Annotated in this window: 34 protein-coding genes and 1 pseudogene (1 of these 35 cut by a window edge); 20 read left to right on the top strand and 15 right to left on the bottom strand. The window is 59.4% G+C overall.

Annotated features, from left to right (window positions below):
• Nucleotides 1-69: 69 nt before the first annotated feature.
• The 4 genes from LIX91_RS10590 to mksB all read right to left on the bottom strand — a co-directional run bounded on the left by LIX91_RS10590 (nucleotide 70) and on the right by mksB (nucleotide 6,279).
• Complete coding sequence (locus tag LIX91_RS10590) at nucleotides 70-1,317, bottom strand: right-handed parallel beta-helix repeat-containing protein (RefSeq protein ID WP_226488459.1); 1,248 nt, start codon at nucleotides 1,315-1,317, stop codon at nucleotides 70-72.
• Between the two features lie 171 nt (nucleotides 1,318-1,488).
• Complete coding sequence (gene mksF / locus LIX91_RS10585) at nucleotides 1,489-4,308, bottom strand: Mks condensin complex protein MksF (RefSeq protein WP_003391215.1); 2,820 nt, start codon at nucleotides 4,306-4,308, stop codon at nucleotides 1,489-1,491.
• Nucleotides 4,305-5,012 (bottom strand): Mks condensin complex protein MksE, encoded by a 708-nt coding sequence (mksE, locus tag LIX91_RS10580; protein WP_003319438.1) that lies wholly within the window; start codon nucleotides 5,010-5,012, stop codon nucleotides 4,305-4,307. The genes mksF and mksE overlap by 4 nt, the downstream gene beginning before the upstream one ends.
• A complete protein-coding gene (mksB, locus tag LIX91_RS10575; protein WP_003404706.1) occupies nucleotides 5,002-6,279 on the bottom strand; it encodes an Mks condensin complex protein MksB in 1,278 nt (425 codons plus the stop codon). Before mksB ends, mksE begins: the two co-directional genes overlap by 11 nt.
• Nucleotides 6,280-6,423: 144 nt before the next feature.
• Between mksB and LIX91_RS10570 the strand changes: the two genes are divergently transcribed.
• On the top strand, nucleotides 6,424-7,230 hold the full coding sequence (locus LIX91_RS10570) for an energy transducer TonB (RefSeq protein ID WP_103695932.1): 807 nt from the start codon (nucleotides 6,424-6,426) through the stop codon (nucleotides 7,228-7,230).
• On the top strand, nucleotides 7,223-7,678 hold the full coding sequence (gene rimI / locus LIX91_RS10565) for a ribosomal protein S18-alanine N-acetyltransferase (RefSeq protein WP_003345934.1): 456 nt from the start codon (nucleotides 7,223-7,225) through the stop codon (nucleotides 7,676-7,678). The genes LIX91_RS10570 and rimI overlap by 8 nt, the downstream gene beginning before the upstream one ends.
• Nucleotides 7,679-7,687: 9 nt before the next feature.
• Here the strand turns inward: rimI and LIX91_RS10560 are convergent, their stop codons facing one another.
• A complete protein-coding gene (locus LIX91_RS10560) occupies nucleotides 7,688-8,092 on the bottom strand; it encodes a hypothetical protein (protein ID WP_003414893.1) in 405 nt (134 codons plus the stop codon).
• 170 nt (nucleotides 8,093-8,262) lie between these two features.
• Between LIX91_RS10560 and can the strand changes: the two genes are divergently transcribed.
• Entirely contained in the window at nucleotides 8,263-8,901 is a 639-nt protein-coding gene (gene can, locus LIX91_RS10555; protein ID WP_003345939.1) for a carbonate dehydratase, read from the top strand.
• A 57-nt stretch (nucleotides 8,902-8,958) separates the two neighbouring features.
• Here can and LIX91_RS10550 read toward each other — a convergent pair whose 3' ends face one another.
• From LIX91_RS10550 to LIX91_RS10540, 3 genes are all read right to left on the bottom strand, one after another.
• Nucleotides 8,959-10,623: a methyl-accepting chemotaxis protein gene (locus LIX91_RS10550; RefSeq protein WP_181017072.1), complete on the bottom strand. Its 1,665-nt coding sequence runs from the start codon at nucleotides 10,621-10,623 to the stop codon at nucleotides 8,959-8,961.
• Between the two features lie 119 nt (nucleotides 10,624-10,742).
• Complete coding sequence (locus LIX91_RS10545) at nucleotides 10,743-11,402, bottom strand: HD domain-containing protein (RefSeq protein WP_226488458.1); 660 nt, start codon at nucleotides 11,400-11,402, stop codon at nucleotides 10,743-10,745.
• Nucleotides 11,403-11,467: 65 nt separating this feature from the next.
• Nucleotides 11,468-13,474: an acyltransferase family protein gene (locus LIX91_RS10540; protein ID WP_226488457.1), complete on the bottom strand. Its 2,007-nt coding sequence runs from the start codon at nucleotides 13,472-13,474 to the stop codon at nucleotides 11,468-11,470.
• Nucleotides 13,475-13,731: 257 nt separating this feature from the next.
• On the opposite strand from LIX91_RS10540, the gene LIX91_RS10535 reads away from it, so the two are divergent.
• The 3 genes from LIX91_RS10535 to LIX91_RS10525 all read left to right on the top strand — a co-directional run bounded on the left by LIX91_RS10535 (nucleotide 13,732) and on the right by LIX91_RS10525 (nucleotide 16,093).
• Nucleotides 13,732-14,076 (top strand): zinc ribbon domain-containing protein YjdM, encoded by a 345-nt coding sequence (locus LIX91_RS10535; protein WP_032656664.1) that lies wholly within the window; start codon nucleotides 13,732-13,734, stop codon nucleotides 14,074-14,076.
• A gap of 108 nt (nucleotides 14,077-14,184) precedes the next feature.
• Entirely contained in the window at nucleotides 14,185-14,616 is a 432-nt protein-coding gene (locus LIX91_RS10530; RefSeq protein WP_003414902.1) for a thiol-disulfide oxidoreductase DCC family protein, read from the top strand.
• Nucleotides 14,617-14,884: 268 nt separating this feature from the next.
• Nucleotides 14,885-16,093 (top strand): sugar transporter, encoded by a 1,209-nt coding sequence (locus LIX91_RS10525; protein ID WP_003408474.1) that lies wholly within the window; start codon nucleotides 14,885-14,887, stop codon nucleotides 16,091-16,093.
• A 66-nt stretch (nucleotides 16,094-16,159) separates the two neighbouring features.
• Here the strand turns inward: LIX91_RS10525 and pcsA are convergent, their stop codons facing one another.
• Both pcsA and LIX91_RS10515 read right to left on the bottom strand, forming a co-directional pair.
• Nucleotides 16,160-16,879 carry a phosphatidylcholine synthase gene (pcsA, locus tag LIX91_RS10520; protein WP_003404730.1) on the bottom strand — a complete coding sequence of 240 codons (720 nt, stop codon included), beginning with the start codon at nucleotides 16,877-16,879 and terminating at the stop codon, nucleotides 16,160-16,162.
• 147 nt (nucleotides 16,880-17,026) lie between these two features.
• On the bottom strand, nucleotides 17,027-18,979 hold the full coding sequence (locus tag LIX91_RS10515) for an alkaline phosphatase D family protein (protein ID WP_100072377.1): 1,953 nt from the start codon (nucleotides 18,977-18,979) through the stop codon (nucleotides 17,027-17,029).
• A 227-nt stretch (nucleotides 18,980-19,206) separates the two neighbouring features.
• Between LIX91_RS10515 and LIX91_RS25805 the strand changes: the two are divergent.
• Nucleotides 19,207-20,019, top strand: a pseudogene (locus LIX91_RS25805) (MCP four helix bundle domain-containing protein); the annotation flags it as partial.
• Nucleotides 19,993-20,877, top strand: coding sequence for a methyl-accepting chemotaxis protein (locus tag LIX91_RS25800; protein WP_410524752.1), 885 nt, complete (start codon nucleotides 19,993-19,995; stop codon nucleotides 20,875-20,877). The pseudogene LIX91_RS25805 and the gene LIX91_RS25800, both read left to right, overlap by 27 nt.
• Before the next feature lie 8 nt (nucleotides 20,878-20,885).
• On the opposite strand, the gene LIX91_RS10505 is transcribed toward LIX91_RS25800, so the two are convergent.
• Complete coding sequence (locus LIX91_RS10505) at nucleotides 20,886-21,323, bottom strand: GNAT family N-acetyltransferase (protein WP_003404734.1); 438 nt, start codon at nucleotides 21,321-21,323, stop codon at nucleotides 20,886-20,888.
• 81 nt (nucleotides 21,324-21,404) lie between these two features.
• A complete protein-coding gene (locus LIX91_RS10500; protein ID WP_100072375.1) occupies nucleotides 21,405-22,598 on the bottom strand; it encodes a diguanylate cyclase in 1,194 nt (397 codons plus the stop codon).
• A gap of 389 nt (nucleotides 22,599-22,987) precedes the next feature.
• Here LIX91_RS10500 and gmd point away from each other — a divergent pair, with 389 nt between their 5' ends.
• A complete protein-coding gene (gene gmd / locus LIX91_RS10495; protein ID WP_024959429.1) occupies nucleotides 22,988-24,034 on the top strand; it encodes a GDP-mannose 4,6-dehydratase in 1,047 nt (348 codons plus the stop codon).
• Nucleotides 24,035-24,109: 75 nt separating this feature from the next.
• Here gmd and LIX91_RS10490 read toward each other — a convergent pair whose 3' ends face one another.
• Complete coding sequence (locus LIX91_RS10490) at nucleotides 24,110-25,069, bottom strand: GDP-mannose 4,6-dehydratase (RefSeq protein WP_103695938.1); 960 nt, start codon at nucleotides 25,067-25,069, stop codon at nucleotides 24,110-24,112.
• Between the two features lie 262 nt (nucleotides 25,070-25,331).
• On the opposite strand from LIX91_RS10490, the gene LIX91_RS10485 reads away from it, so the two are divergent.
• Nucleotides 25,332-26,645 carry a methyl-accepting chemotaxis protein gene (locus LIX91_RS10485; RefSeq protein WP_032702623.1) on the top strand — a complete coding sequence of 438 codons (1,314 nt, stop codon included), beginning with the start codon at nucleotides 25,332-25,334 and terminating at the stop codon, nucleotides 26,643-26,645.
• An 88-nt stretch (nucleotides 26,646-26,733) separates the two neighbouring features.
• On the opposite strand, the gene LIX91_RS10480 is transcribed toward LIX91_RS10485, so the two are convergent.
• Together LIX91_RS10480 and LIX91_RS10475 are read right to left on the bottom strand one after the other, a co-directional pair.
• On the bottom strand, nucleotides 26,734-28,305 hold the full coding sequence (locus tag LIX91_RS10480; RefSeq protein ID WP_226488455.1) for an alkaline phosphatase D family protein: 1,572 nt from the start codon (nucleotides 28,303-28,305) through the stop codon (nucleotides 26,734-26,736).
• Nucleotides 28,302-28,865 carry a GNAT family N-acetyltransferase gene (locus LIX91_RS10475; RefSeq protein WP_226488454.1) on the bottom strand — a complete coding sequence of 188 codons (564 nt, stop codon included), beginning with the start codon at nucleotides 28,863-28,865 and terminating at the stop codon, nucleotides 28,302-28,304. The genes LIX91_RS10480 and LIX91_RS10475 overlap by 4 nt, the downstream gene beginning before the upstream one ends.
• A gap of 201 nt (nucleotides 28,866-29,066) precedes the next feature.
• On the opposite strand from LIX91_RS10475, the gene LIX91_RS10470 reads away from it, so the two are divergent.
• The 10 genes from LIX91_RS10470 to bcsB all read left to right on the top strand — a co-directional run.
• On the top strand, nucleotides 29,067-29,474 hold the full coding sequence (locus LIX91_RS10470; protein WP_003345964.1) for an ExbD/TolR family protein: 408 nt from the start codon (nucleotides 29,067-29,069) through the stop codon (nucleotides 29,472-29,474).
• 2 nt (nucleotides 29,475-29,476) lie between these two features.
• On the top strand, nucleotides 29,477-30,247 hold the full coding sequence (locus LIX91_RS10465) for an energy transducer TonB (RefSeq protein WP_226488453.1): 771 nt from the start codon (nucleotides 29,477-29,479) through the stop codon (nucleotides 30,245-30,247).
• 20 nt (nucleotides 30,248-30,267) lie between these two features.
• Nucleotides 30,268-32,550 carry a TonB-dependent receptor gene (locus LIX91_RS10460; protein WP_226488452.1) on the top strand — a complete coding sequence of 761 codons (2,283 nt, stop codon included), beginning with the start codon at nucleotides 30,268-30,270 and terminating at the stop codon, nucleotides 32,548-32,550.
• A gap of 25 nt (nucleotides 32,551-32,575) precedes the next feature.
• Nucleotides 32,576-33,226, top strand: a complete 651-nt coding sequence (locus LIX91_RS10455) for a MotA/TolQ/ExbB proton channel family protein (protein WP_003404753.1) — start codon at nucleotides 32,576-32,578, stop codon at nucleotides 33,224-33,226.
• Nucleotides 33,227-33,289: 63 nt separating this feature from the next.
• On the top strand, nucleotides 33,290-34,531 hold the full coding sequence (locus LIX91_RS10450) for a phospholipase D-like domain-containing protein (protein ID WP_226488451.1): 1,242 nt from the start codon (nucleotides 33,290-33,292) through the stop codon (nucleotides 34,529-34,531).
• A gap of 49 nt (nucleotides 34,532-34,580) precedes the next feature.
• Nucleotides 34,581-35,066: a GNAT family N-acetyltransferase gene (locus LIX91_RS10445; RefSeq protein ID WP_011266686.1), complete on the top strand. Its 486-nt coding sequence runs from the start codon at nucleotides 34,581-34,583 to the stop codon at nucleotides 35,064-35,066.
• A 318-nt stretch (nucleotides 35,067-35,384) separates the two neighbouring features.
• Nucleotides 35,385-36,596, top strand: coding sequence for a murein transglycosylase A (locus LIX91_RS10440; protein ID WP_226488450.1), 1,212 nt, complete (start codon nucleotides 35,385-35,387; stop codon nucleotides 36,594-36,596).
• A gap of 269 nt (nucleotides 36,597-36,865) precedes the next feature.
• A complete protein-coding gene (bcsQ, locus tag LIX91_RS10435) occupies nucleotides 36,866-38,005 on the top strand; it encodes a cellulose biosynthesis protein BcsQ (protein ID WP_100072367.1) in 1,140 nt (379 codons plus the stop codon).
• Complete coding sequence (bcsA, locus tag LIX91_RS10430) at nucleotides 38,002-40,221, top strand: UDP-forming cellulose synthase catalytic subunit (protein WP_226488449.1); 2,220 nt, start codon at nucleotides 38,002-38,004, stop codon at nucleotides 40,219-40,221. The genes bcsQ and bcsA overlap by 4 nt, the downstream gene beginning before the upstream one ends.
• A gap of 14 nt (nucleotides 40,222-40,235) precedes the next feature.
• A protein-coding gene (bcsB, locus tag LIX91_RS10425) for a cellulose biosynthesis cyclic di-GMP-binding regulatory protein BcsB (RefSeq protein ID WP_226488448.1) crosses the window boundary here: on the top strand, nucleotides 40,236-41,666 show its 5' portion. 825 nt of this gene lie beyond the right edge of the window; 1,431 of the gene's 2,256 nt are visible here — the first part of the coding sequence; it begins with the start codon at nucleotides 40,236-40,238; its stop codon lies off the right edge, out of view.

Here is a 41,666-nt window from a genome sequence, read left to right as displayed (position 1 = left end):
GGGGTTTATCACTCTGCCGGGCTCACCTCATTACAAGGTAGCGGAATTAGCGCCAGAGACCCCCAGGGTTTAGTGAAACGCCCCCATCCCTGCCAGTCTGCTGCCAGCTCGGAGGTGGAAGCTGCGCAGCACTGGCAGGCTTCCGTCCGGCTGACGTGGCGCATCCCACCCGGTATCCGAGACATCCTCAAAGTCTGCGTCGGTTACCGGCGTTGGCAATGTCCAGGAGTTGTGTGCCATATCCAGTCCTTCGGTGTTAACGGTCAACCGTCCCTTGTAGGCGATGTTGTTGAACAGGTTACCGAGAGGGATCAGCGAACCATCCGGGGCGATACCTGCCATGTTGTAGTTCACGCCATTTGCAAAAGCCGTGTTGTTGATGAAGTCCAGTGCCAGGGTATGGTGATTGGCATAGAAACCAGCGGACTTATTGTCGAAGGCAACGGAATTACGGACGATATGCTTCACGCCGTCAGGCACATACTTTCCACCGTATCCGCCGGCTTTGATGCCATTACCATTGCCGGCTTCAAGTTTTGTGCGCGTGCCAGGCAGGTAACCCTGCTGCCATGCCCATGAGCTCTCGATGGTCACTGGCGAGAAGGCATTGATCAGGTCAAAGCCGTCGTCGGAATTGGCCCATGCTCTGCAACCGCGGAATACATTACCTGGATGGCCTGCCTTGATATGTGCACCGAAGCCGTCTGCACTCTGACCTGCGCCGTTTGAGGTGTAAGGATCGTAGTTGTGGTGGGAATCTGTATTCAGCACTAGGTTATAACCGCCGTTCTGAATGAACAGGCCGGGTCCCATATTGTGATGCAGATTGAGTTGCTCAAAGGTATTGTGGCTGCCGCTGTTCCAGATGCCCCATGACTCGTGGTTGAGATGGTTTTCCGGCTGTTGCGGTACGCCGGTCACCTCCAGCCCCTTCAGGTGTAGCCAGCTCCCGGTAACGTTGAAGCCTTTGACGCGACAATCGTCTTTCATGGCCGAGAAATCGAAAACCGGTGTTTCGCCCGGATAGGCCCAGTAGCGTATGGTTTTGTTTTCGCTGCCGCTGTTGTTCAGGGTTATGGCATTGACCGTGTCCGTACGGCTAGCGCAGCGGTTGATGCCGGCTGTGTAGGCATAGAGGCCGCCGCGAAAGTACACCGTGTCGCCGGCTTTTGCGGCTTGCTGCGCACGCATGATGGTGCGCAACGGTGAGGCTTTGGTACCCGCAGCGTGATCATCGCCATTGGGGGCCACGTAGTAGTCAGTTGCATGCGCTGTTGCAGCGACGACCAGCAAGACCGTCAGCAGTATCGTTCTCATGGGTCACTCCAAGCCTGCCTGGTGTAATCGTATGCGTGTTTGCTGCCCCTCATTATGAATTCGATGAATAAAGAGTCTGTCCGCCGGAGGCCTGCAACAGGGCCTCACTCAATTCAAAGACAATAAAAAGGCCGCATTCTCATGCGGCCTCCTGACGACAACTTACAGCGCTTACGATGCCAGTTCAGGAACTTCTGGTTTCACATCGTCACGACGCTGAATGTATTTCCAGTCCGCTTCATCAATGTAAATACCATTGGGTCCGCTGCCGCCTTCCAGGTCGATGGCGACGTGGGCCGAGACCTGTGGCTTCACACTGGCCAGAATTGGAACGAAGCCCAGTTGCAGGCTGGTTTCCAGCAGGGCTGCCTGGTTCTTCTCGTCAATGTCTGCGGCTTCGTCGAGGTAGTAAGGCAAACGCACCCGACCGGCCTGGTCGCGATCCATCAAGTGCAACAGCAGGTACATGTTGGTCAATGCCTTGATGGTCATCGTGGTGCCATTGGAGGCCGCGCCATCGATATCGGTGTGGATAACCGGCTGACCATTGACCTTGGTGATTTCGAATGCCAGCTCGAACAGGTCCTTCAAGCCCAATTGGTTGTGGTTGGCAGCCACAAGCCGGGCCAGATATTCCTTGGCTTCTTCGTTCTTGTTGTCCTGCTCTGCGCTCTGGCTCAGGTCGAAGACCGACAGCGTCTCGCCTTCTTCGTACTGCCCGGCGCTGTGGATGATCTGGTCGATGTGCTTGAGCGCTTCCTTGTTAGGGGCGAGCACGATACGGAAGCTTGCCAGGTTCGAGACCTGACGCTTGTTGATCTCGCGGTTGAACAGCGCCAGTTGATGCTCAAGGCTGTCATAGTCGCTACGGATGTTGCGCAGGGTACGCGCGATATCCGTGACCGCAGCACGACGAGCCTTGCCCAGCGTAAGCGCTTCGTCGGTACGGTGTGCGTAGGCATTGATCAATAGCTGCAGGCGACGCTCCATGTCGTCCTCGCTGTCGAACTTGGCCACACCCTTGAGGCGAACCTGTGCGTACAGCGCTTCGATCTGCCCATCGCTGCGCAACAGACCCTGCCAACTGTCCTGGTAGTCGTTGAGCAGCGGCAACAGGTTATCCATGGAATCGTCGATCGGGTCCATGAACGGTGTGCCAAATGGCAGATCCGCAGGCAGCAACTGACGGCGACGTAGCGCGTCGTCCAGTGTGCGTTGCTTGGATTCCATATCGCCGATCTGACGTGCGATCAATTGCAGCTTGGCGGACAGTTGCTGCACGCGCTCGGTGAACGCGTCGCTGGAGCGTTTCAGTTCATCCTGAGCGGCTTCCATCTGCGCCAGTTCTTCCAGCTTGGTGGATTCCTCCGCGCTCAAGGTCTGGCAGCGGCGGAAGTCTTCAAGCGCTTTTTGCGCATCCAGCACTTGTTGATACAACGCTTCGGTCTGGGTCTTGCTCGCCGAGCGGTCGGCAGCGACAGCCTGCTGGGTTTTCAGTTGTTTGAGTTCTTTCTCCAGTCGCTCTTTCTGATCGCGCAACGCGGCGCGATCGGCCAGCGCCTGCAGGGCAGGAGGCTCGATGCTCGACAGGTTGATGGTCAGCCCTGGTACCGCGAACTGATCGCCCTTGAAGCCATCCAGAATGGTCTCCAGCGACTTGACCCACGCATCGCCATCATCCAGCGCAATGCCTTGCTCACCCAACGGCAAGCTGAACAGCGCGCTGTTGAACAGACGCATCAGACGTTCGACGTCCGGCTGGGAAAACTCTTCACGCAGACGGGCATAGCTGTTGTTGTCCGCATGATCGAGCTGTTGCTTGACCGACTTGAGGCGTTTTTCCAGGTCGCGCAGGCGTTCGTCCAGGTCTTCGGCGCTGAACTGCCGGGACTGGGCCAGCGCACCGGCCAGCTCATCGTGAGCGTCCTTGGCGGCGAGCAGCTGTTGCTCCAGCACCTTGACGTCATCGACCAGCGCAAAACGGTTTTTCAGTACCGACAGCTCGCCGACCCAGCGCTGGATGCTGCTGATCTCGCGCTCCAGGCGCATCAGTTCCTGAGTGCTGCTGCGCTGATCGTTCTGCATTTCATCCTGCTGAGCACGGTAATGCTCAGCCTGGATGACCAGCTCTTCCTTGCGCGCACCGGAGTAATCCGACCAGGTGCCGAGCAGCGAATCAAGGATCGGTGACAGACGATGCAGCTTGCCGCGCAAAACATCGCGCTGTTTTACGCCAGCGGCCAGCGCCTCGACCAGAGGGCCGGCCAGCACCAGCGAGTTGTAGTCCTGTTCCATACGCCGCACATCGCGGAAGGCTTCTTCACAGGCGGCAATATAGTCGACGCTGCCCGAACGCAGGCTGTGCTCGAAAGCATCCAGAAACAGCTGCTTGAGTTTGGCGGCGGTGATTTCACGCATGTGCAGCAGGTTGATGAACAGTGCGCGGAAGGTCTTGAGGCTCTGCTCGCTGGTGGAGCGCAAAGGGATCAAGGTCAGGTCCAGCGGAATCGACGTGTGGCCGCCGACCAGCAGACGGCGCAGTTCGTCAGGTTTCAGCTCGTAGGCTTTCAGGCCCTGGCTTTCCAGGTTGCTGAACAGCTCTTTCTGACGCAGGCAGGTGTCGTTCTTCTGGTAATGACCCAGATCCAGCTCGCCGGCATAGGCGAAGAACTGATGGCCGAAGCCGCCGCCCGGACCGCGACCCACGACGCCGATGACATGCGGGCCGTGAGGCAGGGAGACTTCCACCAGAATGTAGCTGGTGTCGGAGGCGAAGTAGAAGCGCCGCGATTGCTCCAGGCTATATTTGCCGAAGCTCATGTCCGACATGCGCGCCAGAATCGGGAACTGCAGGGCGTTGATCGAGGCGCTTTTGCCGAGGTTGTTCGCGCCATATACCGACAGCGGATTTTCCAGCGGGAACAGGCCGAGGCTGTAACCGGCAGTGTTCAACAGGGCAAAGCGGCGGATGCCATAACGTTCCTGGCTCATGTGTCCATCTCCTGTCGTTGCTCATCGGCGATTGCCCGGGCCAGCGCCTCTTCCTCGGTCTCTTCGCCGAATTCAGCCAGGTCCAGCGGGTCATCGGTTTCCAGCAGCTTTTCGTCGCTGTCGTCATCGATGAGCACAGGCGTCGGCAGGGGCAGGGCGCTATGCAGGCTGGCTGCCAGATCGCGGTCCTGTTGCACCGACAGGCACACATCGAGAAAACGGTGCATCGGGGGCAGGAAACGGTAGATGCCCACTTCCTCACTGGCAAAGCCCAACTGCGTCATGCGCCGCATGATCTTTTCTTCGAGCTCTTCCGGGGTCTGTACTTCAGCTTGGAGAAACAGGTCGCGGTACTTTTCCAGCATCGAAGGCAACTCGTCGCGGCCCAGGCTGCCACCGTCGAGCACCGACATGGGGTCACGGCCCTGATCTGCCAGATGCTCAACGAGGATGAAGGTGAACAGTGCCAGGCGCTGGGCGGTCTTGTTGACCTGCGCGGCAGCCAGTTCAGGCACGAAGTAATAAAAACCACGCGTGTCGCAGACCAGTTCGAAGCCCAGTGCCTTGAACAGCGTGCGGTACTGGTCCTGGCAGTTGGAGAGCTGAGCGTACAGCTCCGGGTCGCGGCGGCTGATGTGATAGCCCTTGAACAGCTCGCGAAAAATCGGCGCGAGCTGGGACATTTCGGATAGATCAAGATGCATGAACGGTGCTCTCGGAATGCTCGGCCTGCTCGTCTTTTGCAGCGAGCAGGGCAAAGGAGCGCAGGCTGACGCGGTGCTCCCGGGTGAAATATTCGCGACGCTCGAGGCGTTCACGGGCGAAGCGCTTGTCTCGCGACAGGCGCGAGAACCAGTAGAGCAGCTCGTCGGTCTCGCCGGTCGGCTCCTGCTCCAGCAACCAGACCATGAGGTCAGGCATCGGCAAGGCGTCTTCACAGCGTTCGAGCATCTCCTTGACCGTACGCGGTGCGCGTGGCGCCTGGCCCTTGCGGGTGCCGCTGGCCTTGGGGAATCTCGCGGGTTTGGGTTCAAAGCGCGCCAGGGCATACACGTAGGCCTCGACCTGGCTGGCACTGCCCAGGAACGTGCTTTGCGGACGGGTGAACATCGGCATGGCAGCCTGAGGCACTGCATCCAGCCCTTTGCGGCGAATCGCAGACAAGGCCAGCGCCGCGCCGCGGGTCACCGCGTTATGGCGACGCGCTTCTTCACGCAGTGGCAGCAGCAGTTCGCGCGCATGGCGCAAGGTCAGCTGGGCGCTGGTCTGCATTTCCAGAATGCGCGCGTGGGTACGCAGCAGCATGTCGTCGTCGACCAGATGACCGAGACGTTGTTGCTCGGTCAGCAGGCGCAGCAGGACGTTCTCGACCTTGCGCACGCCCTGCTCGAACGCACCGTCTGCGTTGACCAGTTGAATCATCGGCTCGACGTATTCGTCCCACGTCGCCAGCACTTCGGCGTAACGCTGGCGCAACGGGATCTGCCGGTCACTGGTCTTGGCCCGGTCGGCCACGGCGACCAGCGCCTGCTCGTCGTTGGCGAGCTTCTTGAGTACGTCGCGCACGCGCATGTCCAGCAGGCGCAGCTGTCTGGCCAGGTCGTTGGCGTCGCGAACCTCGAACGCGTCCTGAATGTAGCCGGCCAGTCGCTCCAGATGGCGCAGGTAGGCTTCGATTTCCAGGCACAGGCCCAGACGGTGCTCGCGGCGCAGGTACGACAGGAAGTCATGGATCTGTGCGTTGAGCTCGAAACGGTTCGGGCTTTTCGCGACGGGCACCAGAATGTCCAGACGGATCCACACGTCCAGCAGATTGGTGATGTCTTGCGGAGTGCTGTCCTGCTGCTGAGCGCCCAGTTGCAGGCGCAGCTCGCTCAGGCTCAACGTACCCTGGTCGAAATGTTCGCATAAGGGCTCAAGGAGCGCCCAGTGCTCGGCAAGGGCGCGCAGAACGCGCTTGGGTTCGATCATCGTTAGGCCGACTGTTGGCAAGTGAAAAGCGGCAATTGTACTGCATCAGCCGACTGATATTTCACCTGCGGGCGATATGCTGCAGCGCAAAAAGGCGAACAACGCTAGAATTGCGCGCTTAACTTATCCACAGGTGGCTGACCCTTGCTCAACGAGTCCCGTCGCCGCGCTTATTTGACCGCCATGCAGGTGGTCAACTGGCTGCCGCGCACAGAACTGCCATTCGCCGCGCCGTCGCGTCCGCAACTGCTTGTGCCGTTGCCGCCGCCGGTCGAGGTGCAACGTGTCGCGCCTGCTGCTTCGCCAGCGGAGCACACTGCGCCTGCCGAAACGTCGAACGTCGAGCCGATTGCCCGGCAGCCCGAGCGCCCGAGGGTCGAGGTGCCGCGCCCCTCACTGGCCAGCACGCGCACAGCCACCCCGGCCGCCGAAGAAGCCGAGCCGGCGCCGCCCAAGGCGCCGGTGATACCGCCACCGCGCTTTTCCCTGCAATTGTTGCGCGCCGGACGCTGCCTGTTACTGGTCGAACTCACCACGGGTCAGCCGTTTCAAAGCCGTGATCCTTCCTACCTGCTGCTCAAGGACATGCTGCGCGCCGCCGGTCTGCCCGACAGCCCGCAGATCATCGGCGAGCCCGTGCGCTGGCCGTTGCTGGTCCGCGGCCAGATGGACCAGGGCCCGGAAGCTGCGCGCGATTTCGTGCAGGGCTTCGTCGGCGCGCGGCTCGAGGACGAGCCTTGTGCCTGCCTGTGGCTGATCGGTCTGCCGTCGATGAAGTACGCCGGTGAAGCCGATGCCGAGTCTTACCACCGTGAACTGCAGATTGAAGGTCTGGGCACGGCCTGGGCGCTGCCAGGTCTTGAATTACTGATGGACGAGCCTGAGCGCAAGGCGGATGTCTGGAAAGCCATGCGTCGGCTGATGACGCGCTGGAAATCGATCGATGAGTGATGCCGTAACCTTCCGCCGCATGACCGAAGCCGACATGGACGCGGTGCTGAAAATCGAATACGCGGCGTTCAGTCATCCCTGGACACGCGGCATCTTTCTCGACGGGCTCAAGTCCTATGAGATCTGGCTGATGTTCGAGGGCGCGCAGCAGGTCGGACACGGCGTCATTCAGGTCATCATCGACGAAGCGCACCTGCTCAACATCACGGTCAAACCTGAGAACCAGGGGCGTGGTCTTGGACTGTTACTGCTCGACCACCTGATGAAACGCGCTTACCAGCTCAATGCACGGGAATGCTTTCTGGAGCTGCGTGACAGCAACCGCCCAGCCTATCGTCTGTATGAAAACTACGGTTTCAACGAGATAGGCCGGCGTCGTGACTACTACCCGGCATCCGACGGCGGCCGTGAAGATGCAGTAGTGATGGCCTGCACGCTGCTGGACTGAGTGTCCGGATCAGCGCTGGTTGCCGTCCAGCGGGTCGATGAGTGCCAATTCTTCCTCATCCAGCCCGTTGCCACCGCCAATGTCATCTTCATCGACTACGGTCAGGTCCAGGTCCGCCGGGTCGCCATCGCCCTGTTCGGACGGTGAACGGGCACCGTCTTCGCGGATCAGGGTTTCCGGAGACAGATCATCGTCAGTCGAATGGTGATCATCAGTGGATGCCCCCGTCAGGCCTGCCTCACGCACGCGCTGATCGGGAATTTCATGTTGCAGCTCGCCTTCAGGGATAAGATCGCCGATACGGCCCGGTTCTTCCTCGTCGAAATCGAGCGTCTCCATGGAGCCCATGCGGTCTTCGTTATCGTCGATGGGTTCCGGCTCGGTAGCACCGAACGGGCGGCGTGAATCATTCATGGGAAATCCTCATTTCAGGTGGTCGTAAAAAGTGGACCGGCCATGACTTTGAAGATTCCTTTTTGTTGACCGACGAGCCTTGGTGAATTTTGCCAGTAGTGGCAAACAGGCGTGACTTGAAGGATTCGACTCCAGTCCAAGGCTGGGCATCATTATCGAGGCGTCAAAGCATGAACGAGCTACAAGACCTGATTGATAACAATGCACGTTGGGCCGATGCGATAAAGCAGGAAGACCCTGAGTTCTTCGCCAAACTGGCCCGCCAGCAAACCCCTGAGTTCCTGTGGATCGGTTGCTCCGATGCACGCGTGCCGGCCAACGAGATCGTCGGCATGCTGCCGGGTGATCTGTTCGTTCACCGCAACGTGGCCAACGTCGTGCTGCACACCGACCTGAACTGCCTGTCAGTGATCCAGTACGCAGTGGATGTGTTGAAGGTCAAACACATTCTGGTCACAGGCCACTACGGTTGCGGTGGCGTGCGGGCGTCCATGCAGGACCGCCAGTTCGGCCTGATCGACGGCTGGTTGCGCACGATTCGTGATCTGTATTACGAAAACCGCGAGTTGCTGGCCAAGCTGCCGACCGAGGAAGAACGCGTCGACCGCCTGTGTGAATTGAACGTGATCCAGCAAGTGGCCAACGTCGGTCACACCAGTATTGTGCAGAACGCCTGGCACCGTGGGCAGAGCCTGTCTGTGCATGGCTGCATCTACGGCATCAAGGATGGCCGCTGGAAAAGCCTCGACGTGACCATCAGCGGTTTCGAGCAACTGCCGCCGCAGTACCGTCTGCGTCCGCAGGACTGACAGCCGTTGATCGCCAGCCAGCCTGTTGTTGCAGGCTGGCTGGCGAGTTTCGGCCCATCACAGCACGAAACGCTGCACCATCAGGTTCAGATCAGTCGCCAGCATCGACAGTGCGTTACTCGCGACGGTGGTCTGCTGCGCGCCTGAAGCGGTCTGGCTGGACAGCTCGCGAATACTGCTCAGGTTGCGGTCCACTTCGGTTGCCACCTGGGCCTGCTGCTCGGCGGCACTGGCAATCAGCAGGTTGCGGTCGTTAATGGTGGCGGTTGAATGAATAATCACTTGCAAGGCTTCGCTGGTCGAGGCGGCCTGTTCCATTGTCAGGCTGGCCTGGGTCGCCGTGTGGCGCAGCGAGCTGGCGGTTTGCTGAGTGCTTTGCTGCACGCCGCTGATCAGCCCTTCGATTTCCGCGGTGGAGGCACTGGTGCGCTGCGCCAGTGAGCGGACTTCATCGGCCACCACGGCAAAGCCGCGCCCGGCTTCGCCTGCACGAGCCGCTTCGATAGCTGCGTTCAGGGCCAGTAAATTGGTCTGATTGGCAATTGCGCGAATCACATCGAGGATGCTGCTGATGCTCTGGGTACGCTCGGCCAGCCCTTGCGCCTGATGCGACGAGTCCAGCACGTTTTCGGTCAGTTCCTTGATCGACAGAATGGTTGCCGACAGCTTGTCCTGCCCTTGTGCTGCCGCCTGGGTCGACGCCTCCGATTCGGTCACGGTATTGCTGGCGTTGCCTGCCACCTCGATGGCCGCCTGACTCATCTGATTGACCGCGACAGCGGCCTGCTCGATTTCAGTGTTCTGCAGCTGCAGATTGAGCGCACTGGCTTCGGCGATGCTGCCCATCTCCTGAACCGATTGCGACAACTGTGCCGCCGCTGCGTAGATCTGGTCAATCGTGCTGTGCAGGTTGGTGCGCATGCGCCCGAGGGTGATCAGCAATTGCGCGGTTTCGTCCTTGCCGTCCGGTATCGGGTGTTCGCTCAGGTCACCATCGGCAATGGTGCTGGCGATGTGTAGAGCCTGCCGCACCGGATGGATGATGCTGACGCTCAGGCGCCAGGCCAGCAACAGGGTCAGCGCCAGAACCAGGCCGATGGCGCTCAGCGCGATGATCCGCGTTTGCTCGTAGCTGGCGCTTGCGGCCTCTACAGCGGTGGCCGCACTCTGTTTGTTCAGTTCCCGCAACAGCTGCACCTGCATGTCCATCAGGTCGCCTTGCAGTGAGAGCATGGTGTTGGCCAGCATCCTGGCCTCGTCCAGCTTGTTCTGCTCGATCAGCGCGATCTGATCCTGCAAGCCGGGCATGAAAGCCTTGTAGGCATCCTGCAACGCAACAATCGAGTCATGCTCAGTGCCCGACTGAACGCGCGCGAGGTATTCCGAGAAGCCTTTCTCGACCTCGTTCCTGAGTTGTTCGACATTGATCTTGCTGTTGATGACGGCACCCGGATCGTCGGCGTTGGCGATCAGGCGGGTGGTTTCGCTGCGCAGTTTGACCAGACCGATGGCGATGGCATCGGCGGTGGCGATACTGGGCAGGGCGCCGCTCTCGACCGCCTCGCCCTGGGTGCGAATAGCCTGCATCTGCAACAGGCAGAACGCGCCCAGCGCGACCATCAGCAGGGAGGTGACGGCGAAGCAGATCACCAGGCGCAGCGTGATTTTGAAGCGGCGCAAGAGTGTTGTCGTTGTGGCTTGCCGGCGTAGGAAACGAGGCATCAATCTTTTCACGGCACACAACCCCTATAAACACGCGGACCTTCTCGGAGAGCCGTTTATAGGGTAATTGTGTGATGTCTTTATGACATCTACTGGATGATGGGTGGGCAGCCGACTATTCATGGCTGAGGGGGAGCAACTTCCTCCATCAGTTCATCCAGAAAGCGCTTGACCCGGTGGTGCCGGACTTTCGCCAGCTGTGCGCCCGTATCGGTCTGAAAACCGTCGGCCAGGTGCAGCAGCTTGGTGTGGAAGTGGTCGACAGCGAAATTTATGTCGTCGTAGGGGCGCTGGCTGGCATACGGATCATTCGGGTCGTAGAGCGCTCTGCCGAGCCGCCCTGATACGTAGAAGGTGCGGGCCACACCGATCATGCCCAACGAGTCGAGACGGTCGGCGTCCTGCAGTATTCTGGCCTCGAGGGTCAAGGGCGTGATCGCCGCCGAGAAGCTGTGCGCTTCGATGGCGTGGGCGACGGAGGCGATGCTCTGCTCGTCCCAACCCACTTCGGTTAACAACTCGCGGGCCCGCGTCGCTGCCAGTCGCGATGCGCTGGCGCGAAACGGCGAGTCTTTCTCGACCGAAACACAGTCATGCAGCAGCGTTGCCGCAATCAGGATTCGGGCATCGCCGCCTTCACAGTCACGAATGGCGCAGACGTTCTTCCAGACACGCAGCAAGTGCGAGACATCGTGCGAGTCGTCGATTTTCTCTGCGTGGGTGTGGGGTATCAGCAGGTTGGCCAGATCCTCGAAGGGGGTGAAGCTGGCGGCGGTCATGCGGTGGTCCTCGGGCGTCTGGTCAGGCATCAGCATTACAGACAATGCCGCCTGATAAAACCCTGTCACTGATCAAGAATATGGCTGATCTGGCCGGCAAGCAGCCCCGCACCCCGTGCGTTGAGGTGGTTGAAGTCCTTGTAGTACGAATGCAGGTCGCCGATCAGGCATTGCCTGTCCTTGCAGAAGGCGTCATCCAGCGTGATCAGGCTGATGTGTTTTGACTGGCTGGCACGCAGGAACAGCTGGCGGGTGAAACGCTGCAACAGGTCGTGTTTTTCCACCGGCACCGACAGTTCGCTGACCCGCTGTAATGCCTGCGCATCGTCTTCCGAAGCGTCCCGTGCCAGGCGGTAATAGAGACTTTCAGGGTTGATCATTTGCTGCGGCACCTGCGCAACGATGAACACCTCGGCGCCGATACTGCGGTAGGCCTCGATCGTGTCTTCGAGGGCCTGGCTGAATACTCTGCGCGAGGTTTCGCGGCTTTTCTGCGGATCGGCGCGTGAGGTCAGGAAATATTTGCTCATCGTCCTTTCGCTGTAATCGTCACCGGTATAGAGCGTCCAGCGCGCCACCAGCACGACCTTTTTGATCCGCTGCCGCTTCACGTAGTCGAATTCCCGAGCGGCCAGCGCTTCGCAGACCCCGTCAGCGTAGTTGCCGTTGGCCACGTCCACGCCGAGCAAGGGCAGGCAGCCGCCCAGGCCGATATGCGCGAGGGTTCTGCCCTGATCCCGGGCGGCGGCGTCGAACGTCGATAACAGCGCTTCGGAATGGCTGTCGCCGAACAGCGCCATGTCCGGTACTGCCTCCTTGTCAGCAAGGCCGAACAGGCAAAAATCGACGTTGCCGCTCTTGCCGTCCAGAGGCTGGTCGCATTTGTCGCGTATCAACGGGTCGGCGAATGCCTGATGCAGGTCCGGGTCGACAGCGAAACGCTGGGGAAAGCCGTTATTCACATAGCCGACCAGCCCCAGCGCGACAAACAGCGTTGAGGCAGCACCTGCTGTGGTGAAAATCTGACGACGATTGAAGGTGCCGGCCTTGCGAAACGGCTGCTCGACGAAACGCCAGCTCAGCCAGGCCAGCGCCAAAGACACAAGGGTAAGCGCCAGCATGAGTGGCAGGCCTGGCTCATTCAGGTTGTATTGGCGGGCAAAGGCGAAGACGGGCTGATGCCACAGGTAGGCGCTGTAGCCGAGCATGCCGATCGCGACGGGCGCACGTGAGCTCAGGGCGCTCCCCACCCAGGTCTTGCCATGGGCAAAGACGATGATCAACACCGCACCCAGCACGGGCAACAGCGCGTTGAGGCCGGGGAAGGGCGTGCTGCTGTCGAAACCGACCACGGCATAACCGATCAGCGAAATCCCCAGTAAAGTCGCCGCTTGATCGACAACGCTCGCGCGCCCGATGCTGCGCGGTCGCCAGGCAAAGTAGAAGGCGATGAACGAGCCCGCCAGCAATTCCCAGGCACGTGCCGGCAGCAGATAAAACGCGTTGCTGGTGGCTTGATGGGCGCCCAGTTGCGCCAGCGCGACGACGATCAGCAGCCCAATCAGCCGCTTGCGGCCCAGGCCCCAGGCCAGCATCAAGAGCAGCGGGAAGAACAGGTAGTACTGTTCCTCCACCGCGAGCGTCCAGGTATGCAACAGCGGTTTGAGTTCTGCCGTGGCGTCGAAATAGCCGCTTTCCAGCCAGAACAGCACGTTGGATGAAAAGGTCGGCACCGCCACCAGGCTCTTGGCGAAGTATTTCAGGTCAGACGGATCGAGCGTCAACCACGCGACAGGCAGGCAGATCAGCATCACCACGAACAGCGCAGGCAGGATGCGCCGCGCACGTCGTTCATAAAAGTTGATCAGCGAGAACCGCCCTCTGATCTTCTCCGCGATGATGATCGAAGTGATCAGATAGCCGGAGATCACGAAGAAGATATCGACGCCTACGAACCCGCCGCTGAACAGCGGCAAGCCCGCGTGGAACAGAATGACCGGAATGACCGCGAGCGCGCGCAGACCATCGATCTCGGGCCGATAGCCGAGTGCCGGGTTGTGAGGGATGCCCATGTGATGTGCTCATGCAGTAAGTGGCAAGAGACGGTAAATGCACGCTGCAATAGCTACCGCCAGCGCGAGGCGCAGGGGTCGTGTAAGGAGAGGACGAAGAGGAGTTGCCGGACAGAGCGTGCTGTATTTTTTAGTTCAGGTCTTCGCTTCTGTCCAATGACTGAAGCAGGTTTATGACGACAGATCAGTCTCTTCCCACCTGAAACGGGAAAAGCCCTTTATAATGCATGGTTTTACCCCTCCTCGATGCGAGAACCATTGTGAGCTTACCGTCCTGCCCGAAATGCAATTCCGAATACACCTACGAAGACGGCAGCCTGCTGATCTGCCCGGAATGCGCCCATGAATGGTCTGCCGACGCCGCTGGCGCCGATGCGTCCGATGACGTGAAAGTCATCAAGGACTCAACGGGCAACGTGCTGCAGGACGGCGACACCATCACGGTGATCAAGGACTTGAAAGTCAAAGGCTCTTCGCTGGTGGTCAAGGTCGGCACCAAGGTCAAGAACATCCGCCTGGTCGATGGCGACCATGACATCGATTGCAAGATCGACGGCATCGGCGCGATGAAGCTGAAGTCGGAGTTCGTCCGCAAGGTTTGATTCTGCCGGGCAATGGCTTTAGCCTGAACGCCTCGCCGGTCCTTCGACTGGCGGGGCGTTCATGTTTCCGGGCGCGCCAGGGCTGTTTTTCCTGAACAGGTGAATACCGTGCCGAACACCCCCGCCCCGTATCTGAAACCCGATGAATGTGTCGTGCTGTTCGATGGCGTCTGCAAGCTGTGCAATGGCGTGGTGAAGTTTCTGATTCGCCATGATCCGCATCGGCGTCTGCGCTTGGCCGCAGTGCAGTCCGAGCAAGGTCAGGCATTGCTGAAATGGGCCGGGCTGCCGCTCGACGATTTTCATACCATCGCGGTTATCGTCAACAATCGGGTGTTCGTACGCTCGGACGCCTTTCTGCACATCATGGGGCTGTTGCCCGCGCCGTGGCCGCTGCTCAAAGTGCTGGGGATTTTTCCACGCTTCCTGCGGGACTGGGCCTACAACCGTATCGCGCTCAACCGATATCGCCTGTTCGGGCGCTATGATCACTGCCTGTTGCCGTCGCCCGAGCACCGGCAGCGCTTCCTTGACGGCTGACGACCGGCGGTCATTTGTAAAGTCTGTCAGGTACGCACGGGTTGTGATCCACTCTTGTGGTCCGTAGAATTCGTGTCATCTGGCTTCACTCCCCATATCCACAATAATCCACTTTGCACACTGCGCCCGATTCAGAAGGTCGAGCGGAGCGTTTTTGCGTTGGTTTTTCAGTGGGGCGAGCCGCGGTTTTGCATACAGGTGTCAGGCGTGCGTGTGCACGCGTGGCGATCGGCCTTCGGGTCGGAACATTTTCAGGGCGTTGTGATTCTTGATAACTTCACCTCCAAACGAGCAGGCAGGTAGCTGGCTTGGCGTATTCGCGCTGGCCTTGGCGGCCTTCATTTTCAATACCACCGAGTTTGTGCCGATCGGTCTGCTGAGTAACATCGGCCAGAGCTTCGAAATGACCCCGGCCCAGGTCGGGCTGATGCTCACGATCTATGCCTGGGTTGTGTCGCTGATGTCGTTGCCGATGATGCTGGCGACGCGCAACATCGAGCGCCGCAAGCTGCTGATGTTCGTGTTCGGGCTGTTTGTGGTCAGCCACGTCCTCTCCGCGATCGCCCCCAGCTTTGCGATCCTGCTGGTGAGCCGGGTCGGTATCGCGTTTGCACATGCGGTGTTCTGGTCGGTCACGGCATCGCTGGCCGTGCGTATCGCACCGCCCGGCAAGCAGGTTCAGGCGCTGGGCCTGCTGGCGACCGGTACGTCGCTGGCGATGGTGCTGGGTATTCCGCTGGGCCGCGTGCTGGGTGAAGCCCTGGGCTGGCGGACCACCTTTCTGGGCATCGCCGGCATCGCTGCGCTGGTAGTCTTCCTGCTGGTTCGCGCGCTGCCTTTGCTGCCCAGTCAGAACTCCGGCTCATTGCGCAGCCTGCCGATCCTGTTCAAGCGCCCGCGGCTGATGGCGATCTACCTGCTGACCGCCATCGTGGTCACCGCGCATTTCACCGCCTACAGCTATATCGAGCCGTTCACCCAGACTGTGTCTCGACTCAGCGGCGAAATGACTACGATCCTGCTGCTGGTCTTTGGCGGTGCCGGGATCATGGGTTCGATCATCTTCAGCCTGTTCAGCGACCGCTTCCCCAACGGGCTGTTGATCACCGCCATTGGTACGCTGACCCTGTGCCTGCTGATGCTGTTGCCGCTCTCAGGGGATGCCGTGACGCTCGGCACGCTGACCATTATCTGGGGCATGGCGATCATGTGCTTCGGCCTGACCTTGCAGGCGCGCGTGCTGTCGCTGGCACCTGATGCGACCGATGTGGCGATGGCGCTGTTCTCGGGCATCTTCAATATCGGTATCGGCGGCGGCGCGCTGCTTGGCAGCGTGGTCAGCAGCCATCTCGGGGTTGCCAATGTCGGCATCGTCGGCGGCCTGCTGGCCCTCGGCGGGCTGGGGTTGTGCTGCTATACAACGCATCACTTCGGCAAGGTCCGGCCTGCTGCCGAGATGCAGGCCGAGAGCAAATAGGGCGCGCATAAAAAAGCTCGCTGATCGCGCAATGTGTTCAGCGAGCTTTTTGGTCTGGCTTGCAGGTCAGGCTTTAAGCCGACCCAGCCACTCCAGCGACGTTCTCCAGATACAAATCCCCAGAAAATACGCCGACATCGCCAGCCACAACCCCATGACCACCGGGCCGTTGTGCGGGTGGTTGATGATCAGCAATGCGCTGGACAGCAACCATACGGTGGTCACCGCGATATTGAGCGGCATGAAGCGGCGCACGCGGAAAGGGTGCAGGAACTTCATGCGGGTCATGGTCAGCAGCGCCAGGGCGATGATGGTGATGAACGTCAGCCATGGGGCCGGTGACAGAATGTAGAGGCACAGTGCAACGACGTTCCAGGCGGCGGGGAAGCCCTGAAAGTAGTTGTCCTTGCTTTTCATGTCGACGTTGCAGAAACAGAACAGCGACGAAACCAGAATGACCGAAACACTCAGCAGCAGCGTGTAATCCGGGACCGGTATATAGCGGTAGATGAACAGTGCCGGGATGAACACGTAGGTCAGGTAGTCGATGACCAGATCCAGTACCGAGCCGTCGAAGTGCGGCAGTACCGACGTGGTGTTGACCTTGCGAGCCAGTGAGCCGTCGACTCCATCGACGATCAGGGCCGCGCCCAGCCACAACAGGCAGGCTTTGGGTTCGTTGTTGAACAAGGCAATGGTCGCCAGGAACGCAAGGACTACGCCGGTGGCGGTGAAGCCATGTGCCCCCCATGCGTTGAGTCTGGCTATGCGTTGATTGGTTATCACGGGGGCGCTCTCCAGGAAGTAATGCTTGCCAGGGTGTGCCGCAAACCTGACCGGTAGCAACTATCGACCCGGCAATTGCCGATAAGTTTAGCGGTGACTATCCCTTGTTTCCCGGTTGTTTTCCAGAAAGCCACGCTCTTCGTCTGATCACGGGTCTCTGTATTCTTCCGGTTCGACGAAACAGGTAGGCGCGTCACCGTTGGCATTGAGTTGGTTGATCAGGGTCGGCTGGCCCTGTTCATTGAACAGTACCTGCCCGACACCTGCCGAGTTCCATAAGCGTTCACCGGCCTTGCTGTGCTCGGGCGTGCGCGGAACAACCTTCATCAGGCGGCGCTTGGTGAACCAGTTAAGAGGTGAGCGGGGAGAGTATAACCAGCGATTCAGCCGATCAAAAGTGTCGAGTAGACGACGGGGGAATTCATTCTTGATGCCACTGCTGGTGATCTGCCAGATGTGAGGCCCGCCGCTGCGCTGGCGAATCAGGATTTCGTAGACGAACGAGTAATGCACATCGCCCGACAGGATCACGTAATTGCCCGGGGTTCTGGAGTGGCGAAAGATGTTCAGAATCACGTTGGCAGCACCACGGTGCGCCATCCAGTTCTCCGCATCGACCAGCAACGGATAGCCACACCAGCTGAAGATACGTTGTATTGCCTCGATCAACTTGACACCGAAAACGGGGGCAGGTGAGACGATAATCGCTGATTTATGGTCGATCAGCTCCTGTTGCAGTTCACTGAGCGCTTCCCAGTCCAGCAGGCCGGACGGGTGATTGAAGTTCGACTCGCTGCGCCAGCGCCGGGTTCGGGTATCCAGTACCACCAGTGCCGGGTGGGTCGGCAGCACGTAATGCCATTGCTGAAACTTCAACAACTGATCAATCAACTGGTCCTGGGCCTGGCTGTCCAGCCAGTTGTCGTTCGACACGGCGTCGCTGCTCAGTGCATGAGCCTGTTTGATCAGCCCGTCGAGCGCATCCGGGTTATTGCCCCAGCCCTGGCACAGCAGATAGGCGAGCAGGGCGTTACCGATGATGCGCTTGGAGAAGGGATGGCCGTACGCGGTTTGCTCCCAGTTCGCCGACAGGTTCCAGTCATCGGTGATGTCGTGGTCGTCGAAAATCATCATGCACGGCAGATGCGCCATCGCCCGCGCTACGCCGCCCAGGCCCTCGGCAAACGCCTCGACCAGATGCTGCTCCCTGGCGTAGCGCTCGACTTCCCCGTCTTCCAGTTGCGGCCTGCCGGGTTCGATCAGGGTCCAGGGCGTGGGTGACCAGACCAGCAGGTACATCGCCATGACTTCCGCCAGGGTGACCAGATGGTTATCCGCTGTGCTGCTGGTGAATACCGGTTTGCTGGTGCCGCCGAAGAAGCGCTCGCGCAGTGTGTCGTTGCTTTTCAGGGCCGGCAGCAGGTCGGCACGCTGGTAATAGCTGGCCGGATGCGCATAGAGACGAGGGCTGTCATCGACGATGGCACCGTCGAGTCGCTCGTCGAACAACCCCAGCCGTTCGATCAAGACATGGATGGCGCGCAGCATTGGCCCGGCGACATCGTCGGCGTAAATCTGATCGCCGCTCATCATCAACAGCGCAGGGCGTTGCAGCGGCTCCTGGATATCGGCCAGCAGGCGGTCTACGCAAAGCAGACCTTCGGCCGCGCTGTGGTGCGGCTTGCGGCACGAGCCATGCAGCAGGTGGTCAATGCTGCTGCGCACCACGAAGTTCGGGTAGCGGTGGCCCTCGTACAGCAAGTGCGGCGCCCACTCGGCAATACCGCCTTCGTCCTCCACAAGCAGGTCGTAATCGATCCAGGTGTCGCGCGGCAGTTCGGCTTCCAGTTGCAGGTCGATCAGGTGAATGAACGCATGGCGCCCAATTGCGATGACCTGACACTGCCGGTCGTCGAGTACGTAATCGTTGAAGCTCGCAGTGGGGTCATCAGTAGCGGCATGGCGCAGGCGCACGGTCAGGCGCAATGGACGGGACCCTACCAGCCACAACACCAGGCGGCTGGCTTCCTGGCGGCGCAACAACGGGCCGGCAAGGATAGACGGCAGCGAAGTGAGTTGATCAAAGGAAGAAGCTGACATCCTGACTCATGGCTCTGTGGGATATAGGCGGGGATGGTAACGCAACAGGCCTGGAAAGTTCTTGTTACACCACGCGAACGCGTGTTTCCGGACATTGCAGACCATGCAAAACGGTGCGCTCAGCCTCATTCATATGAAGACTTTGTTAACCGCCTGCAGAGTGCTCTGAAAATGCCGATATACACCTATGCAGAGGGCATCAGAATTCCATAAGGTTTTATGGCGTTATGCCATATTTGCTCATGAGGGTTCCCGCTATGAAATGGTTTTACAACGCAAGGCTGTCCGCCAAGTTGTTTATGTCTTTTGCGCTGTGTGCGCTTTTCACCCTTGGGGTGGGCGTAATAGGCAGTCGCGGCGTCAGTGCCCTGTCCAGCAGCCTTGATAACGTGTTTACCAACAGCCTGCTGTCGGTTACAAAAACCGGCGAGGTCAAGGCCTCGGTCATTGCTCAGAACCGTGATCTCTATCGTTTATTGGCCGCCATGGCAGGCAATGCGCCGCAAAGCGTCAAGGACGATATTCTCGCGAGCATGACCGCCAACAAGACTCAAGCTGAAAAGAGCTACGCCACTTACAGGGCTACGCCGCTTGAAGATGACGAGCGCGCTGCCGGTGATCAGATGGACAGAGACTGGCCTGGCTATCAGGCGCTCATCGAGCAGGCCAAAGGCACTGCCCTGTCCGGGGATATTGCGGGTGCGAGAGCGATCATCGACGGTGATGTTCGCAGCGGTTACCTGAAGGTCATGGATCAGCTGACCACCATCGTCAATTCCAATAATCGTCAGGCAGGGGAGGCCGCTGTAGCTTCCGACCAGACACAGGACGCAGCGCAACGAAATCTGTACATCGGCATAGGTTTGTCATTCTTTGCCGCGTTTGTGATGGGCCTGTTCATAAGTCGTGCCATCAGCACGCCAATCAACACTGCGGTGACCAATGCCCGGCGAATTGCCAGCGGTGACCTGACGCTGCCGATTGCCAGTCAATATCACGATGAAGCGGGCATGATGCTGGTTGCCCTGAGCGATATGCAGGACAACCTGAAAAGCACGATCGGGCAAATATCCAGCGCTGCCGACCAGTTGGCCTCGGCTGCTGAAGAGCTGAATGCCGTGACTGAAGAAAGCAGTCGCGGTCTGATACGTCAGAACGATGAGATTCAGCAGGCCGCTACGGCAGTGAACGAGATGACCGCTGCGGTCGAAGAGGTCGCGCGTAACGCCATGTCGACGTCGGAAGCCTCCCGACAGACCAGCACCGACGCGGCTGCCGGACGTGATCAGGCCCGTGATGCGGTGAATGCGATCAATACCGTCAGTGCCGAGATCAGCAGTTCGACCACCATGGTCGAAGAGCTCGCCGGGCGCGTCCGTGAGATCGGGCAGGTGCTGGACGTGATCCGTGGGATCGCCGAGCAGACCAACCTGCTGGCCCTCAACGCCGCCATCGAGGCCGCACGTGCAGGCGAGCAGGGTCGCGGCTTTGCTGTAGTGGCAGACGAAGTGCGGGCGCTGGCCGCTCGAACCCAGGCGTCCACCGGCGAAATCGAAACCATGATTGGCAGTGTCCAGGCCAGTGCCGATCAGGCCGTGCGGGCCATGGGCAACAGTCGCACCCTGGCCAGCAACACACAAACCCTGGCTCAGGCCACAGGGCAGTCGCTGGAGCGCATTGCGCAGAGCGTCGCCGAGATCAACGACCGCAACATGTTGATTGCGACAGCCTCCGAAGAGCAGTCTCACGTTGCGCGCGAGGTGGATCGCAACCTGGTCAACATTCAGGACCTCTCCGCCCAGACCGCCGCAGGTGCGCACCAGACCAGTGCTTCAAGCCAGGAGCTGTCGCGTCTGGCCATTTCCTTCAACAATCTGGTGGGCAAGTTCAAGGTCTGACGCAAGTCTCAGGCCGTTGTGTTCGGCAGGCGCTTCTGGAAAAAGAAGCGCTTGTTGCCGGGCGGATAGTCGTCAATCTGGCCAAACTCGGTGTAACCGTGGCGGCGATAGAAATCGGGGGCCTGGAAGTCGAAGGTATCCAGCCAGATTCCCGTGCAGCCCTTTTCAACCGCCAGATCCTCGGCCATCTGCATCAGACGCGAGCCCATGCCTTGCCCACGGGCCTGTTCCGGCACGACCAGCAGTTCGATGAACAGCCACTCATAAAGAATGCGAGCATGCAGGCCGCCGAGGACTTCCCGGGTTTGATCATCGCGAATGAACATCGCCACTTTCTCGGACTTGCCGTCGCCCGCCTGCTCGGCGTTGAAACGTTTCAGTGGTTCCAGAATCGCCAGACGATCCTCTTCCGTAGGGTTGGTGCTGACGTCAATGTGAATGCTCATGCGATGGCTCCCAGCCTTGGTGTGCGCCGAGATTAAAGTGGCAGGGGCGCGGCGTAAAGCAGTATCCTGCGGTGTTTCATTTCACGCAAAGCACACGCAATTACGTCCGGCGCGCTTGGCCGCGTATAGGGCATTGTCAGCCGCACCAATCAGGTTCTCGGCACTGGTCAGAGGCGCTGTCGCACAGGCCACGCCGAGGCTGATGGTGACCAGCGCGTTTTCGCCCAGCACCGGGTGCGGCAACTTGAGCTCGGCAACCGCGCTCTGCAGGGCCCCGGCCACTTCTCGGGCCTGCACGGCATCGCCGATCATCAGCACCAGCACCTCTTCGCCGCCGAACCGGAACGCCACAGCACCATGGTCATGCGCGCTTTGCTGGACTTTCTGACAGAGCAATCTGAGGCAGGTATCCCCTTGCGGATGCCCGTAGTTGTCGTTGTAGGATTTGAAGTGGTCGATATCCAGCAGGATGATGGCCACGTTCGCCGGCGTATTGCGAGCGTGCTCCCAGACGGAGGTCATCACTTCGTCCTGGTAGTGTCGATTGAACAGCCGGGTCAGCCCGTCGGTACGCGCGAACTCCATCAATTGCACTTGAAGCAGGCGTCCGCGAAGCGCAAACAGGTAGCTCATACGGCCTGCCCGCTCCAGAAAGTAGGAGGCCATCAGCAGCAGTGCCACTGTCGAGACGAACAAAACGGCGTTGGCCTGCCAGATCACGAAGTCGGCGAAGTCGGCAATGTAAGTAGCCACCAGCTGGATGATCAGCATGCACGACATGGCGACAGCGGCATGGCGCAACGGCAATTGCTGGATCATGGTGCAGTAGACCATGATCAACAGCATGCCGAGTTGATAAAAGATTTGATAAGGGCTGTCGCTGTGAATCATGACCAACAGCGGCATGAGCGAGCACGCTACCGTGGCGAATGCAGCGATCGTTTCCATCGCCCAGCGCGTGGAAACCCGTTGAGCCAGCATCAACAGCACGATAAACATCGGCGTCATCAGGCACAGACGGCCCACGGCTACATAGAAAAATACATCCCGCAGTATCAACCAGTCGCTGATCAGGAACAGGTTGTAGATCAGACTGCCGCCAATCCCTACCGCCGTCAGGAACTCGCGCCGCGGTAGCCGGGTTTCGTCCTGATAGCGTTGCTCAAGAACACGGCTGAAGCGTAACGAGCCAACACCTGAAGCGATCGTCTGCTCGACCTCGGCAAGGAGTTGCGCATCTTCAAGATTGGGACGTTCAAGGGCAGAAACGAGCATGTGACACCGGTACATTAACATCGAGAGACGTAGGACATCATGAGTGATGTCTTAGTGCTATCAATGTATCGTGTCACCAGTCCAAAGTCGACCGGTGGTGGCCGCTGCCCGTAAGCATAAGGCTTCAACTGGTGTCCTGTACCTTTGGTCACCGACGTTCTGGCTATCGCGCAGGACGATGGTGAGTTTCTCGATGCAACATCGGCCGTCAGCTGCGCGATGCAGAGGTATCTGAAAAATGACTGCTTGCACTTCAGATCCCCATCTATAGTGGTCCTATGCTTCGACTCAAACAATGTGGGCTGCTTTCGAAGCGACCGCGCCGGGATTCATGAATTTATCTCGGCATAATAAATGAAGCCAAGCGAACCCAGACCGAGCTCCTATTTATGAATACACCTCAAGACTCTGTAATGATCACAGGTATCACTGGCCAGGACGGCGCGTATCTGACTCAACTTCTACTGGAGAAAGGTCATAAGGTTTACGGCACCTATCGCCGTACCAGTTCGGTCAATTTCTGGCGTCTCGAAGAGCTTGGCGTAGCCAGCCATCCGAATCTGCACCTGGTTGAACATGACCTGACTGATTTGAGTGCCAGCATCCGCTTGTTGCAAAAAGCCGAACCCACTCAGATTTACAACCTGGCGGCGCAAAGTTTTGTCGGTGTTTCCTTCGATCAACCGATAACGACTGCCGAAATTACCGGCTTGGGTGCAGTCAACCTGCTCGAAGCGATACGCATCGTGAACCCCAAGATACGTTTTTATCAGGCGTCGACCTCCGAAATGTTCGGCAAGGTACAAGAAGTTCCACAGGTCGAAAGCACGTCGTTCTATCCGCGCAGCCCTTATGGCGTCGCCAAGCTTTATGCGCACTGGATGACGGTCAACTATCGGGAGTCCTACGGGATTTTTGGTGCCAGCGGCATTTTGTTCAACCATGAGTCTCCGCTGCGCGGCAAAGAGTTCGTCACCCGCAAAATAACTGATTCTGCAGCACGTATTTCACTGGGTATGTCGCAACTTCTGGAGTTAGGCAATCTGGATGCCAAGCGTGACTGGGGGTTTGCCAAAGAGTACGTGGAAGGCATGTGGCGCATGTTGCAAGCCGACGAGCCCGACTCATTTGTACTGGCGACCCACAGATCCGAAACGGTTCGTGACTTTGTGGCCATGGCGTTCAAGGCTGTCGACATAGATCTGGAATGGAAAGGCAGCGCGGAGAACGAGCGGGGTATCAATGTGGCGACGGGCGAGACACTCGTTCAGGTCAATCCCAAGTTCTACCGCCCCTCTGAAGTCGAGTTGCTAATTGGCAATCCTGAAAAAGCCAAGCGGGTGCTTGGTTGGGAGGCAAGTACTAGTCTTGAGCAACTCTGTCGTTTGATGGTGGACGCAGATTTGAAGCGTAATCGGCAAGGGACATCGTTTTGAGCAACCCTTTCTATGCTGTACGACGTGAGCCTCAGGCGCTCGATCAAAGCGCCACTTGCACTGAGGCGTGATGACTCAAACCATTTCAGCTACCTCATCGCGCCAGTAATTCAACAGCGTTGCGAGCGTATCCTGAAGTTTCGTCGTGGGCTCCCAGTCAGTCACTGTGCGGAGAGCGGAGTTATCGCCGAACGCGCTGGGTATGTCGGACGGCCGCATTCTGTCTGGATCGTTGACCACCTCTATCGTGCTTGAGCTCAGTGCCGTGAGTTGAGTAAGTATGGCCTTCATGCTTGTGGGCTCGCCACGGCAAATATTCATGCAACGAGGATGGGCTTGCCGCGTGTCGGCCATTTTCAACAGGGCGATATACGCATCGCACACATCACTTACATCGAGAAAGTCTCGCTCTGCTTGCAGGTTGCCAACTTTCAACTGTGGTGCCTGCCTGCCTGCTTCTATCAAGGCTATCTGACGAGCAAATGAGGCCGTTGCGAAGTCAGCTGATTGCCCTGCACCAATATGATTGAAAGGGCGTACGACGATACCTTTCTGTCCACGACGAAAGTTCTCGTGGAAGGCCGTTTCAGCAGCGAGTTTGCTGGCGGCATACGGGTTCATCGGCCTGCATATGCTGTTTTCGTCGAGGGCAATACCCTGCTTGAACGCCTCGCCATAAACCTCCGATGAGCTCACAAACAGCACAAATGCCTGTGGACTCTGGCGTTGTAGTGCCTGCAGAAGGTTCATGCTTCCCATGACATTGGTTTGCCATGTCGTCAACGGGTCCTCGAAACTGGCGGGTACGTGAGTGATTGCGGCCAAATGGACAACATGAGTGGGGTTCGATTGGGACACTGCGTGCTCTAAGCCAGAAGCATCGCGAATGTCACAATGCAGCGATTCGGCAGCATGACTGGACCTCGGAGACCCAGGGCTCACCAATGCAGCTACATGATGTCCTGCCTGCTGTAGCTTTCGACACAGCATCTGCCCGACGAAACCGTTTGCACCAGTGATCAGAATGCGTTGCATCGTGTGGCCTCCTCGTGGCGCGTGCTGCAAGTAAGTGAGTTTAGCAATGGTGGGGCGATCTGTCTGACCCTCTGCGTATGCCCTTTGTTTCGCTTTAGAGACGCCCTTCAGCAGGCTGGTAAATTCAAGAATTTTGCATTTAAAGCACCGCAGGCGCCGGGGACAACATACACCAATCCAATCTGCCACCATCAGACGAAATGCCTTAAACCCGTCTACGCTTGTGTCGATATATACGTACAACCTCACTATGGGTGCCGTCATGTTCAACGCTCGCTTGAAAAAGGAATTACAGGCACAAAAGGCCGAGTTATCCATGTACCGGCAGATGCAGAAAGGGATGGATGCGCAAATGGTCTGTCTGACTCTGGACGCCAGCTACCACATCGTCCACGCCAATGAAAACCTTCTCAGCGCGCTTGGCTACTCGCTCGAGCAAGTGCTGGGCAAGGATCTCGACCACTTGGTGCCTACTTACGTCAAACAGCTGGATTGCTACCGCAGTCTCAAAGTGGCGGTGCAAAAGGGCGAGTCGGTCATCGACAGGTACCGTTTTCTGCATGCCGATGGCCGGCTGGTGTGGATTCGCGCCCTCTGGCAGCCGGTGCTGGATGAGCAGGGCAGGCTGATGACGTTGCAATGCTACGGATCGGACATCACCCAGATTGTCGAAACGGCTGCCGAGAACTCTGCGTTTATTCAGGCATTGTTGCGCTCGACCGCCGTGATCGAGTTCGATCTCAGCGGCCAGGTATTGACCGCCAATGATCAGTTCCTGCGCGGCATGGGTTACAGCCTGGCGCAGATCAAGGGCAAGCATCACAGCATCTTTTGTGATCCGGCAGAAACCTCTCAGGCGTCTTACCGGGAATTCTGGGCCATGCTCAACCGTGGCGAGTTCGTGGCCGGGCGCTTCAAGCGTATCGACAGCAGCGGGCGTGAGGTCTGGCTGGAAGCAACCTACAACCCGGTCCACGATGCTCAGGGCAAACTCTACAAGGTGGTCAAGTTCGCCACGATGGTGACCGACCAGGTGGCCCGCGAAGAAGAAGTCAGTCAGGCCGCCAGCGTGGCGTTTGAAATCTCCCAGCAGACCGACGTCAGCGCTCAGCGCGGCGCGGATGTGGTGCAGAACACTGTAAAGACCATGCGCAAGATCTCCGAAGAGATGCAGTCGGCTTCCTCGGGCATCGAAGCGCTGGGCAAACAGTCATTGCTGATCAATTCCATCGTGCAGACCATTGGTGGCATTGCCCAGCAAACCAACCTGCTGGCACTCAACGCCGCCATCGAGGCCGCACGTGCCGGTGAGCAGGGCCGGGGCTTTGCCGTAGTGGCTGACGAAGTCCGCCAACTGGCAGGCCGCACCAGCGCCGCAACCGAAGAAATCGTCAGCGTCGTGCAGCAAAATCAGTCGCTGGCCGATGAGGCGGTACGCGGTATGGCCAACAGCCGCACCCAGGCGGAACAGGGCCTGATGCTGGCCAACGAGGCCGGTGCGGTGATCGTCGAGATTCAGGAGGGGGCCAAACAGGTAGTGGGCGCCGTGGGGCGGTTTGCCAATCAGTTGAAATAATCCTGCTGTGCCTCTGTTGCATGGCGCAAACGCCTAAAGACCGTCAATGCGGGCTTTAGGCGTTTCAATGTTGACTCATGTTCAGGCTTCACACCGCAACAGCCCCCGCCTTGCCAGCCTCCACCACAAAACCCTTGAGCGTCGACACGCTGGCAGCAGGATCCAGCACATCCGACACCACTTGAAAGCGGGTCTGCATCTGTTGCTCGCTCAGGTCGACTGCCACATAGCCGCGTTGACGGCTGTCGAAGAACTTCACATGTGGGTTGAGGCCGAGAATGCTGTTGAAGGCGTCGAACGGTGGTCCGCTGGAGGTTACCGAAGTGCCGACGAATTCGGTGGCGACGATGGCTGAGTCCGGATTGCCGGCGTCGGCGTGCAGGTCGGTGGTCCAGAACGAATGGATATCGCCACCCCAGAACACCGGGTTGCGAGTCTGGTGGCGTTGCAGGGAGGCCAGCACGCGCTCGCGGGTGGTCATGTAGCCGTCCCAGCCGTCGGTCCAGTGGCCCTGCGCCTGGGTCTTGAGATCTCGCTGTTCCAGTGGCGCGACCAGCAAATCCTGGGCAATGACATTCCACTGTCCGGGAGATTCGGCGAAGCTGCGGTCCAGCCAGGCTTCCTGTTCCCAACCGAGCATGGTGCGTTTCGGGTCACGCAGATCCGGGCAGTCGCTGGGCGCGACGTGACCTCGACGGCTGCCGTTGGCCTGGATGCAGGGTTGCTCGGAACGGTACTGTCGACCGTCCAGTACGTGAAAACGTGCCAGACGCCCATAGTCGAGGTTGCGGTAGATACGCATCTCCTGTCCTTTGGGCAGGCTGCTGGCGCGCAACGGCATGTGTTCGTAAAACGCCTGATAGGCGGCGGCCCTGCGGCGCAGAAAGCTGTCCACCGGCACGTTGGGGTCCTGTGACCACTGGGCGGCGTAGTCATTTTGCACTTCGTGGTCGTCCCAGGTGGCGACGCTCGGCGCACAGGCGTGCAGCGCTTGCAGGTCGGGGTCGGTCTTGTACTGCGCGTATCGGTTGCGATAGCCCGCCAGGTCCATGGGGTCAGGTGTAGCGTGGTGACGCGGGAACCGAGTGTTTTCCGGGGACACGTTCATCTCATAGATGTAGTCGCCAAGAAAGAACACCAGGTCCGGGCGCTCCGCGGCCAGGTGTCGATAGGCGCTGAAGTACCCGGCCTCCCAGTGCGAGCACGACACGAAGCCGAACCGCGCCGAGGCCATGGCACTTGCCAGCGGTGCAGTGCAGGCCTGCCCGACAGCGCTTTGCGCCCCCAGGCTCTCGAACTGATACCAATAAGGACGTCCAGGCTGCAAGCCGCTCACTTCGACATGCACCGAATGGGCAAGGCGCGGGTGGGCGGTGGCCTGTCCTGTGCGGACTACGTGAACCATGGCCACATCGCTGGCGATCTTCCAGCGCACCTCGACAGGTTTGTTCAGCCCGCCATCACCCGAGGGCGTCATCACCTTGGGTGCCAGACGTGTCCATATCACGAAGCCGTCCGGCAACGGATCGCCAGACGCCACGCCAAGCGTAAATGGATAATCGACCCCCGCGCTGCGCGAAAACGGGCTGAGGATCGACAGCAACGTGGCACCGGCGACTCCGGTAATGATGCGTCGACGGTCGGGGTTGAAATCGGTCATGACGTGGCCTCCGACGATGCGTATTCCGAGCGCAACAGTCCGAACAGCAACATGTTCTTGAACACACCGTTTTTTAGAAATGCCTCTCTGGTACAGCCCTCATACGATAGCCCGCACTTCTCCAGGACCCTGGCGCTGGCCGGGTTGTCGCTGAAGCACTGGCCGGCGATGCGGTTGAGGTTCATGTCCGTGAAGCCATGCCTCAGCAAGCCTTTAGCCGCTTCGCAGGCATAACCCCGATTTTGGTATTGGATTCCTGTCCAGTAACCCAGATGGCCGCTGCGATGCGAGATCGAAAGGCGCAGCGAGACGATCCCGGTCAATTCTCCGCTTTCCTGAAGGTGAACCCCGAGGCTCACCGTCTGACCGGCGGCGTACTGGTCATGGGTCTCGGCGATGAATGCCTGCGCATGCTCAAGGGGATAGGGGCTGGGCAGTGCAGAGGTCATGGCCGCAATCGTCGGCTCGTCGGCCAGGCGTGCGAAGGTAAACGCCTGTTCAGGCTGCAACGCGGCGAGCAGCAGACGCGAGGTTCTGATAGTGGGCAGCGGGCGACTCATCCGTATTTTCCGTCGGGTTGAATGCTCAAACGCTGGCGCGTTGTTATGGCATTTCCGTGACGGCCTCAAGAATCATTTAAGTGCCATGAGATGTACAGGTAACAGCCATGTAACAGTCATGTATCGGTCTTGTAAAACCAACCGATCGGTCATGTTCGGTTGCTAGATTCTCGGCCTCTAACAAGAAAGCGAGAGGCTGGCATGAGAACGTGGGACGAACCTAAAAAGCGCAAGGCGCACATCGAACTGATCCCCATGATCGACGTGATGATGTTCCTGCTGGTCTTTTTCGTATTGGTAAGCCTGAACGTGATTCCGGCGTTGGGGATGAAAACCCAGTTGCCGAGTGCCAGCAGTTCACAGCAGCTCAAGCCGCAGAACAAATCGATCCTGACGCTGGGGCTCAACGGCGAATTACAGCTCGACGGCAAGGCGACCACGGTCGACGCCCTGGTGCCTGCCTTGAAGGCGCTGGAAAAACCCGACAGCAAAACCACGATCATCGTTAACAGCGACAAGGGCGTGGAAGTCGCCCGTCTGGTCGAGATCATGGACACCCTGCGTCTGGGTGGTTTCACGTCAGTCTCCATCGCCACGCGCAAATCCTGACCATGTATTTCCTGTTTCGTGTACGTCAGTGGCTCGGCGGCCTGCCCGCGCTGGTGGCGCTCATCGCAATTGTGATCGGTGTGCAGACCCGTCCGCTGAAAATGGAGCCGGTCTACGACGAATCTGCCGTGGAACTGGCGCTGGTCGAGCCCGAGCAGCCCGCGCCCGAGCCATTGACGCAGCCTGAACCGCCACCGGTACAGCCTGACGAGCCGCCACCTCCGCCACCTCCGCCACCTGTAGTCGAAAGCGAAGAAGCCGAACCGGCGCCACCGCCACCGCCCAAGCCCGTTCCCAAGCCAAAACCCAAGCCGGAGATCAAGCCAGAACCCCGGCCTAAGCCCTTGCCCAAACCGGCAGTGACAAAACCCGTCGAGCCGGTTCAGGCACCCAGCAAGCCGATCGCCAGCGCCCCGGTTGCGCCGACGTCACCGCCTGCGCCACCCGCACCGCCGAAGGTCGACACCCAGGGTATGGAAGGTGGCTACCTCAAAGGGCTGCGCAGTGAACTGGACGGTTACAAACAATACCCGACTGGCCGTCAGGCCTCACTGGAGCGCCCGAGTGGCGAGGTTGTGGTGTGGTTATTGGTCGACCGCCAGGGGCGAGTACTGGACTCCGGCATTCAGACCCAGGCCTCCAGCATGCTGCTCAACCGCGCAGCCGCCAACAGTCTGCGACGCATCAAGCAGGTCAAGCCGTTTCCCGAGCAAGCCTTTGGTGGACGCAGCGAACAGCGCTTCACCGCCACCTTCAACTACAGCGTGCAATAGCACTGACAAGGAACAAAGTGATGAAGTTTTCCAGAATTCACCTTGCGTTGGTCGCCGCGGGCATGAGTCACGGCATGGTTATGGCCGACTCGAGTGCCAGTGATGTCGGCACCATTGGTGTGCAAGGCAAGGCGACGGTTGGGGGTGGCTACATGGTGCAGGAGGAGAGCATCAAGGCGCGTTCCACTGTCACCAAAGAAGCGCTCGACAAGCAGACTGCAACAGGTAACGCCATCGACAAGCTCAAGTACACACCGGGCCTGAACATCTCCAGCGAAGACGCCACCGGTCTTTCCGGCTTCAGGTTCACCATGCGCGGTCTCAACTCCGATCAGGTTGGCATGTCGGTGGACGGTATGCCGATCAACGACTCCGGCAACTACGCGCTGTACTCCAACCTGCTGGGGGACCCGGAAAACATCGATCAGATTTTCGTGACTCAAGGCTCTGCCGAAAGTGACGGTCCGCACATCGGTTCCAGCGGCGGCAACATCGGTATTGTCACCATCCGGCCCACCAAGGAAACCGGCGCATTCGTCAAGCAGGTGGCGGGCAGCAACGGCACTTACAAGACCTTCGCGCGACTCAACACCGGAGAAATCAACGGGCTGAGCAACTGGCTGTCGATGTCTCACACCGAGGGTCAGAAATGGCGCGGCGATGGCGCGGTGCGTGCCGACAAGGTGGAGTGGAACAGCTTCTTCGACATGGGCTCGGGCAATACCGCCAACCTGATCCTCAAGTACCACGAGCAGGACAATAACAGCTACAGCCAGCTCACCAAGAGTCAGTTCCAGCAGAACGGGCGCAAGTTTGACCCTTATCCTTCGACGCCTGCGCTGGGCAGCAACGGCAAATTGTCCAGCTACTACGAGCTGGCGCAGAACCCGTTCCAGACGTTCACCGGCGTGCTCAATACCCAATTCAAACTGGCCGACAACCTGTCTCTTTCAGTCATCCCCTATTATTTCTGGGGTAATGGCAGCGGCGTGAACAGTTCTTCCTATGCGCTCAACCGCGGCTCGAATCAGAACGGTGTATTCGACCTGAGCAACCTGCCGACGGCGGCGGCCTATAACGCAGACGGATCATCGACCACTGGCGTGTATTACCGGCCGTCGCGTACCCAGACCTGGCGTCCGGGCATCACCACCAAGTTGAACTGGGACGTCAACGACGAGCACAGCGTACAGGTCGGTTACTGGTATGAACGCGCGCGTCAGTCGCAGACTCAGCCCTTCATCCGCCTGAAGAGCAATGGCAAGCCTGAAAGCATCCAGCCGGATTCGGACTACATGGTCGATGCCAACGGCAACGAGATCCAGGGCCGTGACCGCTATACCGTAACGCCTGCACAAAAAGTCTGGGCTCAGGACACCTGGTATTTCGCCCCGGACTGGACGCTGGTCGGCGGCCTGGCCTTCATGAACGTCGAACGCGAAGGCACCAACCACGGCAGCCTGACCGAGCGGCCGGAAAAACGCGACCAGACCTACAACAAGCTGTTGCCGAACGTCGGCCTCAAATACCAGCTGGATGAGCGCGACCAGTTGTTCTACAGCCTGTCAAGCAACATGCGCGTGCCGCAGAACTACGTTCTGTATGACCCGGGCACCGGCTCCATCGACAGCAAGCCGGAAACCAGCTGGAACCACGAACTGGGCTGGCGCTACACCGAACAGGACATGACGCTGGCGGCCACACTGTTTTACCTGCAGTTCAAGGACCGTCAGGTGTCATCAAAAGACGTCAATGGCGACTTTGCCGACATCAACGCCGGTGCAGTCGACAACAGCGGGCTGGAACTGGAATGGAGTGGCCTGCTGCCGCACCATTTCAATTACTACACCTCGTACACCTACACCCGCGCCAAACAGAAAGATGACCTGACCGTCTTCAATAACGGCACCGCCATCGAACTGCCCACCAGTGGCAAGCAATTTACCAACGTGCCGAAGAACATGCTGGCCGCCAACATCGGCTACGACGACGGCAGTTATTACGGGACCTTTGGCGCCAAGCTCACCAGCAAGCTGTATGGCGACCTGACCAACGACGAAAGCATTCCGGGGCGCACCATCTTCAATCTGGGCGCAGGGATCTACCTTCCGGTGGACAAGAAAATCGTCAAGGACGCCACCTTGCGTCTGAACGTCGACAACCTGTTCGACAAGGAATACCTGGACGGCGTGTACACCACCAAAACCAACGCGGGCACTTACAGCGGTTTTCGCGATGGCGACCCGGCTTACATCGTCGGGGTCGAGCGTACGGTCACCGTTTCTCTTGAAGCCAATTTTTAATCTTCATTGACCAGAGGTCATTGCCATGGACATGAATCAGCTCCACGACATCACGTTCTATGTGATGTACGCCGCCATCGCGATAGCGATCTTTGTCGCGATCGAACGAGGCATCTACTTTGCCTACGTGCGTCGCCAGTCGCGGGCGCTGCAAACGGCACTCGGTGCTTCGGTACACAGTGAAAAGGATCTGCCGGAGACGCTGACACGCCGGACCAGCCTGCCACTGGAAATGGTCCTGCCGGTGCTTGCGCAAAAAAATGCGCAGGGCTCGCGCAGGGATCTGGATGACGTCATCGAAACCCAGTACCTGAGCACTCGCGCACCGCTGGCCCGCAGCCTCTGGCTGATCGAAACCATCACCACCGCTGCGCCACTGTTGGGCTTGTTGGGGACGATTCTGGGCATCATCGATACCTTCAAGGCCCTGGCCAGTGCCGGGGTGTCCGACCCCGGGCAGATTTCCGCCGGTATCGGTACAGCGCTGTTCGCGACCGGGTTGGGTATTGCCATTGCCTTGTTCTGCGTGGTCTTTCACAACTACTTTCAGGACAGCCTGGAACGCATCAATGACCAACTCAAGATCCTGCTGATTCGTGCCTCCAGCGGAGCACGTGTGCATGACGAGGCCGAGCATCCGGCTGTTTCGGCTCAACCGAAATACCGGACGGCTTGATCCAAATAGCGGCGCGTGCTCTGGCATGCGCCATCTTGTCTGTGTCTGGCGATGAGGCTCGCAATGCCCTCTTACCCTTCGTATCGTCGACTGTCCCTGAGCTACCGCGCCGTGATCGCAGCGTTACTGCTGGGCAGTTCGTGCGCGCAGGCAGACTTCGCCATCCCGGGTTTCGAACTGGTACACACTGTGCCGGTCGGTTCTGACCTGCAGACGCCTGACCTGCGAGCACCCGGCGAGGTCTGGCGCGAGCTGTTTGACGGGGCTCGCCAGCGTATCGACATCGAACAGTTCTATGTCGCAGACCACGCAGGCTCGGTCATGGACAAGGTGCTTGAAAGCTTGACGGCAGCCGGGCAGCGCGGAGTGAAAATCCGGTTTCTGCTGGAAGAAAAAGGCCTGAAACTTTCCGACCCGCAGACCCTTGAGCGACTGCGCGCCGTCCCCAACCTCACCTTGCGCGTGCTGCCCTACGCAAAGCTCACGGGCAGCGGCATCATTCACGCCAAATTCCTGATCGTGGATGGCCGACAGGCGTTCATCGGCAGTCAGAACTTCGATTGGCGCTCACTGGAGCACATCCACGAAACCGGCCTGCGCATTGACGAGCCGACCGTCGTGGGCCAGACGCAGGCCATATTCGATCAGGACTGGCTTGCTCAGGCTGCCATTACCGAGGGCAAACCGGTTCCGGTGCCGCGCCCGGTCGATAGCACATCGCCCAACGGCAACTACCTGATCGCCAGCCCGCAGCGCTACAACCCGCCGGGGGTCGTCGACTCCCAGACCGAACTGCCCCGTTTGCTGGCGCAAGCCAAAAGTGAGGTTCGTGTCCAGTTGCTGGACTACGCGCCCCTGTCCTACGGGGCCGACAAAACCCGGCCTTACTATGCGGTCATCGATAATGCCCTGCGCAGCGCAGCCGCCCGCGGCGTGTCGATCAAACTCATGGTGTCCGACTGGAACACCGGCATGCCCGAAGTCGCCTACCTCAAGAGTCTGGCCCTGGTGCCCAACGTGCAGGTGCGCATCGTCACATTGCCGATGGCGGCTCAGGGTTTTATCCCCTATGCACGCGTGATCCACAGCAAGACCATGGATATTGATGATCAGGTTGCCTGGGTAGGCACCAGCAACTGGCTGGGCGGCTACCTCGACAACTCGCGCAATCTGGAAGTGGTGATGCACGACGGCTCGATGGCCAAACGCATCGGCCAACTGCACGAGCAGCTTTGGGATGGGCAGTACGCCAAGCCCATCGACATCAATCGCGACTACCCGGAGCCGCATCCGGGTAAGCCTTGACAGTAAGCAGATGGGTAGCCGAAAGGGCAGCGTTAGTGAGGGGGCTGAAATGAGCTTGATCGTCCGTGCGATGGCAGACAGTGACTGGTCTTCGCTGGCTGTTATGTTTGAACAACCGGTATTCCGTTGGTGGACGCTTCGTATGCCGCACCAGTCAATCAACGACGTAAAAAAGCTTGTCGAAAGTCGAAGTGCTTCTGGGCTGTCCCTCGTTGCCGAGTGCGATGGCATGGTTGTCGGCTGCGCCATGCTCTATCGTTTTCAGGGGCGCAGGCAGCACGTAGCTGATTTCTGGATGGGGGTTGCAGACAGTCATCATCGTCAGGGCATTGGTGACTTGTTATTGAGCGAGCTCACCGCCACTGCCTCTCGATGGATGAATTTAAAGCGCCTGGAGCTTACTGTTTTCGTCGATAACAAGCCTGCTATCGCACTGTACGAAAAGAATGGCTTTGTCATAGAGGGCACGCACAGGAAATTCGCCTATCGAGATGGCGAGTACATAGACGCTTTCAGCATGGCAGCAGTCTACTGAAGTCTTTTAAAAGACCCTCGGAATGCAGCCTGCTTGTTATCAGGTACGAAGTCGGGGCCGTGCAGCTCATCGCTGACATCCAAAGCGGTGCGTACCAACGGCGCCCATAAACCGCTTGAGCTATTCCACGCAGCGCCGGCCCAGCGTGTATCACCCATGAGCTATGACTTGCTCGATTCCATGGTTCTCTTAAGCGGCATATCCACATTTTCCAGGCTGACTTTTCAGACAAACCCTAGGCCCCTCTGCCCGCTTCGGCCACAATGACACCTTTCACCCACCAGCCTGCTGCGGGCTGTAAAAGGATTGGTGCTACTGATGATGCTCTCTTTCAAGCCATGGTTGCGGGGCCTGGCGCTGGTTTTGCCACTGGCTGCGTTACTGACCGCGTGTGACAAGTCCGACAAATCTGACAAGCCGGTGACGCCGTCTGCGCCGCCGCACACCACGTATAGCCAGGCTGGCTGGGACGCGCTGCCTGCGGTGTCCGACGCGGATTTGCAGGCCGGTTTTGCCTCGTGGCGCAGCGCGTGTGTTCGTTTGAAAGCCGATGCAGTGTGGGGGCCGACGTGTGCGGCGGCTGCGAGTCTTGCGGCTGCGCCGGATGCTGCTCAGATCCGCACCTTTTTGCAGGAGCAGTTGCAGGTCTACAGCCTGCGCGCAGACGGGGGCAGTGCCGATGGTTTGATCACCGGCTACTACGAGCCTGTTTATCCGGGCAGCCTGACGCAGACCGCCACGGCCAATGTGCCGGTGTATGGCATTCCTGACGATCTGATCGTGGTCAATCTGGACAGTATTTACCCAGAGCTCAAAGGCAAGCGTCTGCGCGGTCGGCTTGAGGGGCGGGTGCTCAAGCCTTACGACGACGCTGCGACGATCAGCGCGCAAGGCTTGAACGCGCCGGTGATTGCCTGGCTGACCGACCCGATGGATCTGCAATTCCTGCAGATTCAGGGCTCCGGTCGCGTGAGTCTGGAGGATGGCTCGCAGTTGCGTCTGGGCTATGCCGATCAGAACGGTCGTCCGTATCGCGCGATTGGTCGCTGGCTGGTAGAGCAGGGGCAGTTGAAGAAGGAAGATGTGACCATGGGCAGCATCGCGGCCTGGGCCAAGGCGCGTCCGGAGCGGATCAGCGAGCTGCTGGCGAGCAATCCCAGCTACGTGTTTTTTGCCCGTAACCCCGACAGCAACGAAGGTCCGCGCGGCTCGCTGAATGTGCCGCTGACCCCAGGCTATAGCGTGGCCATTGATCGCAAGGTGATTCCGCTGGGCAGTCTGCTCTGGCTCTCCACGACGCGGCCGGATGGCAGCAGCGTGGTGCGTCCGGTCGCTGCCCAGGACACGGGCGGTGCGATTGCCGGTGAAGTACGCGCCGACCTGTTCTGGGGGACCGGCGACGAGGCGGGCAAGCTGGCTGGCGACATGAAGCAGAAAGGTAATATCTGGCTGTTATGGCCCAAGGGCATGCCGTTGCCTCAGTCCGCAGAAACAGTTCCTGCAACAACCTCGGCTGCCGCTAGTCACTGAAATCCCTTCACCTCGATAGCTACCGTCCTGCTCAATGGATAGGTAGCTATCTTCTTCCTGCCCCGTTCTCCTTCAAAACATGCCTGAAACAGCCATGTGCACGGTTTTCCAACGCCAGAAATGTGTCATTAAAAGAACAATTTACCGTTCATCGGTAAATTGTGGACGTCATATAGCGGTTTTCTTGACACTATCATAATGACATTACACATTGGTATTAATGCTTTTACACAGGGATCGTGCATAGCGGCTCCTAGAGGTCATTCAGGATGAATCGAGCTGATGATGTGGCCAATCTGTTCCAGCGTTTTGGTGCGAGCTCCGAGGGTTATCTGGAGGTCGACGACAGCCTGGATTATCAGGAAACGCCCACAGCCGGTAGCTCTCCCGCTGCGCCGTCACGCATGACCGATCAACCGCTGCCCGAGCAGACTTGCGCGGCGCAACCGGCCGAAATGCCCGGTACGGCACCTGACCTCCTGATGACCTCGACAACCAAACGTGCCGCCTCCGGTGCCTTGGCGAATCTGCTCGCCGAGGCTGCCCATGCACGCCAGGCTGAAGCGCAGGCACGTAACAACGAAGCCCTGACTCAATCGCTGCTCAAGGGCCAGCCACCGAGAACATCGGCGCGCGTGATCGCAGTGGTGTCGGCCAAGGGCGGTGTGGGTAAAAGTACGCTCAGCGCGGCATTGGCCAGCCTGGTCAGAGTGCCCGGCGCGCAGACGCTGGCGATCGACCTCGATCCGCAAAACGCCTTGCAGCACCACCTCAATGCCAGCCCGGATGTCGCCGGCCTCGGCGTTGCCAGCCTGAGCGGCGAAAACTGGCGCACGTTGCTGCTGACCGGCTCCTGCGATACACAGGTTTTGCCGTATGGCACGCTGCCGCTCGATGAGCGCCGCTCCCTTGAGCACTTTCAGGAAAACGATCCGCACTGGCTGGTCCGTCAGATCGCCCGCATGCAGCTGGATGTCCGTGATGTGGTGATTCTCGATGTGCCATGCGGTGACCTGCGCATGTTGCAGCAGGCGCTGAATGCCGCCAGCCAGGTGCTGGTGGTGCTCACCGCCGATGCAGCGTGTTACGCGACACTGGATCAGATGCAGGGCTGGCTCGAGCCGGTTCTGGCCGGGCCGCAAGCGCCAGCCTGTGATTACGTCATCAACCGGTTCGACGCTTCGCGCACCTTCAGTCGCGACATGCACGACGTCCTGGCTCGACGTCTGGGCGAGCGGCTGCTGGGCGTCATTCGCAATGATTATGCGCTCGCAGAAGCGCTGGCTTACGGCCACAACGCGGTCCAGGTGCCGAGTGCCTCTCCCGGCACTCAGGACCTGCGCGTGCTGAGTAATGTGCTGATTGCCCGACTGCTGACTCAGGACGTAGAAGAGAACCGATTGTCATGACCAACCTGTCGCTCGACGCGTCCGTACCCCGGACGCGCTCATCATTGTGGCTGCATGCTTTGCTGACATGGTTCGGCGGTCTGTCGACGACCCTGCGGCGCGCCTTGAAAAGCGTGGCGATTGTGGTCGGCCTGCTGCTGATGGCGCTGGTCGTCACCGTGCCACTGGACCTCTATGCACAGTGCTTTTTTGCCCTGGCATGCTTCGCCGCGATGCTGGTGATTCGCCGGATACCGGGGCGTATATCGGTACTGACGCTGGTGACCCTGTCGTTGCTGGCTTCGTTTCGCTACATGTACTGGCGTCTGACCTCGACCCTGGATTTCGACAACTGGCTGGACAGTCTTTTGGGCTACGGCCTGATCATCGCCGAGTTCTACACGCTGATCGTTATTGTGCTGGGTTACGTGCAGACAGCCTGGCCGTTGCAGCGCAAGCCGGTGATCATGCCGAGCGATTCCAGCCAGTGGCCGACCGTCGATGTGTTCATTCCGTCGTACAACGAGGCGCTGAGCATCGTCAAACTGACCATCTTTGCCGCCCAGTCCATCGACTGGCCACGCGACAAGCTGCGGGTCTATGTGCTCGATGATGGTCGTCGCGAGGATTTTCGCGAGTTCTGCGAACAGATCGGCGTCGGCTACCTGACCCGCGGCGACAATCGACATGCCAAGGCGGGCAATCTGAACGAAGCGCTCAAGGCCACGAGTGGCGAGTACATCGCCATGTTCGACGCCGACCACGTGCCGACCCGCTCCTTTCTGCAGGTCGCCATGGGCTGGTTTCTCAAGGACCCGAAACTGGCGATGCTGCAGACGCCGCACTTTTTCTTCTCGCCCGACCCGTTCGAAAAGAACCTCGATACCTTCCGCAGCGTGCCCAACGAGGGCGAGCTGTTTTATGGCCTGCTGCAGGACGGCAACGACCTGTGGAACGCGACCTTCTTCTGCGGCTCCTGCGCGGTACTGCGTCGCTCGTCGTTGCTGGACATCGGTGGTGTGGCCACTGAAACCGTGACCGAGGATGCGCACACTGCGCTGAAGCTGAATCGGGCTGGCTACAACACGGCGTACCTGGCGATTCCCCAGGCGGCGGGGCTGGCGACGGAAAGTCTGTCGCGTCACGTTGCCCAGCGCATTCGCTGGGCGCGGGGCATGGCGCAGATCTTTCGCACTGACAACCCGCTATTGGGCAAGGGCCTTTCGCTGGGCCAGCGGCTGTGCTACGCCAACTCCATGCTGCACTTCTTTTACGGCCTGCCGCGTCTGGTGTTTCTCACCGCGCCACTGGCGTACCTGCTGTTCGGTGCCGAGGTCATGCACGCCTCGGCGCTGATGATCACCGCCTATGTGTTGCCGCACCTGGCCCACGCCAGCCTGACCAACTCGCGGATTCAGGGCCGCTTCCGCCATTCGTTCTGGAACGAGGTCTACGAGGCGGTGCTGGCCTGGTACATCATGGGCCCGGTGCTGATGGCGCTGGTCAACCCGAAATTCGGTGGCTTCAACGTGACCGACAAGGGCGGCGTGGTCGAGGAGAAATTCTTCGACTGGACGCTGGCGCGGCCTTACATCGTGCTGCTGACGCTGAACGCAGTGGTCTTCGTGTTGGGCATCTACAGCCTCTATCAGCTGGGCTGGAATAACGATGCGATCACCCTGACCATCGTCATCAACATGGCCTGGACGATCTACAACATCATCATCACCAGCGCTGCGATTGCAGTGGCCAGCGAGATCCGTCAGGTGCGCACCGAGCCCCGGGTCCAGGCCAGACTGCCGATTCGCGTTACCCGCGCCGATGGCATGGTATTCGATGCCGTGACTCAGGACTTTTCGCAGACCGGCCTCGGTCTGGTTCTGCCCGCCGACTCGGGCATCGACAGTGGCGACAGCATCACGGTGTCGCTGTATCGCGGTACGCAGACCAGTCATTTCCCCGCCACGGTGATGTTCTGCCGCGACGGCTATCTGGGCACTCGCTTCGATGATCTGTCGCTGCGTCAGCAGAGCGAACTGGTACGCCTGACCTTTGGCCGTGCCGACACCTGGGCGTCGACCTGGGGGCACGGCAAGCCGGACACCCCGCTGTCTGCGCTACGCGAAGTCAGCCATGTCGGTGTACGTGGCGTCGTCGAGTTGCTCAGGGCCACTCGCAAGGATTTCAGCCGGTTACTGCCAACACGTAAAAAACCCTCCCCACCTCCCGCACTTTGATGGATTGAGTAGTCATGACTAAACGGTATTTTTTCGGTGCCGAGCGGTTCGCCGTTCGCCGCTCATGGGCCCTGTTGGCTTGTGCGTTGTCCATGCTCTCCACAGGGGCGGGTGCAAGCGCTGCTGAAACGGCGGGTGCCAACGAGGGTTACAGCGTGACGCTGCAACAACTGGGGCGCAATTACCCGATGAACCTGCGCGGTGTGGAAGCCACCGACAGCGTCAACTTCAACGTGCGTGCCGATCAGGTGGTGACCGGCGCAAGCCTGTCGCTGAGCTACAGCTATTCGCCGGCGTTGCTGGCGGACCTGTCGCAGATCAACGTCATGATCAACGACGAAGTGGCCGCGACCCTTCCGCTGCCCAAGGACGGCGCCGGCAAGCCACAGACGCAGGTGATCGAGATTCCGCCGCAGATGATCACCGAGTTCAACCGCCTGAGCCTGCAGTTCATCGGCCATTACACGATGAGCTGCGAAGACCCCAAGCATTCCAGCCTCTGGGCGCGGATCAACAACGACACGCGGCTGGACATCCGGGTCACGCCCTTCGCGCTGCCCAACGACCTGGCGATTCTGCCGCTGCCGTTCTTCGACCGCCGCGATGACCGTGACGTGAATCTGCCGGTGGTGATGGGCGCGGCACCCGATAACGCGACGCTCGAAGCTGCAGGCGCGCTGGCTTCATGGATTGGCGCGGCCAAGACCCGCTCGCGTATGGCCAGCTTCCCGGCGCACTTCAATGAGCTGCCGGCCAAGGGCAATGCGCTGGTATTGCTCAAAGGCGACGGTCCGTTGCAGCTCGGCGCATTGACGATGCCAGCGCCGAAAGGCCCGACCCTGACGATGGTGACCCATCCCAACGACCCGGACAGCAAGCTGTTGGTGATCACCGGGCGTGACTCGGCGGAGCTCAAGCGGGCAGTCAATGCGCTGGTAGTTGGCGGTCAGAGCCTGGTCGGCAGCAGCGCATTGATCGAGCGTGTCGACATGCTTGCACCGCGCAAACCATACGACGCGCCGAACTGGCTGCCCAGTGATCGACCGATCAAACTGGGCGAGCTGATGCCTGCCAACAAACTCAACGTCTCCGGATACGATCCGGGTGACATCACCGTGCCGTTGAACCTGCCGCCGGACCTGTTCAGCTGGCGTGAAGACGGCGTGCCATTGACCCTCAAATACCGCTACACACCGCAGGAACGCTCGAACAATTCGTCGATCATGGTCAGCCTCAACGACACGCTGATCAAGGCCGAGCCGCTGCCGTCGATCGAGAACCTGAACAACTCTATCGTCTCGCGACTGACGGGCGGCGATGACACGATCAGCCGTGAAGCGCATGTGTACCTGCCGCTCAACGCCGCGGCCCTGCAATCGCGCCTGCAACTGCGCTACATGTTCGACTACCTCAAGCAGGGCGAGTGTGGCGACATCATTATCGAT

Origin of the sequence: Pseudomonas sp. B20 (genome assembly GCF_020515755.1) — a bacterium.
Taxonomy (GTDB): domain Bacteria; phylum Pseudomonadota; class Gammaproteobacteria; order Pseudomonadales; family Pseudomonadaceae; genus Aquipseudomonas; species Aquipseudomonas syringae.
Note: the sequence above shows the minus strand (reverse complement) of the source record. Positions and strands in the feature narration are given on the sequence as shown.

Excerpts from the sequence above, each read along its gene's own strand:
- LIX91_RS10590 (WP_226488459.1), bottom strand. The coding sequence starts at position 1,317 with ATGAGAACGATACTGCTGACGGTCTTGCTGGTCGTCGCTGCAACAGCG.
- mksF (WP_003391215.1), bottom strand. The coding sequence starts at position 4,308 with ATGAGCCAGGAACGTTATGGCATCCGCCGCTTTGCCCTGTTGAACACT.
- mksE (WP_003319438.1), bottom strand. The coding sequence starts at position 5,012 with ATGCATCTTGATCTATCCGAAATGTCCCAGCTCGCGCCGATTTTTCGC.
- mksB (WP_003404706.1), bottom strand. The coding sequence starts at position 6,279 with ATGATCGAACCCAAGCGCGTTCTGCGCGCCCTTGCCGAGCACTGGGCG.
- rimI (WP_003345934.1), top strand. The coding sequence starts at position 7,223 with ATGAGTGATGCCGTAACCTTCCGCCGCATGACCGAAGCCGACATGGAC.
- LIX91_RS10560 (WP_003414893.1), bottom strand. The coding sequence starts at position 8,092 with ATGAATGATTCACGCCGCCCGTTCGGTGCTACCGAGCCGGAACCCATC.
- can (WP_003345939.1), top strand. The coding sequence starts at position 8,263 with ATGAACGAGCTACAAGACCTGATTGATAACAATGCACGTTGGGCCGAT.
- LIX91_RS10550 (WP_181017072.1), bottom strand. The coding sequence starts at position 10,623 with ATGCCTCGTTTCCTACGCCGGCAAGCCACAACGACAACACTCTTGCGC.
- LIX91_RS10545 (WP_226488458.1), bottom strand. The coding sequence starts at position 11,402 with ATGACCGCCGCCAGCTTCACCCCCTTCGAGGATCTGGCCAACCTGCTG.
- LIX91_RS10540 (WP_226488457.1), bottom strand. The coding sequence starts at position 13,474 with ATGGGCATCCCTCACAACCCGGCACTCGGCTATCGGCCCGAGATCGAT.
- LIX91_RS10515 (WP_100072377.1), bottom strand. The coding sequence starts at position 18,979 with ATGTCAGCTTCTTCCTTTGATCAACTCACTTCGCTGCCGTCTATCCTT.
- LIX91_RS25800 (WP_410524752.1), top strand. The coding sequence starts at position 19,993 with ATGCTGGTTGCCCTGAGCGATATGCAGGACAACCTGAAAAGCACGATC.
- LIX91_RS10505 (WP_003404734.1), bottom strand. The coding sequence starts at position 21,323 with ATGAGCATTCACATTGACGTCAGCACCAACCCTACGGAAGAGGATCGT.
- LIX91_RS10500 (WP_100072375.1), bottom strand. The coding sequence starts at position 22,598 with ATGCTCGTTTCTGCCCTTGAACGTCCCAATCTTGAAGATGCGCAACTC.
- gmd (WP_024959429.1), top strand. The coding sequence starts at position 22,988 with ATGAATACACCTCAAGACTCTGTAATGATCACAGGTATCACTGGCCAG.
- LIX91_RS10490 (WP_103695938.1), bottom strand. The coding sequence starts at position 25,069 with ATGCAACGCATTCTGATCACTGGTGCAAACGGTTTCGTCGGGCAGATG.
- LIX91_RS10485 (WP_032702623.1), top strand. The coding sequence starts at position 25,332 with ATGTTCAACGCTCGCTTGAAAAAGGAATTACAGGCACAAAAGGCCGAG.
- LIX91_RS10480 (WP_226488455.1), bottom strand. The coding sequence starts at position 28,305 with ATGACCGATTTCAACCCCGACCGTCGACGCATCATTACCGGAGTCGCC.
- LIX91_RS10475 (WP_226488454.1), bottom strand. The coding sequence starts at position 28,865 with ATGAGTCGCCCGCTGCCCACTATCAGAACCTCGCGTCTGCTGCTCGCC.
- LIX91_RS10470 (WP_003345964.1), top strand. The coding sequence starts at position 29,067 with ATGAGAACGTGGGACGAACCTAAAAAGCGCAAGGCGCACATCGAACTG.
- LIX91_RS10465 (WP_226488453.1), top strand. The coding sequence starts at position 29,477 with ATGTATTTCCTGTTTCGTGTACGTCAGTGGCTCGGCGGCCTGCCCGCG.
- LIX91_RS10460 (WP_226488452.1), top strand. The coding sequence starts at position 30,268 with ATGAAGTTTTCCAGAATTCACCTTGCGTTGGTCGCCGCGGGCATGAGT.
- LIX91_RS10455 (WP_003404753.1), top strand. The coding sequence starts at position 32,576 with ATGGACATGAATCAGCTCCACGACATCACGTTCTATGTGATGTACGCC.
- LIX91_RS10450 (WP_226488451.1), top strand. The coding sequence starts at position 33,290 with ATGCCCTCTTACCCTTCGTATCGTCGACTGTCCCTGAGCTACCGCGCC.
- LIX91_RS10445 (WP_011266686.1), top strand. The coding sequence starts at position 34,581 with ATGAGCTTGATCGTCCGTGCGATGGCAGACAGTGACTGGTCTTCGCTG.
- LIX91_RS10440 (WP_226488450.1), top strand. The coding sequence starts at position 35,385 with ATGATGCTCTCTTTCAAGCCATGGTTGCGGGGCCTGGCGCTGGTTTTG.
- bcsQ (WP_100072367.1), top strand. The coding sequence starts at position 36,866 with ATGAATCGAGCTGATGATGTGGCCAATCTGTTCCAGCGTTTTGGTGCG.
- bcsA (WP_226488449.1), top strand. The coding sequence starts at position 38,002 with ATGACCAACCTGTCGCTCGACGCGTCCGTACCCCGGACGCGCTCATCA.